At 42.6% G+C, this 57,671-nt stretch carries 52 protein-coding genes and 3 pseudogenes (1 of these 55 running past the window's edge); 41 read left to right on the top strand and 14 right to left on the bottom strand.

Translation table 11 applies throughout. The features are described 5' to 3' along the window. From cdaA to OVA33_RS03325, 12 genes are all read left to right on the top strand, one after another. On the top strand, nt 1-60 hold the end of the coding sequence (gene cdaA, locus OVA33_RS03380) for a diadenylate cyclase CdaA (protein ID WP_017419295.1). The gene continues 762 nt to the left of window position 1, outside the view; the window shows 60 of its 822 coding nt (coding positions 763-822); its start codon lies beyond the left edge, outside the window; its stop codon occupies nt 58-60. Further along, a complete protein-coding gene (locus tag OVA33_RS03375) occupies nt 53-1,492 on the top strand; it encodes a CdaA regulatory protein CdaR (protein ID WP_017419296.1) in 1,440 nt (479 codons plus the stop codon). The genes cdaA and OVA33_RS03375 overlap by 8 nt, the downstream gene beginning before the upstream one ends. A gap of 17 nt (nt 1,493-1,509) precedes the next feature. After that, nucleotides 1,510-2,856, top strand: coding sequence for a phosphoglucosamine mutase (gene glmM / locus OVA33_RS03370; protein ID WP_007408011.1), 1,347 nt, complete (start codon nt 1,510-1,512; stop codon nt 2,854-2,856). A 431-nt stretch (nt 2,857-3,287) separates the two neighbouring features. Continuing rightward, nucleotides 3,288-5,090, top strand: a complete 1,803-nt coding sequence (gene glmS, locus OVA33_RS03365) for a glutamine--fructose-6-phosphate transaminase (isomerizing) (protein ID WP_128974171.1) — start codon at nt 3,288-3,290, stop codon at nt 5,088-5,090. 151 nt (nt 5,091-5,241) lie between these two features. Beyond that, the gene (locus tag OVA33_RS03360) at nt 5,242-6,081 is read left to right on the top strand and encodes a heteromeric transposase endonuclease subunit TnsA (RefSeq protein ID WP_048407014.1); all 840 of its coding nucleotides are present in this window, start codon (nt 5,242-5,244) and stop codon (nt 6,079-6,081) included. Continuing rightward, nucleotides 6,078-8,234 carry a Mu transposase C-terminal domain-containing protein gene (locus OVA33_RS03355; RefSeq protein WP_063636938.1) on the top strand — a complete coding sequence of 719 codons (2,157 nt, stop codon included), beginning with the start codon at nt 6,078-6,080 and terminating at the stop codon, nt 8,232-8,234. Before OVA33_RS03360 ends, OVA33_RS03355 begins: the two co-directional genes overlap by 4 nt. After that, entirely contained in the window at nt 8,209-9,903 is a 1,695-nt protein-coding gene (locus OVA33_RS03350) for an ATP-binding protein (RefSeq protein ID WP_063636937.1), read from the top strand. Before OVA33_RS03355 ends, OVA33_RS03350 begins: the two co-directional genes overlap by 26 nt. A gap of 10 nt (nt 9,904-9,913) precedes the next feature. Continuing rightward, a complete protein-coding gene (locus OVA33_RS03345; protein ID WP_063636935.1) occupies nt 9,914-11,782 on the top strand; it encodes a TnsD family Tn7-like transposition protein in 1,869 nt (622 codons plus the stop codon). Next, the gene (locus OVA33_RS03340; RefSeq protein WP_000043576.1) at nt 11,763-13,295 is read left to right on the top strand and encodes a Tn7-like element transposition protein TnsE; all 1,533 of its coding nucleotides are present in this window, start codon (nt 11,763-11,765) and stop codon (nt 13,293-13,295) included. The genes OVA33_RS03345 and OVA33_RS03340 overlap by 20 nt, the downstream gene beginning before the upstream one ends. Nucleotides 13,296-13,555: 260 nt before the next feature. Next, entirely contained in the window at nt 13,556-14,689 is a 1,134-nt protein-coding gene (locus tag OVA33_RS03335) for a zinc-dependent alcohol dehydrogenase (RefSeq protein ID WP_000649059.1), read from the top strand. Between the two features lie 83 nt (nt 14,690-14,772). After that, nucleotides 14,773-15,093: a DUF4158 domain-containing protein gene (locus OVA33_RS03330; protein ID WP_048407017.1), complete on the top strand. Its 321-nt coding sequence runs from the start codon at nt 14,773-14,775 to the stop codon at nt 15,091-15,093. Between the two features lie 390 nt (nt 15,094-15,483). Beyond that, complete coding sequence (locus OVA33_RS03325; protein ID WP_001993829.1) at nt 15,484-16,464, top strand: SDR family oxidoreductase; 981 nt, start codon at nt 15,484-15,486, stop codon at nt 16,462-16,464. 283 nt (nt 16,465-16,747) lie between these two features. On the opposite strand, the pseudogene OVA33_RS03320 reads toward OVA33_RS03325, so the two are convergent. Beyond that, nucleotides 16,748-17,119 (bottom strand): annotated as a pseudogene (locus tag OVA33_RS03320) (glutathione-dependent formaldehyde dehydrogenase); the annotation flags it as partial. Between the two features lie 672 nt (nt 17,120-17,791). Here OVA33_RS03320 and OVA33_RS03315 point away from each other — a divergent pair. Together OVA33_RS03315 and OVA33_RS03310 are read left to right on the top strand one after the other, a co-directional pair. Next, on the top strand, nt 17,792-18,664 hold the full coding sequence (locus OVA33_RS03315) for an ABC transporter ATP-binding protein (protein ID WP_017419297.1): 873 nt from the start codon (nt 17,792-17,794) through the stop codon (nt 18,662-18,664). Next, nucleotides 18,642-19,304 (top strand): ABC-2 transporter permease, encoded by a 663-nt coding sequence (locus OVA33_RS03310; protein ID WP_026092313.1) that lies wholly within the window; start codon nt 18,642-18,644, stop codon nt 19,302-19,304. Before OVA33_RS03315 ends, OVA33_RS03310 begins: the two co-directional genes overlap by 23 nt. 76 nt (nt 19,305-19,380) lie before the next feature. On the opposite strand, the gene OVA33_RS03305 is transcribed toward OVA33_RS03310, so the two are convergent. Next, nucleotides 19,381-20,262 carry a hypothetical protein gene (locus OVA33_RS03305; protein WP_063636941.1) on the bottom strand — a complete coding sequence of 294 codons (882 nt, stop codon included), beginning with the start codon at nt 20,260-20,262 and terminating at the stop codon, nt 19,381-19,383. Between the two features lie 135 nt (nt 20,263-20,397). Between OVA33_RS03305 and OVA33_RS03300 the strand changes: the two genes are divergently transcribed. Further along, nucleotides 20,398-21,564 (top strand): DUF4885 family protein, encoded by a 1,167-nt coding sequence (locus OVA33_RS03300; RefSeq protein WP_017419300.1) that lies wholly within the window; start codon nt 20,398-20,400, stop codon nt 21,562-21,564. 52 nt (nt 21,565-21,616) lie between these two features. Here the strand turns inward: OVA33_RS03300 and OVA33_RS03295 are convergent, their stop codons facing one another. The 3 genes from OVA33_RS03295 to OVA33_RS03285 all read right to left on the bottom strand — a co-directional run bounded on the left by OVA33_RS03295 (nt 21,617) and on the right by OVA33_RS03285 (nt 23,639). Beyond that, on the bottom strand, nt 21,617-22,462 hold the full coding sequence (locus OVA33_RS03295; RefSeq protein WP_079891451.1) for an aldo/keto reductase: 846 nt from the start codon (nt 22,460-22,462) through the stop codon (nt 21,617-21,619). 110 nt (nt 22,463-22,572) lie between these two features. Then, nucleotides 22,573-23,265: an LrgB family protein gene (locus OVA33_RS03290; protein ID WP_063636933.1), complete on the bottom strand. Its 693-nt coding sequence runs from the start codon at nt 23,263-23,265 to the stop codon at nt 22,573-22,575. Next, complete coding sequence (locus OVA33_RS03285) at nt 23,235-23,639, bottom strand: CidA/LrgA family holin-like protein (RefSeq protein WP_063636932.1); 405 nt, start codon at nt 23,637-23,639, stop codon at nt 23,235-23,237. Before OVA33_RS03285 ends, OVA33_RS03290 begins: the two co-directional genes overlap by 31 nt. Before the next feature lie 194 nt (nt 23,640-23,833). Between OVA33_RS03285 and OVA33_RS03280 the strand changes: the two genes are divergently transcribed. The 12 genes from OVA33_RS03280 to OVA33_RS03225 all read left to right on the top strand — a co-directional run bounded on the left by OVA33_RS03280 (nt 23,834) and on the right by OVA33_RS03225 (nt 33,994). Then, complete coding sequence (locus OVA33_RS03280) at nt 23,834-24,265, top strand: MarR family winged helix-turn-helix transcriptional regulator (protein ID WP_003156749.1); 432 nt, start codon at nt 23,834-23,836, stop codon at nt 24,263-24,265. 425 nt (nt 24,266-24,690) lie between these two features. Beyond that, nucleotides 24,691-26,076: an amino acid permease gene (locus OVA33_RS03275; RefSeq protein ID WP_003156747.1), complete on the top strand. Its 1,386-nt coding sequence runs from the start codon at nt 24,691-24,693 to the stop codon at nt 26,074-26,076. A 92-nt stretch (nt 26,077-26,168) separates the two neighbouring features. Continuing rightward, a complete protein-coding gene (locus OVA33_RS03270; protein WP_065180907.1) occupies nt 26,169-26,882 on the top strand; it encodes a YjjG family noncanonical pyrimidine nucleotidase in 714 nt (237 codons plus the stop codon). A gap of 10 nt (nt 26,883-26,892) precedes the next feature. Next, on the top strand, nt 26,893-28,023 hold the full coding sequence (locus OVA33_RS03265) for a sensor histidine kinase (protein ID WP_065180908.1): 1,131 nt from the start codon (nt 26,893-26,895) through the stop codon (nt 28,021-28,023). A gap of 4 nt (nt 28,024-28,027) precedes the next feature. Continuing rightward, a complete protein-coding gene (locus OVA33_RS03260) occupies nt 28,028-28,672 on the top strand; it encodes a response regulator (protein WP_053285458.1) in 645 nt (214 codons plus the stop codon). 141 nt (nt 28,673-28,813) lie between these two features. Further along, nucleotides 28,814-29,749 carry an ABC transporter ATP-binding protein gene (locus OVA33_RS03255; RefSeq protein WP_025650160.1) on the top strand — a complete coding sequence of 312 codons (936 nt, stop codon included), beginning with the start codon at nt 28,814-28,816 and terminating at the stop codon, nt 29,747-29,749. 8 nt (nt 29,750-29,757) lie between these two features. Beyond that, nucleotides 29,758-30,945, top strand: coding sequence for an ABC transporter permease (locus OVA33_RS03250; RefSeq protein WP_063636928.1), 1,188 nt, complete (start codon nt 29,758-29,760; stop codon nt 30,943-30,945). Next, nucleotides 30,942-32,084, top strand: coding sequence for an ABC transporter permease (locus tag OVA33_RS03245; RefSeq protein ID WP_025650162.1), 1,143 nt, complete (start codon nt 30,942-30,944; stop codon nt 32,082-32,084). Before OVA33_RS03250 ends, OVA33_RS03245 begins: the two co-directional genes overlap by 4 nt. 13 nt (nt 32,085-32,097) lie before the next feature. Next, nucleotides 32,098-32,277 (top strand): hypothetical protein, encoded by a 180-nt coding sequence (locus OVA33_RS03240; RefSeq protein WP_017419310.1) that lies wholly within the window; start codon nt 32,098-32,100, stop codon nt 32,275-32,277. Nucleotides 32,278-32,380: 103 nt separating this feature from the next. Continuing rightward, nucleotides 32,381-32,857 carry a DUF4879 domain-containing protein gene (locus OVA33_RS03235; protein WP_017419311.1) on the top strand — a complete coding sequence of 159 codons (477 nt, stop codon included), beginning with the start codon at nt 32,381-32,383 and terminating at the stop codon, nt 32,855-32,857. 80 nt (nt 32,858-32,937) lie between these two features. Then, a complete protein-coding gene (locus OVA33_RS03230) occupies nt 32,938-33,186 on the top strand; it encodes a sigma-G-dependent sporulation-specific acid-soluble spore protein CsgA (protein WP_025650163.1) in 249 nt (82 codons plus the stop codon). A 109-nt stretch (nt 33,187-33,295) separates the two neighbouring features. After that, nucleotides 33,296-33,994 carry a YqeB family protein gene (locus tag OVA33_RS03225; protein ID WP_063174898.1) on the top strand — a complete coding sequence of 233 codons (699 nt, stop codon included), beginning with the start codon at nt 33,296-33,298 and terminating at the stop codon, nt 33,992-33,994. Between the two features lie 44 nt (nt 33,995-34,038). Here the strand turns inward: OVA33_RS03225 and OVA33_RS03220 are convergent, their stop codons facing one another. Further along, the gene (locus OVA33_RS03220; RefSeq protein WP_003156732.1) at nt 34,039-34,299 is read right to left on the bottom strand and encodes a hypothetical protein; all 261 of its coding nucleotides are present in this window, start codon (nt 34,297-34,299) and stop codon (nt 34,039-34,041) included. A gap of 185 nt (nt 34,300-34,484) precedes the next feature. Here OVA33_RS03220 and OVA33_RS03215 point away from each other — a divergent pair, with 185 nt between their 5' ends. Beyond that, complete coding sequence (locus tag OVA33_RS03215; RefSeq protein WP_014416799.1) at nt 34,485-36,104, top strand: glutamate/serine transporter AimA; 1,620 nt, start codon at nt 34,485-34,487, stop codon at nt 36,102-36,104. A 403-nt stretch (nt 36,105-36,507) separates the two neighbouring features. Beyond that, on the top strand, nt 36,508-38,397 hold the full coding sequence (locus OVA33_RS03210; RefSeq protein WP_025650165.1) for a glycosyltransferase family 2 protein: 1,890 nt from the start codon (nt 36,508-36,510) through the stop codon (nt 38,395-38,397). A 68-nt stretch (nt 38,398-38,465) separates the two neighbouring features. Here OVA33_RS03210 and OVA33_RS03205 read toward each other — a convergent pair. After that, nucleotides 38,466-38,606, bottom strand: a pseudogene (locus OVA33_RS03205) (glycerophosphodiester phosphodiesterase family protein); the annotation flags it as partial. Next, nucleotides 38,604-38,711 (bottom strand): annotated as a pseudogene (locus OVA33_RS20655) (glycerophosphodiester phosphodiesterase); the annotation flags it as partial. The pseudogenes OVA33_RS20655 and OVA33_RS03205, both read right to left, overlap by 3 nt. Nucleotides 38,712-39,058: 347 nt before the next feature. On the opposite strand from OVA33_RS20655, the gene OVA33_RS03200 reads away from it, so the two are divergent. Together OVA33_RS03200 and OVA33_RS03195 are read left to right on the top strand one after the other, a co-directional pair. Then, nucleotides 39,059-40,261 carry a hypothetical protein gene (locus tag OVA33_RS03200; protein WP_025650166.1) on the top strand — a complete coding sequence of 401 codons (1,203 nt, stop codon included), beginning with the start codon at nt 39,059-39,061 and terminating at the stop codon, nt 40,259-40,261. Nucleotides 40,262-40,328: 67 nt separating this feature from the next. Then, nucleotides 40,329-40,577 (top strand): DUF2651 family protein, encoded by a 249-nt coding sequence (locus tag OVA33_RS03195; RefSeq protein ID WP_014720665.1) that lies wholly within the window; start codon nt 40,329-40,331, stop codon nt 40,575-40,577. A gap of 181 nt (nt 40,578-40,758) precedes the next feature. On the opposite strand, the gene OVA33_RS03190 is transcribed toward OVA33_RS03195, so the two are convergent. Beyond that, nucleotides 40,759-41,646, bottom strand: a complete 888-nt coding sequence (locus OVA33_RS03190) for a glycerophosphodiester phosphodiesterase (RefSeq protein ID WP_017419318.1) — start codon at nt 41,644-41,646, stop codon at nt 40,759-40,761. A 97-nt stretch (nt 41,647-41,743) separates the two neighbouring features. Continuing rightward, entirely contained in the window at nt 41,744-43,078 is a 1,335-nt protein-coding gene (glpT, locus tag OVA33_RS03185) for a glycerol-3-phosphate transporter (RefSeq protein ID WP_063636927.1), read from the bottom strand. 334 nt (nt 43,079-43,412) lie between these two features. Between glpT and OVA33_RS03180 the strand changes: the two genes are divergently transcribed. Then, a complete protein-coding gene (locus tag OVA33_RS03180) occupies nt 43,413-43,655 on the top strand; it encodes a DUF2651 family protein (RefSeq protein WP_128974172.1) in 243 nt (80 codons plus the stop codon). A 55-nt stretch (nt 43,656-43,710) separates the two neighbouring features. Here the strand turns inward: OVA33_RS03180 and hpaB are convergent, their stop codons facing one another. From hpaB to OVA33_RS03165, 3 genes are all read right to left on the bottom strand, one after another. Next, nucleotides 43,711-45,156, bottom strand: coding sequence for a 4-hydroxyphenylacetate 3-monooxygenase, oxygenase component (gene hpaB, locus OVA33_RS03175; protein ID WP_025650168.1), 1,446 nt, complete (start codon nt 45,154-45,156; stop codon nt 43,711-43,713). A gap of 149 nt (nt 45,157-45,305) precedes the next feature. Further along, nucleotides 45,306-45,791, bottom strand: a complete 486-nt coding sequence (locus OVA33_RS03170; protein WP_236830003.1) for a hypothetical protein — start codon at nt 45,789-45,791, stop codon at nt 45,306-45,308. Nucleotides 45,792-46,264: 473 nt separating this feature from the next. Then, entirely contained in the window at nt 46,265-48,472 is a 2,208-nt protein-coding gene (locus tag OVA33_RS03165) for a glycoside hydrolase domain-containing protein (RefSeq protein ID WP_017419321.1), read from the bottom strand. Between the two features lie 364 nt (nt 48,473-48,836). Here OVA33_RS03165 and OVA33_RS03160 point away from each other — a divergent pair, with 364 nt between their 5' ends. From OVA33_RS03160 to trhO, 9 genes are all read left to right on the top strand, one after another. Further along, nucleotides 48,837-49,280 carry a hypothetical protein gene (locus OVA33_RS03160; RefSeq protein ID WP_017419322.1) on the top strand — a complete coding sequence of 148 codons (444 nt, stop codon included), beginning with the start codon at nt 48,837-48,839 and terminating at the stop codon, nt 49,278-49,280. Nucleotides 49,281-49,542: 262 nt separating this feature from the next. Beyond that, the gene (locus OVA33_RS03155) at nt 49,543-50,013 is read left to right on the top strand and encodes a helix-turn-helix transcriptional regulator (protein ID WP_003156718.1); all 471 of its coding nucleotides are present in this window, start codon (nt 49,543-49,545) and stop codon (nt 50,011-50,013) included. Nucleotides 50,014-50,085: 72 nt separating this feature from the next. Then, nucleotides 50,086-51,156 carry an iron-containing alcohol dehydrogenase family protein gene (locus OVA33_RS03150; RefSeq protein WP_063636923.1) on the top strand — a complete coding sequence of 357 codons (1,071 nt, stop codon included), beginning with the start codon at nt 50,086-50,088 and terminating at the stop codon, nt 51,154-51,156. 81 nt (nt 51,157-51,237) lie between these two features. Continuing rightward, nucleotides 51,238-52,392, top strand: coding sequence for a phosphoribosylglycinamide formyltransferase 2 (gene purT, locus OVA33_RS03145; RefSeq protein WP_017419324.1), 1,155 nt, complete (start codon nt 51,238-51,240; stop codon nt 52,390-52,392). A gap of 477 nt (nt 52,393-52,869) precedes the next feature. Beyond that, nucleotides 52,870-53,403, top strand: coding sequence for a CDP-diacylglycerol--serine O-phosphatidyltransferase (pssA, locus tag OVA33_RS03140; RefSeq protein WP_003156712.1), 534 nt, complete (start codon nt 52,870-52,872; stop codon nt 53,401-53,403). After that, nucleotides 53,394-53,882, top strand: a complete 489-nt coding sequence (locus OVA33_RS03135) for a DedA family protein (RefSeq protein WP_025650172.1) — start codon at nt 53,394-53,396, stop codon at nt 53,880-53,882. Before pssA ends, OVA33_RS03135 begins: the two co-directional genes overlap by 10 nt. Then, the gene (locus OVA33_RS03130) at nt 53,875-54,690 is read left to right on the top strand and encodes a phosphatidylserine decarboxylase (RefSeq protein WP_015239079.1); all 816 of its coding nucleotides are present in this window, start codon (nt 53,875-53,877) and stop codon (nt 54,688-54,690) included. The genes OVA33_RS03135 and OVA33_RS03130 overlap by 8 nt, the downstream gene beginning before the upstream one ends. 42 nt (nt 54,691-54,732) lie before the next feature. After that, entirely contained in the window at nt 54,733-55,008 is a 276-nt protein-coding gene (locus tag OVA33_RS03125; RefSeq protein WP_025650173.1) for a hypothetical protein, read from the top strand. A gap of 104 nt (nt 55,009-55,112) precedes the next feature. Then, the gene (trhO, locus tag OVA33_RS03120) at nt 55,113-56,081 is read left to right on the top strand and encodes an oxygen-dependent tRNA uridine(34) hydroxylase TrhO (RefSeq protein ID WP_025853808.1); all 969 of its coding nucleotides are present in this window, start codon (nt 55,113-55,115) and stop codon (nt 56,079-56,081) included. 36 nt (nt 56,082-56,117) lie between these two features. Here trhO and gltP read toward each other — a convergent pair whose 3' ends face one another. Then, nucleotides 56,118-57,368 carry a glutamate-aspartate/proton symporter GltP gene (gene gltP, locus OVA33_RS03115; RefSeq protein ID WP_007409006.1) on the bottom strand — a complete coding sequence of 417 codons (1,251 nt, stop codon included), beginning with the start codon at nt 57,366-57,368 and terminating at the stop codon, nt 56,118-56,120. Nucleotides 57,369-57,671 lie beyond the last annotated feature (303 nt).

Here is a 57,671-nt window from a genome sequence, read left to right as displayed (position 1 = left end):
AAGAACGCCAGAGACACTTCTTCTAACCGCTGGTACTGGAGGGGCAAGAAAAATGGATAAATTCTTAAACAACCGCTGGGCTGTAAAGATCATTGCATTGCTCTTGGCGCTGCTGCTTTACGTTGCGGTTAACAACAACCAGGCGCCGACTCCGAAAAAGCCGGGGGAATCCTTTTTTCCGACATCAACGACTGACGAGGCTACGCTTACTGATATTCCTGTAAAAGCATACTATGATGAAGCGAACTATGTCGTCACCGGTGTGCCCCAGACCGTAAATGTCACGATTAAAGGCTCGACAAGCGCGGTGAAAAAGGCGAGACAGACGAAGAATTTTGAGATATACGCCGATATGAATAAGCTGAAGACCGGGACTCATAAGGTCGAATTGAAAGCGAAAAACGTATCGGACGGACTGACGATCTCCATTAACCCGTCAGTCACGACGGTTACGATTCAGGAAAAAACGGCTGAGAGTTTTCCCGTGGAAGTTGAATACTACAATAAAAGCAAAATGAAAAAGGGATACACCCCTCAGCAGCCGATTATCAGCCCGAAAAACGTGCAGATTACAGGTTCGAAAAATGTGATTGATAACATTTCACTTGTAAAAGCATCCGTGAACCTTGAAAATGCAAATGAGACCATTGAAAAGGAAGTGAAGGTGACCGTCTATGACAAAGACGGCAACGCACTTCCTGTTGATGTTGAACCGTCAGTCATTAAAGTGACGGTTCCCGTAGCCAGTCCGAGCAAAAAGCTTCCTTTCAAAATCGAAAGGAAGGGAAGTCTTCCGGACGGGGTGAGCGTTGCGAGCATTGACTCGAATCCGAGTGAGGTGACGGTTTACGGCCCGCAGGATGTGCTGGATTCACTGGAATTTATTGACGGCGTATCTCTTGATTTAGGCAAAATTGATAAAGATACCGATATCAATGCCGATATCCCGCTTCCTAAGGGTGTCACTAAGGTATCACCGGAAAAAATCACGCTTCATGTTAAAGTGGACAGTGAAGACAAAAAGGATTTTGACAATGTCGGAATCAAGACGGTCGGACTGGGAGGCTCACAGCAGATTGAGTTTCTCGATCCTGAATCGCAGGCGATAAATATTACGGCCAAAGGCTCTCCCGCCAACATTAAGGCGTTGAAAAAGTCAGACATTGAACTGTATGCCAATGTCTCGGACTTGGATGACGGAGAGCACTCTGTAAAGCTTGAAGTAAACGGCCCGCAAAACGTCACATGGTCCCTGTCAAAAGACACGGTTAAGATCAAGCTGACTTCTAAGAAAAACACACGTTCAAATAAAAATAACGGCGGTTCCGCTGATTCCGGCAATAAGAACGGCACAAGCGGAGACGCAGACAAAGACAAGAACAAGAACCGGGAAGACGACACTGACAGCGATCAGAATAAAAGTCAAAACCAGGATCAAAATCAAGACCAGGATGAAGACGGATCAAGCGCTGATTCTTCTTCAACAGAATGAAAAAGGAGCGATACAAAATGGGCAAGTATTTTGGAACAGATGGTGTAAGAGGTGTTGCCAACAGCGAGCTTACGCCAGAGCTGGCCTTTAAAGTTGGGCGTTTTGGCGGTTATGTCCTGACCAAAGATAAGCAGCGCCCGAAAGTGCTGATCGGCCGTGATACACGTATCTCCGGACATATGCTGGAGGGAGCCCTTGTCGCCGGACTTTTATCGATCGGAGCTGAAGTGATGCGCCTCGGCGTTATTTCTACGCCGGGGGTATCCTATTTAACGAAAGCCATGGATGCTGAGGCGGGCGTCATGATCTCCGCTTCTCACAACCCCGTACAGGATAACGGGATTAAATTTTTCGGAGGGGACGGCTTTAAGCTTTCTGATGAGCAGGAGGCCGAGATTGAACGTCTTATGGATGAACCGGAAGATAAGCTGCCGAGACCGACAGGCGCGGACCTCGGGCTTGTGAACGATTATTTTGAAGGCGTTCAAAAGTATCTGCAATTTTTAAAGCAGACGGCGGACGAAGATTTCACAGGCATTCATGTAGCGCTTGACTGCGCCCATGGTGCGACATCTTCCATTGCGACGCACCTTTTTGCCGATCTCGATGCTGACGTATCTACAATGGGGACGTCTCCGAACGGATTAAACATTAATGATGGCGTCGGTTCTACACACCCGGAAGCGCTGAGTGCTTTCGTCAAAGAAAAAAACGCCGATATAGGCCTTGCGTTTGACGGAGACGGCGACCGCCTCATTGCCGTCGATGAAAAAGGAAACATCGTCGACGGTGATCAGATTATGTACATATGCGCGAAGTATTTGAAATCAGAAGGCCGTCTGAAGGATGATACCGTCGTATCAACCGTGATGAGCAACCTCGGTTTCTACAAAGCGCTTGAAAAAGAAGAAATCAAAAGCGTTCAAACGGCAGTCGGCGACCGCTATGTCGTAGAAGCGATGAAAAAAGACGGCTATAATGTCGGCGGCGAGCAGTCGGGGCACCTTATTTTCCTTGATTACAACACTACCGGCGACGGTCTCTTGTCCGCGATCATGCTTGTAAATACGCTGAAGGCGTCCGGCAAAACCCTTTCAGAACTTGCGGATGAAATGAAAAAATTCCCGCAGCTCTTAGTGAATGTGAAAGTGACGGATAAATATAAGGTAGAAGAAAACGCTAAGGTGAAGGCCGTTATTTCTGAAGTGGAAAAAGAAATGAACGGAGACGGCCGGATTTTAGTGCGCCCGTCAGGCACCGAACCGCTCGTCCGCGTGATGGCCGAAGCGAGAACAAAAGAGCTTTGTGACGAATATGTCACAAAAATCGTGGATGTCGTGCGGACAGAAATGGGAGCGGAGTAGCGAAGTTTATAAGCAGAGAGCGAACAAGACAAGTGCGATCAGCATAATATGATAGTAAACATGATGCCGGGGCGGCAAAAAATAATTGACCGTCCTTGGCACATGCTGTAAAATCAAGCTTGTTCAGCCTTTGTTTTTCACTTGCAGGAAAGGCGGGATTGTTTGCATCTTTTATAATTACAGCGCCCGAACTAAGCGCCCGAAAAACGGCTTAGTTGACGAGGATGGAGGTTATCGAATTTTCGGCGGATGCCTCCCGGCTGATTCATTTAGATCACAGCCGTAAGGATTTCTTCAAACCGGAGGGGCGACTCTCCGAACAAAGAGAAATCACATGATCTTCCAAAAAAACATGTGGGAGGGGACGATTGAAAGTCCCCTTGTAATTTGACTTTCTTCGTCTCCTTTTACACCTTTAGGAGGAAGAAAATATGTGTGGAATTGTAGGTTACATCGGTCAGCTTGATGCGAAAGAGATTTTGTTAAAAGGATTAGAGAAGCTGGAGTACCGCGGCTATGACTCTGCCGGTATCGCTGTGGCGAATGAGCAGGGCGTGCATGTGTACAAAGAAAAAGGCCGCATCGCCGACCTTCGTGAAGTGGTGGATCACACGGTTGAATCTCAAGCGGGAATCGGCCATACACGCTGGGCGACTCACGGCGAACCAAGCTTCCTGAACGCTCACCCGCATCAAAGCGCACTCGGCCGCTTTACACTTGTTCATAACGGTGTGATCGAGAACTATGTTCAGCTGAAGCGCGAGTATCTTGAAAACGTTGAACTGAAAAGCGACACGGACACTGAAGTAGTCGTTCAAATGATTGAGCAATTTGTGGCGGGAGGACTCAGCACAGAAGAAGCGTTCCGTAAAACACTGACTCTGTTAAAAGGCTCTTACGCAATTGCATTATTTGACGGTGAAAACACAGACACCATTTACGTTGCAAAAAACAAAAGCCCTCTGTTAATCGGCCTTGGAGATACGTTTAACGTCGTGGCATCTGACGCGATGGCTATGCTTCAAGTAACGAATGAATACGTTGAGCTTTTGGACAAAGAAATGGTGATCGTGACAAAAGACGAAGCCGTGATTAAAAACCTTGACGGTGAAGTCATGACACGTGCGTCTTATATCGCTGAGCTTGACGCCAGTGATATCGAAAAAGGCACATACCCTCACTACATGTTAAAAGAAACGGATGAGCAGCCGCTTGTTATGCGCAAAATCATCCAAACGTATCAGGACGAAAACGGCAGACTGGCCGTGGCGGGCGATGTCGCTGACGCCGTGGCGGAAGCGGACCGCATTTATATCGTGGCTTGCGGAACGAGCTACCACGCCGGTCTTGTCGGGAAACAATATATTGAAATGTGGGCAAACGTACCGGTTGAAGTGCATGTAGCGAGTGAATTCTCTTACAACATGCCGCTTCTGTCTAAGAAGCCGCTCTTTATCTTCCTTTCTCAAAGCGGAGAAACAGCGGACAGCCGCGCCGTGCTTGTTCAAGTCAAAGCGCTGGGTCACAAAGCGCTGACGATTACAAACGTTCCGGGATCAACGCTTTCCCGTGAAGCGGATCACACATTGCTTCTGCACGCAGGTCCTGAGATCGCCGTGGCATCAACAAAAGCGTATACGGCTCAGATTGCCGTCCTCGCGATCCTTGCGTCCGTTGCAGCAGAACGCAACGGCGTTGATATCGGTTTTGATTTAGTCAAAGAATTAGGTATCGCGGCAAATGCCATGGAAGCTCTCTGCGACCAGAAGGACGAAATGGAAATGATCGCGCGTGAGTACCTGACTGTTTCAAGAAACGCTTTCTTCATCGGCCGCGGCCTTGACTACTTCGTATGTGTCGAAGGCGCCCTGAAGCTGAAAGAGATTTCTTACATCCAGGCGGAAGGCTTCGCCGGCGGCGAGCTGAAGCATGGAACAATCGCTCTGATTGAAGAAGGAACACCGGTCTTTGCCCTTGCGACACAAGAACACGTCAACCTGAGCATCCGCGGAAACGTGAAGGAAGTCGCAGCCCGCGGCGCCAACACTTGCATCATCTCGCTGAAAGGCTTAGAAGACGCAGACGACAGATACATCCTGCCGGAAGTCAACCCTGCGCTTGCTCCGCTGGTTTCTGTTGTGCCATTGCAGCTGATCGCTTACTACGCTGCACTGCACCGCGGCTGTGACGTTGATAAACCGCGCAACCTTGCGAAGAGTGTTACGGTGGAATAATATATTTAACCCCTTTGGTTATTAGTGTGAATTTAAAATAAAGTCGCGATGTTTATAAAAAAGATGCGATGTTTAAAATAAAGTCGCGACGTTTATAAAAAAGTTGCGAAGCTTTGCCCCTTTGGATATGATTATCTAAAGGGGTGTTTTTGTGTCGAAAAGAAAAAGAACATCTAAAATTGATAAGTGGATTAAAGAGGGTCGAGGAACTGGCAGTGGGGCAGATTATCAGCCTTGGCTTAAAATTCAAGATGTTTCCTCATTAGGTCGGTCAACAAGATTAAAAGGTATAAAAACCGGCAGACAACATGAGTTTTTATCGGATTTGGAACGAAACTACTTTTATTTAACTGAATTTTCTGATGTTATTTTAGATATTCGTGAACAATTTCCTTTATTACCACAAGAAGAGACGTTTGCCATTGCTGAAGAGCTTGGGATTAAACACCCAGCTGATCCAAAAACAGGTGATCCAATTGTTATGACAACGGACTTTTTATTAACAGTTGATAAAGGACAAGGTGTATTTGAAGTCGCTCATACTATCAAAATGAAAGATAAGCTGTTAGAAGAACGTGTGTTAGAGAAGTTTGAAATTGAAAGGGAATATTGGAAGCGTAGAAGCATTAATTGGGCAACTGTAACAGAGGAAGAAATTCATAAGACAATGGCTAGAAATATTAGTTATATCCATGATTATTTTGATATTCGTAGCTATGATGTTTATCAAGAAATGGATGACCAACATATTGAGGATTTATCCATGTCTCTTATGAATCGCCTATTGAATAATTCACGAAGTATCCGTGAAATTACTAATGGGTTTGATGCAGATACACACTTGCCTTTTGGAAGTGGTGTTACACTATTTTATCACTTGCTTGCTAGAAAAATTGTAGTCATTGATATGCAAAAGCCGATTGATTTAGAGCAAACAATTGATATTAAGTGTATTGATGAAGGTAATTTAGAGAAGGTGAAATACGGATGATTTATATTAATCAAGTATTTCAATATGTAATCGATTCGAAAAGGATTCGGGTAATTTATATTAAAGAACCACATGTCTATATTGTTAATATTGACACGAGTAGTGCTATGCCGCAGAGGGAGCTATATTCCAACCTAATTACAGATATGAATCAAGGAGAGCTACTTGCGATTAGTGATCCTTATGCAAAAGTGATTTATGAAAATGATTTAACAGAAGTGCAAATTCGTAAGCGTGAAGAAGATTGGGAAACTATACAAAAATACTGTGTTCCGAATATGCAAGATTTGCTCTACAAAAGAGGAAGAGAAAATAAAATTCGCGAAATCGTTCGGGACAGCAACTTAGGCAAGACAAAGGTTAAAAAGTTACTAACTCGCTATTGGCAACGAGGTATGACCAAAAATGCCATGTTACCTGACTACTCTAATTCGGGTGGTAAAGGAAGAGCGAAGGCTCTAACAAATGCGAAAGTGGGTCGTCCTAGAAAGATAAACATAAATAATGAATATCAAACCGGTATTAACATTACTGACGAGGTAAAGGTCCAAATTGAGCACGTTATCAACAAGTACTACAGGAAAAAGAATAATTACTCTTTAAGAGATGTTTATAATTTCATGCTGCGTGACTTTTACTCTGATCGCTATAAGGAAAATGGTGAGCTAAAGTACCGTATTTGGGAGGCCACTCGAATTCCCTCGTACCATCAGTTTTACTACTGGTTTAAAAAGCTTGAAGACCCGAAAAAGGATATTCAGTTCCGTAAAAGTACAAAGGAATATGAATTGAAACATCGTCCGATTTTAAGTGATTCCAAATCAGAAACAAATGGTCCGGGTACAAGATTTCAATTTGACGCAACCATTGCAGATATTTATTTAGTTAGTTCACTTGACGTAAATAAAGTAATTGGGCGACCAGTTATTTATGCAGTACTTGATGTGTATTCACGTATTATTACAGGTCTTTATGTTGGACTAGAAGGTCCATCATGGATCGGTGCAATGATGGCTTTAGATAATATGGTTGCTGACAAAGTAGGGTTCTGTAAGCAATATGGAATTAATATTACACCTGAGCAATGGCCAACACATCATTTGCCTGAAATTATTATCGCCGACCGGGGTGAGTTTGAAGGCTATTCTGTAGAGAATTTAATTAACAATCTTAATATTAAAATTGAGAATACTACAGCTTATCGTGGAGATTTGAAAGGGATTGTTGAAAGGAAATTCCGTACGTTTAATGGGAAGGTAAAGCAAAAAGCTCCCGGAGCAATTCAAAAGGAATATAGAGAACGTGGAGATCAGGATTATCGCTTAAATGCTACGCTGAATTTAAGGGAATTTACATCTCTAATTATTACAATGGCGCTTCATCATAACCAAAAGGTCATTGATAAATATCCTGTTGAAAAAGAAATGGTGGCTGATGGACTAGTGCCAACTCCGATTAACTTATGGAATTGGGGTATTCAAAATCGTAAAGGAAGGTTAAGAACAGTTGATCGAAATATTCTTCGTCTGAACGTGCTTCCACGTGGGAAAGCGACAATTTCAAGAGCTGGAATTAAGTTTAAAAATCTTCTTTATGGTTCTCGTCAAGCTATTGAAGAGCAATGGTATTTAAAGTTGAAAAATAGAAGTCTAGAAATCGTTTATGATCCACGACATATTGAAAAAATCTATATTCCCCACGATAACGGAATAGATTTTGAGACGTGTATTTTATTAGAGCCTAGTCAGCAATATAAAGGTGACTTCTTGGAGGAAATTGTCTTTCAGCAACATCTTCGGAATGAACTAGAAGAAATGGAACGAACAAATCAAATTCAGCTTACGGTAAATACTGATGCAGCATTGGAAGAGATTATAAAAAAAGCCGTGAAGAACAAAAAAGAATCTTTCAATCAGCCAACTAGTAAGAAAGCTAAAATAGCAGCTATTCGTGAAAATAAGGATGTTGAAAAACAGTTAAATCGTGAAGCTGAAAAGTTTGATTTATTACCTAATAAGGCTAGTGAATCAGCTGACGTAATCGACTTTGTTACAAAAGAGAAGATTGATGAAACACCACCTAAGAAACCAGGCTCACGTCTTATGGAAAAACTAAAGAAGAAGCGAGATGAGGAATTTGGGAAAGACAAATGACATGGTTGTCTTAAAAGGGGATTTTGAGAAAGCTGTCTATAAGGAGCAACTTTTAAATGAATATACCAATAATCCTTTCATCGAAGCTCTTCCACCTATATTTAATGAGGATGATGTGCTAGAGCGATTTATGGTGACTCCACGAATTAGTGAGCAAGATAAGTTAAGTGAAACGAATATTCGTTATCACGTCTTAAAACGTGTAAGGAATTTTATCCAGCCGTTACCGATTCATTTCGAGGTAGAACGTCGATTGTCTACATTGATTCGAAGAGGTTACTTGGCGCGAAATCCATTAGATAGAACATTTCTAGAGCGTGTTCGGGTGTTGCATGAATTGCGTGAAGAAGAGGAAACAGCTCACAAATATATAGATGAACGACTAAATTATATTCGTTCAACTGCCGATAGCTTATCCATTATCGGTATTTCAGGAATTGGTAAAACAACAGCAATTGAACGTCTTTTGCTTATGTATCCACAAGTGATCAAGCATGAAGAATACAAAGGACAACCGTTTAATCGAACTCAAATTGTTTGGCTTAAAATTGACTGCCCGTATGATGGAAGTTTATCTACACTTTGCAAAAGCTTTTTCAAAGCAATTGATGATTTACTAGGCACTCGATATTTAGAAAAGTACGGTTATTTGAACCGTGTGACATCGACAATGTTATTGCACATGACATCGTTAGCAAGTATGTACGGCATCGGTGTTCTAGTAATTGATGAAATCCAGCACTTACTACATTCCAAAAATGAACAGGAAGAAATGTTGAATTTTTTTGTAACACTGTCTAATACAGTTGGTATTCCTACGGTTTTAATCGGAACTTCTAAAGCACAAAAACTATTCAAAGGAAACTTCAGACAAGCAAGACGGGCAGCGAGTGATGGAGCTATTATTTGGGATCGTATGGACGAAAATAGTGAAGAGTGGGAGTTTTTCCTAGAGACACTTTGGGAATTACAGTGTTTAAAAACCCATTCTGAGCTTACAGAGGAGACAAAGAAGGCATTTTATTATGAATGCCAAGGGATTACTGCTGTTGCCGTGAACCTATTTATTCTAGCGCAAGAACGAGTATTATTTGATGAGGACAACCCGGCTGAAATCATTACACCACAAGTATTAAAAAAGACTGCTAGGGAAGATATGCAAACGATTCAACCAATGATGACAGCTATTCGGACGAACAATTTTGCCGATATGATGAAATATGAAGATATTATGATTAACTTGGATGAAGTCATGCTGAATCACAAGCGAAATACTGAAATGACAGGACGTATTCAAGAAGCATTTAAAGAGCGCCAAAATACAATCGAGTATAAACGTCAAGACATGATTGGGAACTTAAGTGTTGAAGTGGCAGCCCTTGGTATTTTTGATAGTTTGAAAGAAAACGATATTAAAAAGCTCGCACAAAAAATAGTTGAGGAAAATCCACTTGATACTGAATTTCATCAACTTAAATCAGATGTGATTCAGCAGGCGATTGCATTAAATCAACAAAAGAAAGATCAAAAAGCAAAGGCAAAAGCAAAAAATGCAGAGATTCTACCATTGCTAAAGCTAAGAAAGCAAGCGTTAGACAAAAAGCAACACCCCTATGAATTATTAAAAGCAAATGGATACATTAAAAATCCTTTGGAGGAATTCTACTAGGAGGGAACGCATGCTGCCATTCTTTACGGATCCATATCCAGATGAATTGATATATTCGGCGATTGCGCGATATCACTTTTACAGTGGAAATATTGATTACAAAGATACATTGGAAGAAGTGTTTCAAAGTCGTTCTGTAATACCGAGTGTAGAGATTGGTAGTCATTTTTCTATATTAGCTGAGCAATTAGGCTCCAACTATTCTGTTGAAAGCTTATTAGCTAAGCATACGATCTACCCTTACTATGCTTCGTTTCTTTCCAAGCAACGCCAGAAAGAACTTCTACAAGATGTTCAAGTAGATGGAAAAGGACTTTATACAAGACTTGGCATAGTTGCAGGAAGCATTTGCAGAAAGAATGGACTCTTTTATTGCCCAGAGTGTGCAACTAATGATATTGAGCAACATGGAGAACCCTATTTTCATCGTGAGCACCAGCTACAAGGGATTGATTTCTGTGCACATCATGAACTGAAATTAATGAAGTATCCTATCGATTTTTCAAAGCAAAGTCGAATTGAGTTTATTCGATTTGATAAAAAGCTATTGAACTTATCAATGATTCAAGAAGTTGAACTAAAAGAGTTTATAGCCATTCAAATTGCTTTAGCAAAGATGGCTTATCAACTGCTGCAAGTTCCAATACATCAATTTTCAAGAGAATCTATTAATCTTAAATATCGTGTTCTTTTACGGGAGCGTAATTTAATAACAACGTCTAATCGAATTCGGCAAAAGGAGCTATACAAAGCATTTCAATCAAAGTTCCCAAAAGGCTTTTTAGATGAGTACGAATCAGCAATCAATGTAAATGATGAATACAATTGGCTGAAGGTCATTATACGCAATCTAAAACGTCATGTACATCCTTTCCGTCATTTGCTTATTCTTTATTTCTTAGAACAAGATTTGGAGTCCTTTTTACAAATTGAAGCTGATACAGGTCCTTTCGGTAGTGGCCCATGGCCCTGTTTAAATAAAGCAGCTAATCATTATAAGGAATTTGTGATTCATGAAGTAAATGTTACAAGGGATTTTAAATCAAATGCACCCATTGGCACGTTTGAATGCTCTTGTGGCTTTATTTACGCTAGAAAGGGTCCTGATAGATTATCTGAAGATAAATATCGTATTGGACGTACAAAAGCGTATGGAGATGTCTGGAAGGCTAAATTACATGAATTAGCAGTTGATGGAACCTACAGTATAAGAGCATTAGCTAGAATGCTTGGCGTGGATTCGAAAACAGTTAAAGGACATCTTGCCTCAGTTGAGAAAATAGAGAAATTACCTGATAAAGTTTTTCCACCAATGTTACATATGTATCGAAAGCAATTATTAAAAGGAATGCAGCAATATCCAAGTTACTCGAGAACACAAATTCGTCAATGTTTACCGAAAGAATATATTTACTTATATCGAAATGATAAAGAATGGCTGTTTGAACAGTTACCTATAATTCAGGCGAAGGAAAAGCCAAAATCAATTGTCAATTGGGACGTACGTGATCGAGAATATCTTTCTAAAATTAAACAGCTTTACAAAGAATTAATTGAACTGGAAAAGCCCGTACGTATCACGATTTCGATAATTGGGAAACGTCTAGGAATCTTATCAAATTTGGAGAAACATCTTGATAAGCTGCCACAAACTGAAAAATATCTAAATAAAATTACGGAATCTATACAACAGTTTCAGATTCGACGATGCTGTAAAATTATTGATCGTATGTTGCTGGAGCAAGAACCAGTTTTATTATGGAAAGTACAGCGTATTGGCGCTGTTAAGTCACATCATTTTCACGAAATAAAACCGTATTTGGAAGAGTATTTACGAACAAAACAGGAAGTGAAAAGTTATGAGCAAACAACAGGTTAAGCTAGCTTGGCCTTTTGCTAAAGGTGAAAAAGCACAACTAATATGGATTGGTGAGCCATTTCGATATGATCATAAAATGATAATCAAAGCTTATTTTCGCTCACAAGGTCGTACAGAAGGTATATTAATGGATTGGGGTACATTACCATGCTTAGCAATCCAACATTATTATACTGATGGCATCATAACGGCTAGTCAAGTTTCTGAAAGTGTACAAGAAATCGATATGACTATTTATCCTAATAAAGTTAAATTTCACGAACGCCCTTGGTCTATTCAAGGAAGCAGTGATCCTGCAACTTCCCGTAGTTTCGTGTTCTCTTTTGATGGAAAGAATGTGATTTTACCAGTCATTGAAGTATTGCGTAGCATTTTAGCTCCGAACGGCTTCCTTTTATATCGCTTGTTTGAATCGAATTCATTTCCTCAGTTCTTCACAGAAACATATGAACCTAATAAAATCCATCTTAGCTTTTCATCACAATATGAATTGAAATACACAAAGACAACGTTCATTTATCAATTGGTGTGGTTGCTAACGAATCGAGACCTACGACAAGCCTATGAAAATATAGCATTTACTTGGTTGCAGGAAAAGACTTTGAAGTTCGAATGGAACTTTACACAACCGATTACAATAACAGCTCGTGTAAAGGAGAAGAATAACACGTGTACAGTATTACAAATTGTTAATGTGAAAAATAAAGATATTCCGTACCAACATATTTCGATTTCGCATCCAGAAATACAAAATCAAGAGAAATCCAATGAGGCAAAGAAATACACTTATCGTTTTCTAAATAGACAGGGTGATGAAGAGGGCTTTACATTAGATGAACAAGTAGATGGTTCTACAGAAGACTTTGATCTTGTACAAATGAATCAGTTGAAACATGAATATACATCGGTACCCAAAATCAAACGAATTAAAAGTAGTTCCTCAAAGCAGCGAACGAAAGAAGATGAAAATACTAAGAAATACTATGGCAGCAATGATTCAATTCGATCTACAGCAGACACTGGAGGTCAAAAACTAGCAAGAGGAATAGAACATCAAATGTTATCTGAAATTCAAGTACAAGGTGAATTGCAAGATTTCATTAATGTCCTTAGAATAATGGAGCAATATCCAGAAGTAAGTGCGATACGAGCATTTATAGATGTGTTACCAGAGGGAATTGGAGACCGCAGATTTACGAAATTGAGTGATAATATCACGAAACGACGTTATGTGATTGCAGAAGTATATATGATAAGTGGGAAGAAATTCAATATTATTGAAGTTGAGCGAGAAGATCGCTCTTTATCAATGCTAATTTTATCATCACTTGCAATAAATGATTGGAAATCGATTTATGATAGATTGTTAGTAAACCTTGTGAATGATAGTGGTACGTGGACAAGTAAGTCGCTGAAAAGTATTGAGGAGAGTAGGGTTACAGTGATGAAAGCTAAACACAGTTCTAAAGGGGTTAAGCATAAGGCTGAAATTCTATTAAATAAGTTAGAATAGCAGTGAAGATTTGAGTAAAGGAATAAATGAAATACCTCTTCCCTCAAAGAATAATCCAAATATTTCCCCGAATTAATTCACGCTATATACACTTACAATAACTAATTCGAGAGCTATCACCAATACTTCGTAATCAAAACGGTGCGACTTCTTTAACTTACATAAAACAATTACGCTAAGAGTGACTAAGTATATTATTTACTTTCTTTGTTAACAATAGTTAAGAGTGTTAACAGTATTAGAAATAGGAGGGTGCATTTATGAAGGCTGTAACTTATCAAGGACCAAATCATGTACAGGTTAATCAAGTAGAGGATGCAAAATTAGAAAAAAAAGACGATATTATAGTTAAGATTACTTCTACTGCTATTTGCGGATCTGATTTGCATTTATATCAAGGTAACATGCCATTACCCCCAGGATATATTATTGGCCACGAACCAATGGGTATTGTGGAAGAAGTTGGACCTGAAGTCACAAAAGTAAAAAAGGGAGACCGTGTTGTCGTTCCCTTTAATGTTTCATGTGGACATTGCTTTTATTGCCAACATGAAATGGAAAGCCAATGTGATAACTCAAACCCTCATTATGATTCTGGCGGATACTTTGGTTATACTGAGAAGTTCGGTAACCATCCGGGTGGTCAGGCTGAATATTTAAAAGTCCCTTTTGGAAACTTCACTCCCTTTGTTATCCCGGAGTCATGCGAATTGGAGGATGAGTCACTGCTCTTTTTATCGGATGTTCTGCCAACAGCTTATTGGAGTGTAAAAAATGCAGGTGTAAAATCAGGCGATACAGTTATTGTTCTTGGATGCGGACCTGTTGGGTTGATGGTACAAAAATTTGCCTGGATGGAAGGTGCAAAGCGTGTAATAGCAGTTGATTACTTGGATTACCGGATCAATCATGCGAAAAAGATGAACAATGTTGAGGTATTTGAGTTCACAAAATACCCTGATATGGGCGAACATTTAAAAGAGATCACACATGGTGGGGCAGATGTCGTCATCGATTGTGTAGGTATGGACGGAAAGAAATCACCCCTAGAGTTTCTGGAACAAAAATTCAAACTGCAGGGCGGAACCCTTGGACCTATTCAAATTTCTACTAAAGCTGTCCGAAAGTATGGGACAGTGCAAATGACTGGTGTTTACGGGGGTAACTATAATCTATTTCCATTAGGTGCATTTTGGATTAGAAATATTAATCTTAAAATGGGACAGGCTCCAGTCATTCATTTTATGCCAGAATTGTTTAAAAAAATAACAAATAACGAATTTGACCCAAGAGATATTATCACACACAAGATGTCCCTTGAAGAAGCAAGTCATGGTTATCGAATTTTTAATAATCGTGAGGATGAATGTATAAAAGTCGTTTTAAAACCGTAATCCTCTTCTCTTTCCAAAAAGACTTCATACTTTGTATAGAAGTCTTTTTATTCGACCATTTAGCCAAGAAGGTCAAAAAGTAATTGATAGATACAATGAATAAACTCGCATACAGTAAAGACGAACCTGCTGACCTAGTCAATGTAGCAATTGAAGAGCTAATACATCAAAAATATGAACTTCCCATCTACAATACTTTAAAAGATGCAGCCAATGATGTTCGAAAAAGGTCTTATCGTATGATTTATCATAACTTACTTAATGAAAATCAAAAAGAGAGCGTGAATCAACTTTTCGAGGTATCAGAAGGTTCTACAAACAGTCCATGGAATCAATTGAAAGAGGATGCAAAAAGAGTGACTTTATCACATTTAGAACTCTCGTTGCTCGCCGAGATTGGTTAATGGAAACTGAACATCTCTACAGAATTACTTCATGATATTAAGAATTTGTGGAACAACAAAACGTATTTTTTGTTATTCAGCAATAGGGTCAAATCGTATTATGTGGTTAGCCGGTTTTTTCTGGTTGACCTATTTTTTTAGGTGCTATTCTTGAGGTAGCCGGGATTAAAGAACTGTTAAGTAAAAATAAGTTGATCCGTTAAAGGGGTAGAATATTGAGTAAAGCTCCTTGTCCTAAAGGTCAGTTCAATAAAGAAAAAAGGTGTCTCTTTTGAGGAAGAATAAGCTTCTGTGTTGAAAGTAAACCACTTTTTTCAAACTTTTTTAATTTATTTGTAGTGAACAACATAAACATTCTATAGAAGAAAATTATTTCTATAGGAGGTTTCCATGGATCAAAAGGATCAAAGTCGTCAATTAGACCAAATAAAGCAAATGCAACAAATGTTTAAAGCGAACATGAAAACTCAACCTTATCCCATGTACCCTAACTATGGGAAAATCACACGTTACGAAGAAATTCCGATAAGTTTACCTGAACAGCGCCAGCTGCGCCATCCCGGAGTGGAAAAATTTATGGTACCCCTTCCAATTATCGAAAACCCGAACTATAAAGGGAGTGAAAAGTTAACAGGAAAAGTAGCACTTATTACAGGGGGGGACAGTGGTATTGGTGCAGCAGTAGCAATTGCGTTTGCTAAAGAAGGCGCAGATGTTGCTATTTCATACTTAGATGAACATGAGGATGCAAATAGAACAAAAACGAGGATTGAACAACTCGGACAACGTTGTTTTCTAATGCCTGGGGACTTGCGAGACAAACAACAGTGTATCTCCATTGTAGAACAAACAGTAAATACGTTTGGACGTCTCGATATTCTTTGTAACCACGTTGGTATCCAATTCCAACAACTAAGTCTGCTTGACATTACAGATGAGCAATTCGATGACACCTTCAAAGTTAATATATACTCTCATTTTTACACAACAAGGGCAGCGCTTCCTCATTTAAAACCAGGCAGCTCAATCATTGGCACTTCTTCAGTGGTGACGTATGTAGGTGAGCAGCAAATGATTGATTATACGGCCACAAAAGGCGCAATAGTTGGTTGGACACGTGCCTTGGCTAAAAATGTCGTGAAACAAGGGATCCGAGTCAATGCCGTCGCCCCCGGCCGAATTTGGACCCCACTTATTTCAGCAAGTTTCTCGTCAGACCAAGTCGCTGTATATGGAGCATTTAATCCAATGGAACGAGTTGCCCATCCATTTGAACTCGCACCAACCTTTGTCTATCTTGCTTCTGATGATTCTCGTTTTGTTACTGGTCAAGTTCTTCATGTTGATGGGGGAGAATCCACACATTCCTAATGGAAGGGGGTTACCATTTTGAGATATGAATTTAATCCAGAAGTAAAGCTATTGCTAGTAAACCATTCAAATGAAAAAGTAAGGATGGTCTATATGGAGGATTCCTGGCCCATGCCAAAAATAGGACTGAGACCACCATATTATTGCTACCCAAGTTACGAGCTGAATTATCCAATAATCTAAATAATAACAGACAAAAAGACTTCTATACACAGTGTGGAAGTCCATTCAACATTTCGCTTAGGGTTCGCAATTATGCTAACTTTCAAATCATCCATTTAAACTAATAGGATAACGGTTTTAAAACGACTTTTATACAGTCGTCCTCACGATTATTAAACATTTGATAACCATGACTTGCTTATCCAAGGGCCACTTTGTATGTGGGTCAAACTCGTTATTCGTTATTTTTTCAAAAAATTCAGGCATAAAATGTATGACTGATGCCAGTCCCATTCTCAGATTGATATTCCTAACTCAACCCAATGGAAACACATTATAGTTGCCCCCATAAACATCTATTAATTGGACCGTTCCATATTTTTGCACAGCTTTTGTAGAAATTTGAATAGGTCCAAGGGTTCCACCTTGGCAACTTTAATTTTTGTTCAAGAATCTCCAAAGATGATTTATTCCCGTCAATACCTACACAATTGTGGATTTGAAATAAAGTCGTACCGTTTATAAAAAAGATGTACCGTTTTAAAGAAAGTTATACCGTTTACAAAAAAGTTGCACCGTTTTATTCCTTTTCGATTAAAGGATTCTATGTGAGTTTTAATTAAACTTTTTTATAAAAAGGAATGTTCATTCAAAAAGAAAAGAACCCATTTTGATCAATCTTTTTTCAAAATGGATTCTTTTCTTTTACCGTAAAATATGGATTTGTCGAACGTTTTTGATCAAACTTTATTTTAAAGTTACAATTAGCCAGAGGGGTTTTTTAATGCGGAAATGAGAAATACATACTCTTTGCGATTGTAAAGAAATCCCCTTTTATATATTGAAAAGGAATAACACCTGCTTTATAATACGAGATGCATTCCGGTTAACATCCATAAATGTAATCATTAGTAAATCATTTTTGTGTATGTCTCATCGAAAAGTAATCACCTCCAGTAATTTTCATCATGAATATCCATTATATAAATGTAATCAATCGATTACACTTCCAAATTATGATTAAAAAAGACTTTAAAATCCCTTTTGTATTTGTCGGCTCCTGATCCATTATGAATACCTAGACTAGATATGAAAATAACAACATTTTGCAATACTCCGGTTCAATTCTTAAAAAAGTCCTGACAACAATGATAGGAGTGGAATGATGTCAAATCTTTTAGAAATCAGAAACATCAGCAAATCTTTTGGTCATAAAGCTGTTTTAAAGGATGTTACATTCAATGTGCCTGCCGGATCAATTGTCGGTTTTATCGGTGATAACGGCGCAGGCAAATCAACAACATTTAAAACGATATTAGGGTTAATCTCTCAAGATAGAGGAAAAGTGAAAATCTTTGGTGAGGAGAATCTGGATAAACATATAAAGTTTAAAGAAGATATTGGGGTCGTATTTGATGCGATGAATCTGCCCGCGCACCTTACGATAAAGCAGCTGAACCATGTATTTAAGAAACTATTCGACGCTTGGGACCAAGACCATTTTTACCGGTTGGTTCATTCTTTCTCTTTACCTATGGACAAAAAAGTGAATACATTCTCGCGCGGCATGTCAATGAAGTTATCTGTAGCTGTTGCTTTGTCGCATAATGCAAAATTATTACTCCTGGATGAAGCAACGGGAGGGCTTGATCCTTCTTCAAGAGATGATCTGTTAAATGAATTAAAAAGCTTTGTGAGTAAAAGCAACGGCGGTATTTTACTTTCATCGCACATTATGACTGATGTCGAGAAGATAGCCAGCCATATCATTATGATGAAAGATGGCGAAATTTTATTAAATGAAGAGAAAGATAAGGTTCTTGAAAGCTATACCGTTATAGATGTTGATGAAGGCCAATTGGCTGAGCTTGACGAAGATATCGTTCTAGCAAAAAGGAATCATGGATCTTATTGGAGTGTGCTTGTATCGGATCAACAGAAGTTGCCGAATGGCGTAACGGCCAACACCATTTCCATAGAAGAAATCAGCGTCTTTTTAACGAGGAGTGAAAACATTGAGAGGTCTGTTACTGACTAACTATTACTTGGTTTATCGGAGTTTCTTTGCATACACAGGGTTGGCCATATTGGTATCAGCAGTCATTTTTTATTTTGGGGATGCTTCAATGCATCGTTTTGTTGCTATGCTGATTATATTGTTTGTCGTTATGCCCGCACTTGAGGTTATAAAGTATGAGAGCAAGTCTGGCTATGACAGGTATGTCCTGACTTTACCGGTCAGCAGAACAAATATTGTTCAAAGTCACTATTTCTTTTATCTTTTGATTGTTGTGATCGGAGCTGTAATATCTTATGGTATTTTCGTTGTATACAGCCTGGGTTCTGATGAACCAATTGACGGCATATTTAATATTGTCTCTTTTGGAACGTTCATCGTTCTCTTTGCCGGTGCAATCGTTTATCCTCTTCTCTACATGATAGGCCCGGAAAAATCCGATGCTATCGTGATTGGAGGGGCAATGGGGGGACTTTTTGCTACCTTTGGATTGCAAAGTGTCGTTGGGTATGTAGCAGAACAAGTACCGCTGTCATTTTTGCACATAAATCCTTCTTTATATGTTCCGATTATATATCTCATGATCGGCGTTATCTTATATATCATTTCATTTTTCATTGCCGCAGCTATCTATCATAAAAAAGAATTTACAACAGGATAAGGCAAGGAACGGGCTCATAAATTCACTTAAACTTTAAGCAGACAGCCGCCCGCACAATGGGCGGCAGTTCTTCTCATTAATACTGTGATGTCACATCATACTCATAATCAATCTTCAATTTTACATTTTTCATAGTCGATCTAGCTGTTGCGAGTGTGTTGTATTTAAAATTCCAGATGCTTGAGACTGAGAGGTTATCTTCCAGTGTGATATCGTAATTTCCTTGAGTGGAGCTGTTTGCGAGTGCGCGGTGCCACACTTTATTTTCTTCTGACATTATGCAGTGTCTTGTGTTTCCTTGACTTGGTATTTGAGTCGCGGCGGTGCCGATTCTTTTCACTATGGCGTCTTTTGGAATGCTTGTCTGTTTGGTTAAGTCGAGCCTGAGAACGGTTGAATCTGATCCGTTCGGACTGAGGCTTGTATTTCCTTTATTTTCAGCTGCGCCGCTGAATGCGAAGGTCTCGCTTCCAGCTTTGATTCGATCGTAAATGGAGAGTGTAAAGTATATATCATCAGTGTATGAGCCGCGGGACACTTTCACGTAGAACATCTCGTTATTCTCTTTCGCATCTGTAATGGCATAGATAAAAGGAAGCGGCGTATCAGGGTTTATCACTTCTGTGCCTTTACTGACCAGCACTTTATTTTTATTATAAATTTCAATGCTCATTCCCTTGTATTCACTTCTTGTTGAGCTCCTGACATAGAGTCTTTCTCCCTTATTTGCCGTGAAAGTGAAGTACGATTCTTTTTCCCCTTCCGGCAATATGGCTGTATCAATATTTTTATATTTCCAGTAGCCTACCGGATTGGCAGTTTCAAATGAGTGATTTCCTGTAATAGCGCTTATTTGTGATGAGTTCTTTTGAGACGCAGAGGCAGAGGCTGAAGGTGCAAACAATACGCCTGATAATACGATTGCACTGACAAATAGTATAGATATATACTTTTTCATGGAAAAATCCCCCTTTTTGACTACATCATACATAAAAAACCCCCATAATGTAAACATTTGTTATTTTAGGTTAAAATCAACTGGAAAACAGCCGATACAAACACTAGAACATTATCTCAAGCGGAGGTTAAAAACATGCGCCTAAACGCTCGTTATATAAAAAATCAAATAATGGCTCAGCAAGCGCTTCAGCGGTATTCTTCCAAAACAAATGTGAAAGATGCGGCAAAAGGGCCGGACAGCTTATTGATTCAGGCAAGCGGCACCCGCGATCTCAGCCAGGTGAATTATTCAAGGAGCGGTGTCACTGAGAAAGGGAGCAGTCTGTCCCGTTTATATCAATCCGCAAATCAGAAAACGATTACGGATAATGGGAATGAGACGGTAATAGACGCTAATAATCGGTATGAGTCTGAGAGTGATATTGCGAGCAAGATTCTTGATGAGAAATACAGCCGTATCAATGAAATCAATAAACGAAAACCAGATCCTTTGCATTATATTAAGGACAAATACCAGCGTGCCGATTCACCTTATTTCAGAAGTGATTTATCAGAATCGGAGCGTCAGGCTGCTTATCATAATGAAACGGAATGGCTGTTTAAGGGGAGAGCCCAGAGCTATGATTTCCGTGATGCGGCGTTTCGGGGTGAAACGCTCAACGGAGAGATTCAAGGAGAAAATGAAAAGGTGTTTCAGAGAGGGCAGGTCAATCAGCAAATCGGTGTGCTTTTTCATCGGAATCATATTCAGATTCCGGAGGGTGCGAATCTTACATTTACGATATCACCGATTGATTATCTGTTAAAAGTGAGCGGGATTGACGATAAAGAGCTCACTCAGCAGATTGAAGCCGTCTTAAACTCCGGGGAAAACAGCAAAGAGCTGTTTGCGCACATCATTCGCAGCCGGAGTGATGACTCCTCGCAGTTTACGCCGGAAACATATGAGAAATATCAAGTCGTTCGGGAAATGTATGAGGTGACCGGCTATCATCTGAAAGACTTGCAGATCGTGGACGGAAAGTACGTCACAGAAGACGGCCGTGACCTTTTAGACGTCTATAAGGAAGCGCTGCAGCACGATCCTTTGCTGAAACATACGGCGGCAGAAGCGGCCGCCCATTACGGACAGGCGCTCACGAAGCTTGCGAGAACGGGTTATGACGCCATTCCTGATTTGGTGCTGTCCATTGAGTATAAAAACGGATCTCTGCGTGATGCCGGTCAAAGCAGGCAATACGGATCTGGGGATACAGATTGGCTTTCTGAATGGAAACGGGAGCTGGGTGTGCGTATATAAAATGAGAAAAAAGCTGACGAATGATGCCGTCAGCTTTTCTTTATGTGTTTTCTTAAAACTCCTCATACTCCGCCGGGTCTTGGCCGTTTATGCGTCCGTCGGGGCGGGTAAGCGAGTCGATGATGTTCATGTCGTTTTCATCAAGGGAGAAATCAAAAACGGAGATGTTTTCAAGCTGGCGCTCGGGCGATGCTGATTTTGGAATCGGGATGGCGCCCAGCTGGATATGCCAGCGCAAAATGACTTGAGAAATGGTTTTGCCGTATTTGTCCGCAATCTGTCCGAGTTTTTGATCGTTTAATACTTCGCCGGCGCGGGATAACGGGCTCCATGATTCTGTCACGATGCCCTGTTCTTCGTGCCATTGGCGCTGCTGCTGCTGATTAAAAGCGGGATGCAGTTCAATTTGGTTGATGCCTGGCTTTACGCCGGTTTCACGTTCGAGCCGTTCGATATGCTCAGGCAGGAAATTACAGACGCCGATGGAGCGGATCAGGCCCCATTTTTTCGCATCAATCAGTGCCTGCCATGCTTCCAGATAGCGGTCTTGTTTCGGATTCGGCCAATGGACGAGATACAGGTCATAGTAGTCCAGACCGGCGCGGTATAAAGATTCTTGGATGGTTTGTACAGCTTTGTCATAGTCATGGTAGCGCCCGGGCAGCTTGGACGTCACGTATAGCTGTTCTCTCGGAACAGAGCTTCTGCGGATGGCTTCTCCGACCGTCCCTTCATTTTCATAGTTATAAGCGGTATCAATCAGACGGTAGCCGATATCAATGGCGCTGGTAATGGCATGAACGCCATTGTTTCCATTAAGAGCGTATGTACCGAAGCCGATCGCGGGAATGCTTGTCCCATCCAGCAGTTTCTTTTGCGGAATTGTCCCAGTCATCATTAAATCCCTCCTTGTTTTCTACTTTACCATTATTCTTACAAATGAAACATAATAATGGAAGGAAATGAGATGATCCGCACATGAAAAAAGCTGACGGAGAACCGCCGGCTTTAAATTTGAAACATCCATGCTACGACAGGGCCGAAGACCGACCCTAACACGGCGCAGAGCGTCATGGAAACAGAACTCATGGAGACCGTTAATTCTCCGTACTCCATTGCTTTTGAGGTGCCGAGCGCATGGGAGGCGCTCCCGAATGCAATTCCCTTCCCGAGTGAGCTGCGGATGCGGATCCACTTGAGAAGCAGCGGTCCTAAGATAACGCCGGAAAACCCTGCGATCATGACGAACACGACTGTCATGGAAGGGACACCGCCGATACCGGACGCAATCTGTATGGCGACAGGCGTCGTAATTGATTTTGGGATAATTGACAAAATCAAACTCCGGCTGATGCCGAACAGCTCTGCAAATAGCAGGCCGCTGACCATTCCGGAGAATAAACCGGCCAACACGCCGCCGATGATCGGAAACATATACTTGATTAACACCCGGCGCTGCTTATAAAGCGGGTATGCCAAAGCCACCACGGCGGGGCCGAGCAGTGAATTGATCCATTGTCCGCCGATCATATAGTCTTTATACGGAATATGAAAAACAAGCAGCACGGCGATAATGAAAATCGTAGTCGTCAAAACCGGTATGAGAAAGGGATATGGAAAGCGCACATATAATCTCACCATAGCCAGATAGGCGGCGGCCGTGAACAAAATTATAACGATTGCGATACATGCTTGCTGCACTTCTTTTTCTCCTTTCTCTGATTGGCTTTGTGCTCTAACAGCTGGCTGGCGTACCCTGCGGCGATCATTGTGACGATGGTGCTCAGCACGATGATCAGAAACAGAGCAGCCCCGCTGGCGGAAAACAGTGACGGGTAATTGATGACGCCCGTCATGGCCGGAATGAATAACAGCGGAAGAAAAGACAGCAAAAATCCGGCTCCGTCTTCAATCATTTTGACGGGAATGACCTTAACCGATAAACATATGATCAGCAGGATCAAACCGATGATGCTGCCGGGAATGGGCAGGTGAAAGAACTGCTGAACGGCTCCCCCGATAAAGGAAAATGCGAATAAAATAATGATTTGCAAGATGATGCGTATGACTTTCACAACGATGCTGTTCTTTGGAGAAGAGCAGCTTCCCCCTTTCTTGATGTTTCTATAAGTTTCTTTACTTTTGGCACATATATTTGTACTATACAAATATATGTATGCAAAATATTTCTATATGTTTTCTGAGTAAATGTGCATATGTTTGTATTATACAACTAATGTTGCTGTTGTCAATGTAAGGAGTGAGGCGTTTGTCAAAACAAGATCCGATTGAATTAATTGAATATGAGCTCACCACTTTTATCAGGAGAGCTGTTTATCTTGATAACTCCGACCGTAAAATCGGACATCTGGAAAGGGCTGCGTATTTGTTACTACGGCAGCTGGATGAATTCGGGCCTGCGCGTGTGAAGGAATTGGCCGAATCATTTAAGCTGGATATTTCTACATTGTCACGCCAGGCAGCGGCCTTGGAGTCGAAAGAGCTGATCCAGCGTTTTTCTGATCCTTCTGACGGGCGGGTCAGTCTGTTTGCGATTACGAAGCTTGGCAAACAGAGGTTAAAAGCTGATAAAAAGATGCGCCTTGAGCGGTATCATCGTATGCTTGACGATTGGTCCGGCGATGAAAAAGAAATGTTCGGCCGGCTTTTGCTGCGGCTGAATGAGGCATTTATCGATTAATGCATGATTTTTGCCGGGTTAAGCAGGATTATGGCGTATACAAGGGAGAATGGAACAGAGTAAGGTTTTACGCCATTCTGCTTAGCAAAAATAATATTGAATAGGGGGCGGAAAACGTTTCTCCTGGGAAATAATGTTTCTCGGAGGCTGCGGCATTTATTATCTCAATATTCATAATTCAATGAAAATGAAAGCGCTTTATTTTTACTCCGGTGGTCCAGAGTGTAAGGTGTTTGCCTGAAAAAAACAATTGTATTTTCCACGAAAATTTATTATGATGGAATAAGGAAATTGGAGATTATATAACGATAGGAAGATAGAATATTTCTAATATTGCGGGAAATGAAGATTGAGTTAGGTTCAACAGGTGCACCTTCTGCTTCATTATTTCACATATATCAGAGCTGTTAAGAGGAGGAAGCGAAGTGGCAAACAAAGAATTAAAGAGAGGCTTAGGCGCGCGTCATATACAGATGATTGCGCTGGGCGGCACGATCGGTGTCGGTTTATTCATGGGGTCATCCAGCACGATCGGATGGACCGGGCCGTCTGTCCTGCTGGCTTATGCGATCTCGGGTATCTTTATCTTTTTTATCATGCGTGCGATGGGCGAAATGCTCTATGTAGAGCCGAGTACAGGGTCGTTTGCGACATTCGGCCATAAGTATATACATCCGTTAGCCGGCTATATGACGGCGTGGAGCAACTGGTTTCAATGGGTGATCGTCGGGATGTCTGAAATTATCGCCGTCGGTTCGTATATGAAATATTGGTTTCCTGATCTGCCGGCATGGATTCCCGGCATTATCGCCATGGCCATTCTCGGTGCGGCGAATTTAATTTCGGTAAAATCTTTCGGTGAGTTTGAATTTTGGTTTGCCATGATCAAAATCGTCACCATTATTCTGATGATTGTGGCCGGAATCGGGATTATTTTCTTCGGTTTCGGTAACGGAGGGCATGCGATCGGATTATCTAATTTATGGTCGCACGGCGGTTTCTTTACAAATGGTTTTTCAGGATTTTTCTTTGCTTTGTCTTTGGTTGTTGCGGCCTATCAAGGGGTCGAGCTGATCGGAATTACGGCAGGGGAAGCGAAGGACCCGCAAAAAACGCTGCGAAGCGCGATTCAGAGCATTATCTGGCGGATTTTGATTTTCTACATCGGTGCGATTTTCGTAATCGTTACCGTATATCCGTGGAATGAGCTTCACTCACTCGGCAGTCCGTTTGTTTCGACATTTGCGAAAGTCGGGATTACGGCGGCGGCCGGTTTGATTAACTTTGTTGTGATTACCGCTGCGATGTCCGGATGCAACAGCGGGATATTCAGTGCGGGACGTATGCTTTATACGTTAGGCGTGAACGGACAGGCGCCGAAATTCTTTAAGAAAGTTTCTTCGAGCGGTGTGCCGATATTCGGTACGCTTGCGGTATTAATCGGACTTGTGATCGGTGTCGTGCTGAACTACATCGCGCCTCCGAAAATTTTTGTTTATGTGTACAGCGCGAGTGTGCTGCCGGGAATGATTCCGTGGTTCGTCATTTTGATCAGCCATCTCGGTTTCAGAAGAGCGAAAGGCGCTGAGCTTGATAAGCATCCGTTTAAAATGCCTTTTGCGCCGTTTACAAACTATTTGACGATCGCTTTCTTACTCATGGTATTGATCGGCATGTGGTTTAACAAAGATACGCGGATTTCTTTGGTTGTCGGGGTGATTTTCCTGGCGATTGTGACGGTCAGCTATTATGCGTTCGGTATCGGCAAGCGCATGCCTGGTGAAAAATCGAAAATAGAAGACGCTGTATAATTCAAAAAGACACCTCTCTTACAGGGGTGTCTTTTTCGGCTTGTCCGCGAGTGGTATACTGGTTAAAAAAAGCAGAACCGGGGGAAACATCGATGAGTCATTACCGTACGTTATTATTTGATATAGACAATACGCTGCTGGATTTTACCGCTTCAGAAACCGATGCTCTTCAAAAATTGTTTCAAGGTTCAAAGCTGGAGCTGACGGCAGAGGTGGAAGCCCGTTATAAAGCGTTAAATCAAGGGCTGTGGAAGGCGTTTGAAGAGGGGGAAATGACCCGCGATGAAGTGGTGAATACACGGTTTGCCCTTTTGTTTAAAGAATACGGCCTCGAAGCCGACGGCGTGCTGATGAATCAGGCGTACCGCCAATACTTAGAAGAAGGGCACCAGATGATAGACGGAGCTTATGAGCTGATTGAACGGCTGAGTCCTTTATTTGATTTATACATCGTGACGAACGGCGTCTCAAGATCACAATATAAGCGGCTGGGCGACTCCGGTCTGTATCCGTTTTTTAAAGATGTGTTTGTATCTGAGGACACGGGTTTTCAAAAGCCGATGAAGGAATACTTTGATTATGTATTTGCGAGAATTCCCGGTTTTTCTGCCGGGCACGGTCTTATTATCGGCGATTCATTGAGCGCGGACATAAAAGGCGGTCAGATGGCGGGAATGGATACGTGCTGGTTTAATCCCGGAAAGAAAGCAAATGAGTCCGGGATCATCCCGACGCATGAAATTCATTCGCTTGATGAGCTGTATGATGTGCTGAACGTGGAGCGAAAAGCCGCCGCTCATCTGTAAGGAGAATACGATGAAGATTGCACATACGAAGTTACTGATCAGGGGTTGTGCATTACTATCAATCTTTCATGCGATTCTTCAGCTTCCTCCCGGCCGGGGGGAGCTGAAGGTTTTTTTGTCTGTGCTCGTGATGATGCTGACGGCTAATGACTGCCTGCGGCCGCTATATATGAAGAGAAGGCCGGCTGTATATCAAGGCTCTTTTCTCCTGAGCAACGTTATCGCGGGAGTTCTTTTGTACAATGTCTATAGTGTGGGGACACAGGCCGTAATGGTGCTTTTATTGGCGGAGGTGCTTATTACTGATCAGCAGATTCCGGCTGTTTTGTTAACGGTGAATGCCGCCGCATTTGCCGCAGCTTTATACGCCGGAGGAGCGGGTGTCAGTGATATCGTGCCGCCATACTTCATCATGTTTGCGGTGATTTATTTATATCGGAAAAACCTGCAGGAGAAGTCGAAGGTTGAATTGCTGAACCGAGAGCTGAAGATCGCTAATGATACACTGAAGGAATATTCAGACCGGATTGAGGAACTGGCCGTTACGAAAGAAAGAACAAGAATTGCGCAGGAGCTGCATGATTCTCTCGGTCATTATCTGGCTGCTCTGAAAATGAATTTGGAATTTGCCGGGAAGACAGCCGGGCATCAGCCGGACAAAGTGAAGCAGATCATTCATAAGGCGCATGATCTTACGAAAGAATCCATTTTAAAGCTTCGCCAGGCCGTTATGCTGCTGCAGGGCTCTTTGCCGGGGCGGGGATTTGAGCAAGAGCTTCGTGACATTTTCAGCCATTTTCAAGAGGCGGGAGGCATACGCTTCGAGCTGGAGATAGATGCGGCCATAGAAGCGGAACAGCCGGATGTGAAGCATTGTCTTTATCAATCCGTTCAGGAAACGATTACGAATGCGATAAAGCATGGACATGCTTCATATGTTTCTGTCCGGATTCAAAAAAACCGAAACATGATATTGGCGCATATTCATAATAACGGCTCAGCCTGCGGAACGATCATAAAATCAAATGGTCTGAAAGGAATTGAGAAAAGAGCCGCCGCACTTGGCGGAGAGGCTGTTTTCTCGTCTGGGAAGGAAACAGGTTTTGACGTGAAAATAAGGATTCCATGCAAGGAGGAATAATCAAGTGAATGTCATGATTGCAGACGACCAGTCCATTGTGAGAGAGGGGCTGAAAATGATTCTGAGTCTTCACGAAGGAATTCAAATATCGGGAGAGGCTTCTTGCGGCGAAGAGGTTCTCCGGCTGCTTTCTCAAACCGAAACTGATGTGATTTTGATGGATATCAGAATGCCCGGTATGGACGGAATCGAAACGACAAAAGCGGTAAAAGCGCGATATCCGTCCGTAAAAGTCATCATTCTGACAACGTTTGAAGATGATCACTATATTTTTGCCGGGCTGAAAAGCGGAGCCGACGGCTATCTCTTGAAGGATGCTGATTCAGATGAAATTATCGCCTCCCTTCAAGCCGTTTATGAAGGGAAGATGATGCTGAATCCCAAAATCACGGTTTCCGTCGTAAAAGCGCTGAACAATATGGAGATCCCTGCGGTGCAGGAAGAGCCGCAGTCAAAGCTGACGGAGATTCTCACGCCGAGAGAGCTTGATGTGGCGAAACACATTATGGAAGGCAAAAGCAATAAACGCATTGCCGCAGACTTATTTCTGACTGAAGGCACTGTGAAAAACTATGTATCCAGAATCCTCGATAAACTTGAAGTGTCAAACAGAACCGAGCTTACTTTATATTTGCAAAAATTGGTATAACCCCGCTTCACCCTCCTCTCTCCCTTTTTATCACTAAACATATGACGAAAGTAATATCCATATCGAGTACGAAAGTGAATAGAAAACAAGGATTGCCGAGAGTAGAATAAGTGCAGACATGACACAAGGAGTGCTGCACGAATGCTCGAATTAACGGATTTGACAAAGAAGTACGGCGATTTTACCGCTGTCAATCATATATCACTGCGCGTCGAAAAAGGAGAGATATTCGGTCTGCTGGGACCAAACGGCGCCGGTAAATCAACAACGGTGTCGATGATCAGCACCGTGCTCCCGCCGACGGGCGGAACAATCTGCATTGACGGAACCTCATTACAGGAGCAGCCTGCGGCCATAAAAAAAGTGATGGGAGTCGTCCCGCAGGAAATCGCTTTATATCAAGCGTTAAGCGCAAAGGATAATTTGGCTTTTTTCGGGAGTCTGTACGGACTGTCCGGTAGGGAACTTTGTAAACGGGTTGATGAAGTGCTGGACATCATCGAATTACAGGAACAGCGAAATCAAAGGATATCTGAGTTTTCAGGCGGCATGAAAAGACGGGTGAATATCGGAGCCGCGCTAATGAATGAACCGAAACTATTCATTTTAGATGAACCGACCGTCGGAATTGATCCGCAATCCAGACATCATATTCTTGAAACCGTGAAGACGTTAAATCAAGAAAAAGGGATGACCGTCATCTACACGAGTCATTACATGGAAGAGGTCGAATACCTCTGTGAAAGAGCGGCGATCATGGATCACGGCTCAATCATTGCCTGCGGGACGAAAGACGAATTGAAGCAGTCAGCCAAAGCCTCTGATACCCTGATCGTGAATGCAGAGGGGCTGAATGATGATGCCGTTAAAAAAATCCGCCGCATTCCCGGTGTTGCCGAGGCTGCTGTCAGCCAGCAGACCATTACGATGCTCGTCTCTGCGGCAGATCGCAATATCCTTGATATTGCGGATGATATCAGGAAGACCGGTATCACCATTAAGGGCATTCATTTCGAGGAAGCCAATCTGGAAAGTATTTTCCTCCGGCTCACCGGCAAAACGCTGCGGGATTCATAGGGGGCGTCATGAAAATATTATTCAGGCTGATCTTATTAGATTTTCGGTTATTGGCCGGAGCAAAGTCTTTCTATATAAAACTGATTCTGTTTCCGGCACTGATGATTTTTATTTTAGGAACGGTTTTTCACGGCGATTCGAAAGTGAAGCCATTTCAGACCGCGTTTTATAATGCGGATCACGCGGAGAGTTCTTTGGGCGACGTATTAAAGAATGACGTGCTGAAACAAACTGATCTCATCCGTGTAAAAGACATAGGCAGTTACCAAGAAGGGAAACAGCTTGTCGAAAGCGGCAAAGTCTCCGTTTTTGTATACGTGCCGAAAGGCTTTGCAAAAGCGGCAGAACATAATGAGAAAACAAGTATCAAAGTCATCTCGGACCAACAAGGCTCTGTAAACGGAGACATTGTGGAAATGATGGCTGATTCGTTTGTTACCAGAGTAAAAACGGAGATCAGTGAAGAAAAAGCGGTGCTGAAGAAGTCGGGACATCTGTCAAAGGGAGAAGTCAGCAAAATCATCAGCGGCCTTTCGGGTGAACGTGAACAGGCTGTCACCATTCCGAAACAGTCGGCCGGCAATCACGCGGCCCCGATTGATGCGATGCAGTATTATTCAATCGCAATGGTCGTCATGTTCTCCATTATGACCGCGTTTGCGCTCATTCACGGGATAGTGGAAGAGAGACAGCAGCACACGTTATTCAGAATCAAATCAATGCCTGTTTTACGTATCCAGTATGTGGCGGGTAAGCTTTGGGGAATCATGCTTGCCATCCTTATGCAAATGGCTGCCGTCATCATCGCAAGCAGTATCTTGTATCAGGTAAAATGGGGCAATTTGTTTGAAATATTGCTGGTTACGATTGTTTATTCATTTGCGATCGGCAGTATCGTGCTTCTTTGGGGGGTTGCTGCAAAAAACCACGAGACCGTCTCAAGCATGGCGGCTCCCATTTTATACGGATTCAGTTTTTTAGGCGGAAGCTTTATCGCAAAAGACGGCTTGCCTGACAGTTTGAAAATCGTGCAGGAGCTGATACCGAACGGCAAAGCGATCAACAGCTATGTCAGTGTCACGCAGCATGCCGGTCTGAGCGGTATTCTGGCGGATTTGGCAGAGCTTGCCGCCACCGGCGCCGTGTTTTTATGTTTGACCATCTGGGTGTTTAAACGGAAGGAGGCTGTTTCATGACGCAGCTGTTATTCATGATCAGACATCAGCTGAAACTGATGCTGCAAAATCGCGCTGCCATCTTTGCGACGATTTCCGCCCCGCTCCTTCTCACATATTTCTTTTCCTTTTCTGCGGATGGCAGTCAGCAGAAGGAAGTATATGTAGCTGATGAGGATCAGAGCGCCTATTCAGCGCAATTTATGAAAATGATTCAGACAGCCGGCCATATAAAAGTCACGAAGGTCACGGAGGACGTATTAAAAACAAAGGTTAATCATCAGGATATTTCCTTCGGATTGCTGATCGGCTCTCATTTTGAAGAAAAATTATTTTCCGGAGATGAATTGAACGTTTCATTTATTCAGAATGAAGAAAAGGGTGATGCTGTTTTGACAGAGCAGCTGATTGCGCAGCAGGCGGGCGCGCTGAAAAAAATAGTCCGCGATGCAAAAGTGATATCCCGCACGCTGCACACCGACGGGAAGCAGGCGGCAGCTGATCTCTTGAAGGATATTCAGGGTCATTCCGCCGTCAATGTTGACCGCCATCACGTTTATGAAGGCGGACAGGCAGCCGACAGACTTATCGGATTTTTAGTGATGTTTATCTGGTTCGTTGCAGTCCAAAGCCTGCGATCATTTATAGATGAACAAGAAAATCATACATATGACAGATTGCTGAGCACGCCCGTTTCCTATACGGCATATGCAATCTCTAAGTTTGCGGCGGCGTATCTTTTCGGACTTCTCCATATTATCGTGATCCTCGCTGCCGGAACATTCATGCTGCATATCCGTTTTGCTGATCATGTTTTTGCTGCGGGAGCGGTGCTTGCGGCCTGCTCGTTTGCGCTGACTGCTGTAACGATGGCCGTGATACCGTTCATGAAGAGCCAAAAGCAATTCACGTCGCTTGCTTCCGTTTTTATAGCTGTCACGGGTTTATTGGGAGGGGCTTTCTTCACTTTAGACGCGGCTCCGGAGTACATGCGGATGCTGTCGTTGTTTACTCCTGAAAAATGGGCGATCGGCTCATTTCAAAACAATGGCGGAGGCAGCATGCAGATCGTGCCGCTGAGCCTGTTTCTTGCTGCCGGTGCAGCGTCATTAGTCTTATCACTTTATATGATAAACCGTCATATGAAAAAAAACGGTTAGAAGGGTGGCTGCTTTGTATATGGCAGAAATAATCGGAATCATAGAATTGCTCGCGGGAGCCGCAATGAACGTATGGATCGGGAGGCTCGGAAAAACCTTTTTCGGTAAAGATGACAGAAGTTCGAGAGTCGTGTTAAGAATCTGCGGCATCTTTCTCATGATCAACGGCGTTTCAAGAGCGTTTCATATCTAGTTCACAAAGTGTTCCGGACTCTTTTATAAAATGTAATCTTTTTCCTTGTAAATCGTGTAAAATAGTATAGGATTCTACGAAAAGAATTAGAGGGGGAAAAAACATGAAAAAGAGACTCGTTACGCTATTCGCGGCGGCCGCCGCTGTTTTGTTGCTTGTGAGCGGGTTGTGGGCTCCATCAGCGTCTGCGGCGCCGGCTCCTGCTTTAACACAAATCCGTATTATCGGTGTGACGTCTGACGGTCAGAGTTACCAATGGGAAAATATCGGGCCGAACCAAATCAGCGCATCAAAACCGATGAAGGGTACAACGGGTTATTTAGCCGTATATTTCCAAGGGTATCCGAACAATAACACGATCCAGGCGTTTAACAACGGAACGAATATTACAAATCTTACGTCAAAAGCGCTGGAAGATGAATATACGAAAAACGGCAATATCGTTACAGGCTATATTAAATATTACAGTGTTCCTCTTTCTTATGTCAGTTCAGGAACGTTCTCTTTCTCCGCAACGGGGCTGAACGGGCCGTACACACCGTTAAGCAGCGGATTTTTCTCCATTCAGGTACAGAGTTAAAACAGCCGCCCGGTGCTTTCATGTATAGTTTTTCTCTCTTTCCGGGAAGCTATTCCTAAAGAAAAGGGAGGGCTTACATGATGGACAGGACACTCGGATATTTGCGCGAGTCGCTTTCGAACCACTTGGAGCATGATGTGTGCCGAAGGATTTATAAAAAGCTTCAGGTGAAGCATTATGAAAATGAGGGCGAGTTTGTGAAAGATCTAAATGATTTGGAAATGGATGCGCTGAATCAGGTGCTTGAAAAGGAAATCAAATATGCTGAGAACGAGCAGGATGAGAAGCGCACGATGGAATTGAATGAAGTATATGAGCTCCTGTTTTAAAAAGCCTCCCGGCGGTCGGGAGGCTTTTTATTGTTTCGGAAACAGTTTACAGAATCATCCAACCCTTTGTATATTGGATAGTTGTGAAAAAAACAGACGGAGGAGAAACATGAACGAAATAAAAAAACAGACGGTTCTTGAGTTGTCATCGGTTGAAAAAGCTTTGGTTTTTCTGGTGCCGCCATTATTAGGGCTGGTCATCGGATGGTTTCTGCCGGTCATTGCGAAGTGGGCCGTAACATTGGATTGGCTGCCTTTTCACGGGCCGCTGGAAATAATCGCTTCCTTTCACGGATGGAAGGCTGCGGCTGCAACTGCCGTTATCGGCTTAATTGGGGGAGTGTGGCTGACGCAGGCAGCTTTTAAAGAAAGTCTTGTGGCAGTCGTGACGGACAGCGAGGTGTCCTTAACCATATATAATGAAGAAAGCGTGTTTTCGAAAGACAGCATTTCCGGTGTGTTTACGGATGGGAAGTATCTTGTCTTATTAGGCACTGAAGGACAGGAGCTTTTTCGGGAGAAGCTTGAGCCGGCGGTTGAAAAAGCGGCTGATGCGTTTCGCGCGCATGGGTATGTCTGGCTGGGGACGGAAGATCCTTTTAAAGAAGAATACAAACGGTGGGTGCCGGACACGCCGGATTTGGAGCCTGGGGCAAATGCTCTTTTAAAAGCGAGAGAAAAGGCGCTGAAAGAGGAGGAAAAGGCAGATGCGAAAGAGCTGAAAGCGGAAATATCCAAACTGGGCATTACTGTGCGGGAGAAAGGATCGCGCCAATATTGGCGGATCTATAAAACGCCGTCTGCATAAAAAAGCTGCCGCCGTTTGATACGGCCGGGCAGCCCGGGAACAGATTATTTCTTCTTGTCATCATAATATTGAACCGGGTACATGGAGCCTTCCGATACCATTTTGTTGTCTTCAATATCTTCGGGATGCGGGTTGCCTGCTTTGTTGACGGGGAATGATTCAATATCCTGCTTCCCGGAGAGCGATGTTTTCATATTGCGGATAAAGTTCATCACCTTTTGGCGGTTTGATTTATCTTTGAGCAGGTAGGAAGTCACTCCGACAGTCGACACGGCAAGTCCTGAAATGAGCAGTTTTTGTTTCACGATAAAAACTCCTTTCTATTTCTGGCTTGCAGTAGTTATTCCCGCTTAACGGCTGTTTAAACATCGGAAGGTTAATTTTGGCTTGCCGCTTTAATGCGATAAAGATTGACAAAACTATTTTCAGAATAATATTATAAATATATGATAGCGTTGGAGTCATATTTTAATTGAAAGGTGTTAACTTTATGAATCAATTACATCGCAGAATGGGAACGTTTGCACTCATGATGGTCGGACTTGGGTCGATGATTGGCTCCGGTTGGTTATTCGGGGCGTGGCGGGCGGCTCAGATTGCGGGACCTGCCGCAATTATTTCCTGGATTATCGGTATGATCGTTATTTTGTTTATCGCACTTTCTTACAGTGAATTGGGTTCAATGTTCCCGGAAGCCGGGGGAATGGTAAAATATACTCAATATTCTCACGGATCATTTATTGGATTTATCGCAGGATGGGCAAACTGGATTGCGATTGTTTCCGTTATTCCGGTGGAGGCGGTTGCGTCTGTTCAATATATGAGCTCATGGCCGTGGGAATGGGCAAAATGGACAAGCAATCTCGTTCACAACGGCACTCTTACGGGAGAGGGGCTCGGCTTCGCATCCGTATTACTGATTATTTACTTTTTACTGAATTTTTGGACAGTTAACTTATTTTCAAAAGCGAATTCATTGATTACCATATTTAAAATCATTATTCCGGGGCTGACAATCGGAGCGCTGCTGTTTACCGGTTTTCACGGCGGAAACTTCACATCCGGTTCAAGCATTGCGCCGAACGGCTGGGCAAGCGTGCTGACGGCGGTGGCCACATCAGGTATCGTATTTGCGTTTAACGGGTTTCAAAGCCCGATTAACATGGCCGGCGAAGCAAAAAATCCCGGCAAATCGATTCCGATTGCGGTTGTCGGTTCGCTGCTGGTCGCAACCGTCATTTACGTCCTATTGCAAATCGCATTTATCGGGGCGGTTGAACCTTCCATGATCGTTCACGGCTGGAGTCACCTGAACTTCAACTCTCCATTTGCCGATTTGGCGATCGCATTGAATATCAACTGGCTTGTCATTATTCTTTATGCGGACGCGTTCGTATCTCCGTCAGGAACGGGTATCACTTATACCGCTACGACGTCCCGCATGATTTACGGCATGGAAAAAAATAAATATATGCCGAGCATTTTCGGAAAGCTTCATCCGCTGTACGGCGTGCCGCGCCAAGCGATGATTTTCAACCTGATCGTATCGTTTATCTTTTTGTTTTTATTCAGAGGATGGGGCGTGCTTGCTGAAATCATTTCCGTTGCGACGCTGATTTCCTATATCACGGGTCCCGTGACGGTGATGACGCTGCGGCGGACGGCGGCGGATTTGTACAGGCCTCTCCGTCTGAAAGGCCTGAGCGTGGTTGCACCGCTCGGCTTCGTGTTCGCGTCTCTCGTGCTGTATTGGGCGCGCTGGCCGTTAACAGGGCAGGTGCTGTTTATCATTTTGATCGGCCTTCCGATTTATTTCTACTACCAAGCGAAAGCGAAGTGGAAAGGATTCCGCAGAAACTTTAAAGGCGGCGTCTGGATGGTTGTCTATCTGCTCAGCATGATGGTCATTTCATGGCTCGGAAGTGAAAAATTCGGCGGTCTGAACATCATTCCGTACGGCTGGGATATGGGGCTGATCGCAATCGTTGCCCTTGCCTTCTATGCGTGGGCGCTGAAGAGCGGATTCAAGACTGAGTATTTGAAAGACGCCAAAGCAATCAATGATCAATTAAAAGGCGGACAGGCGGAAGCCGCTGCCGGAAAAGAGTAAGTTATAAAAAGTTGAAGTTTTTGAGAGTCTGGGCCTGTAAGCGCAGGACAAAGGCACCTTTAAGTTGAAAAGCAGGTATCATACCTGAAAACGACTTAGAGGTGTTTTTTTATGGGTAAATTAAAAATCCGCAAAGTATCGTAATTAGGATTAAATGAAGTGAGCTTTCCAAATTCAAAGAGAAATGAATCAAAGCATTTGTTAGGGATCTTATGGAAAATCCGATTTAATTACTGGAAATATTCCATCTTATTATCTAGATTACGGTGGCTAGGTTTAAAAACACATTAAAATTTTTAACCCATATTTATAAAAGAAAGAAATTATGGTAAACTTTTAAAATTGGATTCGAATAATTCTGGACTTGTTTTTATATAGGAAACAATAATTAAGGAGAAAAAAGATGATATTTACTGTAGCTATTCCGGTTTATAATGATCAAAACACAATTAGAGATTGTCTCGATAGCGTAGTGAACCAAACAGTTGGAGAGGACAAACTTGAAATTATCTGTGTAAATGATGGTTCAACTGATAAAAGCGGTAATATTTTAGATGAATACATGAGCAAGTACAAGTTTATTAAAGTAATTCATCAGCAGAATAGCGGCGCACCTGGCAGACCGAGGAACAAAGCTATAGAAGCAGCAACAGGTGATTATATTTATTTTCTAGACGGAGATGATTATTTAGGACCTGAAGCTTTAGAAAAGATGGAAGAAAAAATAGTTCAGTATCAAAGTGATATAATTATCGGCCGTTATGAAGGAATTAATAGAGGTGTTCCTGTGGCTGTATTTAAAAAGAATCCAGATTGTTTTTCCTTCCCTGGTTCCAATGCTCTTTTTACGATGAGTGCTCAAAAGCTATTTAAACGGGAGTTATTAATTAAACATAATATTCGTTTTCCGGAACACTTCTCTCTAGGAGAAGATCAACCGTTTATGATTCAAGCGTATGCATATTCAAATTCCATAGCCCTTGTTAAAGATTACCCATGTTATTATTTGACCAATCATCAAACAATAGGAAGGGTTCAACTTACTAAGAAACCATTATCAGGTAAAAGTTTTATGTTCAGAATCGAAGAAACATTGGCATCTATTGAATTACTGAACCTTGAAACAGATAAAAAACGGCTGATTTTCTTTCATTACTGGGAAAGGATTATGGAAGTGGAGTTAAGCGCTCTGATTTCAAAGTCTTTTCTAATTGAAGATAAAATCTATATTTTTAATACATTAAAGAAAATGCTTGACAAGTACCAATACTTAGATTACTACCAGCAGTTTTCTTCCCGCCATAAAATCTTATTACGTTTAATTGAGAAAGGACAATTGGAGGATTTAATTGCTTTCTGGTACGCTGAAAAACAACCTGGTAACATGGTAGTACAACATGGGAAGGTCTATCCAAAACCAGAATTAGCATACAATTTGGCCTTGCATGAGTCCATTTCCTTTCATCGTAATAATAAATTTGAAGGAGAAATAACAAAAATAGAGAAATTAGAGAATGCCGTTTTGTTAGAGGGTTTTTGTTATCATTCACATGTTGACTCCTCAAATGAGCGTTTATTTATCGAAGTCTCTTTGAGAGAACAAAAAGATAAAACAATTTCATTTCCAGCTTATAGAAGCCTTTTTGAAAAAAAATATCCTTTTGAAATAGATACGCAAATTATAAAAAAAGAAAAAGTTACTTATTTTTATGCATATATTTCTATAGAATCTTTACTCCATTTAAATAGCGAAGATGGTATATTAGATTTAAGATTAATTAGTAAGATAGAAGATTATACGAAATCATTGAGATTAAAATCGAAAGAAAGCGTTTATTTAAAAAATGCTTCTTATATTGCAAAAGGATGTAAAGAACCTATCGTTATAAACTCGTATCTAACTAAATGGGGTAATCTTTCTCTTGTTGTTAAACATCAAATGTTACATTTTAAAAACTTTGTGTTAACCTGCAGCGGTTCTAGGATTAAAGGACATTTTGATTGTGAAACAGATTTAAGTTTTGGAGAACAAAATTCTTTCCAGGTGAATTTTGGAAGGTTTCTTGTGTTTAAACCTGATGTGGTACTTAAAGATTCTACCCGAAAAAAAATGTCATATGATTTTAGTTTTGAAGTAACTAAGCAGGAGTTAAAACAAATTAAGCTAAAAAAGAATGCAGAAGTGATTATTGGTCATTTGCAACAAAGTGTTCCTGTTATTTATAAGGGCAAATCTATTAAAGCAAAAGTTAAGAATATACTAAGACCGTTATTTAAAGGGAGAAATATTTAAAATTAATATTATAAAACTGCACGCGATATACGTGCAGTTTTTGTTTTGAAATCTTTAGATTCGTAAACCTATTGATCCCTATTAGATTTAACAAAATTAAATATATCCGAATAGTTGGTAAACACACCGGTTACGCCCCAATTCAGCAGACGGCGCATGTCCGCTTCGCTGTTTACGGTGTAAGAATGAAGCAGAAGGCCGTGGCTGTCAGGAGACAAAAGGTTTCCTTTTCCCACCGCCGATACAGGCGTGACGATGAGTGACAATAAACCGAATGAAAGCAATACTAAAGCAAACAACTTATGTTTCCGCATGTTTTCTTCCGCCTTATCAATAACTGTCTTCCGTATTAAACAATGAATGTAAAAGATATGTTGGGCAACTATTAATCTTTTATGTGTTTCTTTCTTCTCCGTAACTTCATCCGTTTTCCTGTACTCCAAGTCAAAGTTTTAGAGACAAAACAAATAATTAACCACAGAGAAAATATAGTACGCAAGTCGTGTTTGAAATAATTGTATAATAAATTAAAATATGGAAAAATGAACAAATAGTTGATGGTAATAAGTATGAAAAAGCGAAAATTTTTTGTAACATTCTGCATCGTCACTCCCTAAGTTTATTTAGGGAGTCATTATTATTTTAAGGAGTGAGATTATATTTGAACAAAATTAAGTGGTTAATTATAATTGCGGTCATAGTATTAATAGGTATATTTATATGTATCGGAACTTTTAAATATACTAATACAGTTTCTGATGTTAAACAAACTGAAACAGAAAAAGAAAAGAATTTCTTGAATGATAAAATTGCAGCTATATATTATTCAGCTACAATAGATTACCCTAAAGATGGGAGTTATACTGTATATATTGATGAAAAAGGAAAAGCAACAGCTGTAAAAGGAGATGCTATTGAAGTTGGAACCATTGCACAAGATGAAAAAAACATAGTTAGACAGGACAAAAAAGAAGTTTATATGATAGGCGGTAACTTTAAAAAATTCCCGATGCAACATCAAGTACATACAAGTTATGGGCAATCATCAGGCCATTTAATAAAAGAAAATATCTTTTATTTTTTGAATAATCAAGGAGTCGGTGAAAACCATTATAATAGTTTAATCAGATGGGGTAACGGCAGTGGATTTCATGAAAAGATTATTCCGGGTTTCTACACAAGTACCGGTAATGACGGTGAATATATTTACGTGATAAATGAAGATTCTTCAACCAAAACACCGACTTTTCAGGGTATTAAAATAGATAAAGATAAAGTTACAGTAGGGAAAGGAACAACAATTCCTATATTAAATGAAGAAAATTGGAGTGTTTATTCACAGATAATAGTTAAAAAAAGCTCAGCCTTTTTTATACTATATAACCAAACGGATAAATCAAACAAAGTACAATTCAAAGTAGCAGAAATTGATTTAAAGCATAATAAGTACAAAGGGGCTTTTCCTTTAGGCAGCTATAATATCCCTGAGGAAATTTCTCAACTGGCAATTCCTCTTTCCACTAATAACTTTTTTGTGAAAAATGACACTTTATATCATTTGGCAGCTAATTCAATACTTTATACTTTCGATCTGAAAAGTATGAAGCCGGGAAAAAAAATCCCGTTAAATAGGTCGACAAAATTTGAAAACCAAGCAAAATTCACTTATTTTGACGAGTCTAAAATTTTCTTGTTAGAAATAAGCAAGGGCGGGAAATATGTGATTAATTCTTATTCTTATAAAAACGGAAAAAAATTAAAATCTACTCCTATCAGAGGACTTGAAAAAATTATTAACAATGCCCATGTTTCTGAATATGACTTTTTTATGATTAAGAAAAACAAAGAAATATGGAGTGATTAGATATAAATGGCTAGACAGCTGAGTGAGTATACTTAAGGGGAAATTAAATTCACAAAGGAGAATAATAATGGATGAGCTAGATCTTGCTTTTGGTATTTTACCACTTTCTATTATCGTCTTATCGATTATATTCACTTATATTTTCAAAAAAGTGTATATAATGCCGCTTGTCAGTATAGTTGTTTCAGTCATATTAATGTTCACTGTTTTTAATCTATCCTTCTGGGGATGGGTGGTTGTCTATGGTTTAGTATCACTTGTATTATCGTCTATTACAAATAGTATAAGAAAGAAAATAGATAATAGAAATAAATAATTATATCCTTTTGTTTAAAAAGGTATCACAAGTAATTCATCATTACAGTGATACCTTTTTACAATTAAGGTGAGTCTCAGCCTTTTAATAATATGCTCCGCCCGCTACATAACCCATGATGCGTTTGCATTATCGGGCAAAAAAACACGGGTTCGGCATCATCTCCGAACCCATGCTGGCTTTATGATTTGTATTCTTTTTTAACCTTTTGAAATATATCCGCATAGTTGGTAAACACACCGGTTACGCCCCAATTCAGCAGACGGCGCATGTCCGCCTCGCTGTTTACGGTGTAAGGATGAAGCAGAAGGCCGTGGCTGCGAATGTTTCGGACACTTTGAGCGTTCAGCGCTTTGTAATCCGGTCCGATTCCGACGGCATATGTTTTAATGTCCGTTAAATCTGCGTCAGTCATTGACGTCATCTGTTCCGCTTCAAGCAATTGGACGGCGGGAAGTTTCGGATCGAGCTGTTTGATTTTCAGAAGGCTGTCCCTGCTGAAAGACTGAATGATAACTTGTCCAAGTTTCGCATGCTTACCTGCCAATTTGTATTTTTTCAGTGAAGCGATCAGTTTTTCTTCCATACCCGGATATGTTTCGGGCGCCTTTGTTTCAATATAATAGTTTGCATGTCTGCCGAACCGTTTTAACACATCATCAAGTGTGGGAACGCGAAGTCCGGCGTATTGCGGTTTTGCTTTTTCCGGATAGGCCTTATTGAACCAAGAGCCGGCGTCGAGCTTTTGAATCTCGGCTAATGTATGATCCTTCACCCAGCCTTGTCCGTTTGTGGTGCGGTCCAATTTTTCATCATGCATGACGATCAGCTTGCCGTCTTTTGTCATTTGTAAATCCAACTCAATATAGTCAGCCTTCATTTTTTGCGCAGTTTCATAAGAAAGGATCGTGTGCTCCGGGACATACCCCGAAGCACCGCGATGGGCAATGGTCAAAATTCTGTCAGGAGACAAGAGGTTTCCTTTTCCCGCTGCTGATACAGGCGTGACGATGAATGACAATAAACCGAATGAAAGCAATACCAAAGCAAACAACTTATGTTTCCGCATGTTTTCTTCCCCCTTAAAAAAATCAATATCTGTCTCTAGCGTAGAAGATAGTTGTAAATCCTGTACTGCAAAAATATTAATCTTTTATGTTGTTTTCTTACGCATGCTCCGCCCGCTTGCCCGTATTCCACGTCATAGCCAAGAAGACGATGGACAGCACGCATGAGGAGATAAGCATGATAAATCCGCCGTTCCAGTCAAAGCGGTCTACGACATAACCCATGATGGCGTTGGCGAAAGCAGAGCCTCCGATGTAGCCGAAAAACCCGGTTAAGCCGGCTGCCGTTCCCGCCGCTTTTTTAGGCGCAAGGTCAATGGCCTGAAGCCCGATCAGCATGACAGGTCCATAGATTAAGAAGCCGATGCTGATCAGCGCGATATTATCGATGAGCGGATGACCGGCAGGGTTAAGCCAGTAGACCAATACAGCGATAAATACGCCGGCCATGAACAGTACGCCTGCCGGCGCGCGGCGGCTTTTGAAAAACCGGTCGCTGATCCAGCCGCACAAAATCGTTCCCGGGATTCCCGCATATTCATAAAGGAAATAAGACCATCTGGAATCTTCAGGAGAGAATCCTTTCGCTTCCGTCAAATAAGTCGGCGCCCAGTCAACGACACCGTACCGTACGAAGTAAACAAAGACATTGGCAAATGCGATATACCACAGAAATTTATTATTCAGCACGTATTTGAAAAGAATTTCTTTGGTCGTCATCTCTTTTTCCTGGTCTTTGAACGCATGTTTCGGATAGTCATTCCGGTATTCTTCAATCGGCGGAAGCCCGCAGGATTGCGGCGTGTCCCGAACGAGAAGAACAATCACAAATGAAATGACGATGGCGATAATCGCCGGAAAGAAAAACACGCTTTTCCAAGTAACAAACATGGCGATGCCGAGAGTCACGAGCGGGGCGAGAATACCTCCGCCTATGTTATGGGCGACATTCCATATCGACATTTTCGTGCCGCGTTCACTGATGGAAAACCAATGAGCCATCGTTCGTCCGCAAGGCGGCCAGCCCATTCCTTGAAACCATCCGTTAATAAACATAAAAATGAACATAATCGTCACGCTTGACGTGACCCATGGCATGGAAACAAATAAAATGTTTACGACACCTGACAAAAACAGACCTGTCGCAAGGAAATACCTCGGGTTGCAGCGGTCAGACACCATCCCCATAATAAATTTACTGAAGCCGTAAGCGATTGATACGGCCGCAAGCACCAAGCCGAGTTCCCCTTTTGAAAACCCTTGTTCCTGAAAATAAGGAATAGCGAAGGCAAAGTTTTTGCGAAGCAAATAATACCCGGCATACCCGATGAAAATCCCCAAAAATACTTGCAGCCTGAGCCGTTTATAGGCCGCATCCGTCTTTGAATCATCCAATCTCTCAATATGCGGAGCCGGCTTGAACAATTGAAACATCATATCCTCCCCTTTGCTGAACGTCTATCATGATGTATGTATGACTCCTTTCCTTGAAAATGACAAAAAGAACCAGAAATCACCCTTGTGAAAGGGCGGGGTTTCCTGGTTCTCCTCATCTCCATCCAAAAATCATTAACTTGTGTATGATAGCGCTTTCTTAAATTATCACAGTCTGACGTGAATGTAAACGCTTTAAGGAAAGTTTTCATTTTTTTGAATAAATAACCGGAGGGAATATCAGCCGGAGCGCGAAAGATTTGAAGTACTCGATTTTGTACTCAGGCATAAGATGTGTTAGGCCGAACTAAGAAAAGCGAAGGGAGTGCATCTGTTGATTGATGAATTGGATTTTGCGTTCGGTGTTCTGCCGCTTTGTATCATCATCTTGTCAGTCGCCGGAACGTATTTGTTTAAAAACGCGTTCATTATGCCGGCTGCCGCTTTAGCCGTTTGCCTTATATGCACATTTGCCGTATTGAATTTCTCGTTTATCGGGTGGGCCGTTGTGTATACGCTTGTCTCTTTCGCGTTATCGCATATTACGATGGTGGTGATCAGCCAAAATAAAAAATAGGATCGGCGCCAGCCGATCCAGCTATCATAAGCAGAGATGCGCTCTCTGCTTTGTTTTATTTATGAATGTGCAGGAATTCCTTGATGACCGCGGTCTGTTCTTCTTTCGGATAGCTTCTGTACAGATGGCTGGTTAAGCGGACGGGGTCACCGAAGAAGTACCGCTCATATTGTGTCTGTCTTGTTCCGAAGGGGCTCATGGTCAAATCCCATGCGAGGCGGAACACTTTTACCCGGTCCTCAGCGTTCAATTCGGCCGCCTGCAAATATTGGTCAAGGTCTCCTCTGATGTCCGATTTGAACGATTTTTCAGTCGGCAAAGTTACCATTCCGCTTGCTCCGATCAGCTGAATGATTTCCGTGAAGCGCGGGTAAATGTCGGGAAAAATCGCGCTGACCACACGAAGCGGAGTGACACTCGGACGCATATAACCCCATTCATCTGTTTCCGCATCATTCTCCGATTTTTCCAAAAGGGCTTTCATCGTTTCCAGACCGGTGATGATTTCAGCCATCTTAGCCTGAATATGCTGATATTCGCCCACATCTATCGCTTCGACAAGCGTTTGGGCGAGACCCAGGAGAAACTCCGTCTTTACAATTTGTCTCGTGATAACTTGATGAAATGCGAAGGCGTTAAAAGAACTTTTCATATTAAAATCAAAAGCCGCCTCGTAATTATTATAAAAAAATACGCGTTCCCAAGGGACCAAAACGTGATCAAATACAACGATAGAATCCATTTCTTCATATCTTGAGCTGAGCGGATAATCAAACGCTGATTTTCCGAGTACGAAAGATTCCCTGCAGATGAATTTTACTCCCTTTGTATTGGAAGGGATTGAAAAAGCGAACGCTTCATCCGATTCAAAATACATTTTAGGCAGAGAAACCACGAGCACTTCATCCGTCAGGCCGCCTTGTGTGGCTAAAATCCGGGCGCCGTGTATGATGAGGCCTTTTTCATTTTTATCGACGACTTTTGCCGAGATAGGTGTCGGCGATACGTTTACACCCATTTGTGAACGATTCACCTGAGGGGTGATAAACGTGTGCGTAAAAGAAAGATCCTGAGCAGCAGCGCGTTCGTACAGCGCTTGAACATGTTCCGGAAAACAATGCTCGCGGTCTTTCAAAAGCGCGGCGGAGGAGGCGAAGCTCATCAGCACGGTATTCATATAATCCGGGCTTCGTCCCATCATTCCGTGCGTGTGTCTGGCCCAATGTTCGAACATGTTTCTTCTTCTTTTTACGTCTTCTTTCGTTTTCGGCTGCAGGTATGAAAGCCCGGCCCGTTCTTTTTTACCGGGAAGACTGTAAGTCATTTGATCTTTCATGTCCGGTTTCGTTTGCAAATCATAAAGAGAGCGCTTCGTTTCCAGAAGGCCCTTAAATGCGGGATGTTCAGAAATCTGTCCCTCGATCTTTTCACCATCGAGCCAAATCTCATTTCCAAGCTGATTTAATCGGTCAATGAACATTTTGCCATTAATGATACCCATCATGTCGCCCTTCTTTCTTTGCAGATCCACTACCTCATTATATTGAAAACGAAATTGGGTGTTCCGGTTATTTCCAAAGAGGAAGAGCCTTTTTTGATAAGGGGGGTGAAAGGATTGCATAATAAAAAACCCCTTAAGCAGAGGGGTTTTTAACTGATCATGTCTTTGTATCGTTGTTCGAGGACAAAGTCTATCATTCCGGTGATACGGGTGTTTTCAGCGTTCTTTGTAAAGTGAGGAATGGAGTGCAAAGGCCCTTTTTGGTACAGTTTCAGCAGTTTTATTAGATATATTAAGCCCCTGGCGAATAAAAAAAGCAGGAGATACGGAAGCAGGCGGGGAACATGAACATAGCTGACTTGACCTGAGAAAAGTGCAGTCAGAAACATAGCAATAACGCTTCCGATAAAAATCCATTTCATAAAATCAAATAATGAGGAGTCAGGTTTGGAAAACTGATTTTTCAGCTTGAATAACTTCTCAGTATCTTGTTCTTCAAGACATTTCATCAGTTCTTCATCATTTTTACAAGAGCTAATCTGCTTCATGCTTTCGTCGAGTGTATCATCACTTTGTTTACCGCCCGCTAAAGAAGCCAGTGTACGATATTTCTTTTCCAGATTTGTATTTATCATATTTATAACCCGGAAGGAGTAAGTGTTTCTTCTTAAGCGGCTGTCAGGTAACCGGTCTTTCTTTTCGCGCGAAAAAAACATATAAAACGCGACAATACATCCGATTGTAAACAGTGAAAACACTGCCGGCAACAGATCAGATAAAATGGGAACAGGTATGAGTGTTTTGACTTGAATAAACAAGAATGAAGTGAAGATCAACGCTATCACTATACAGCAAAAAGCAATCTTCATGAGCATTTGAAAAGGAAGAGCCGGAGCAGAGTAATAGTACTTTAAAAGACTGAGCGTATGTACATCCTGTTCAGCTAAAAAGTCCATCATTTCTTGTTCATTCTTACATTTTAACAATCTTTGTGCAGTTTGCTTTGCTGTGTTAAATGCGGATTGATTTTCATTCAATGAGTGAAACCTCCAAAAAAATAATAGGAATAAAACTGCATGAATAAGATATTCATGCAGTTTTTCTTTGATTAGTAGAGATCAGTCATATAAGCGTAAAGGGCTAGTAAAACTGCGGCGAATTCAGTTACCGCTTCTACTGTTTTATTCTCGGTCGGTTTTTCAACAGTAAGGATCTTAGAGGAGAAATAGAAAGCAGACACCCCTGCAACAATAACGAGGCCTGAAGGGAGAAGATCCCAGTCCTTCGCTAATTCACTTTCTGCAGCTGAAACCGGTACACCTTTATACGTTTTAATTCTAAACGTAAACATGGTCGTAAGTCCAGTTGTGGACCCATCGGCAACTGGAATGTCAGGTGTATAGATTTTAATTGAAACATCTAATGATTGAGCAGATGGGGTCACTGCCATTTCCAGATAACCGTTTCTTACAGATAGGCTCAGATTGTCTAATAAATTTTGATAAGAACGGATGTCTGAAGCCGTAAGTATTGTTTGTGTATCTCCCAGTAAACCAGTAACATAAGCCCCGGGCTTTCCATTCGTTATTGTCATTGTATTAGCAGACCCCTCACTTGGGATCGTATACAGAATTGAAGTAGACAATAAGATATCTAAAGTTGGAGAGGCTAAAATGGTTTCGGTTGTACCGAATTCGAACATCATATTGGCCAGACCAGATGAATTTTCCAATGCTGGAATTGTTGACAGAATATTGGTTAATGTGTTTAGTCTTGCATCATACACAGGATCAGAAGGCGGATGGACGCTGCTTGCACCCGAGTCTTTTCCGGAGTATCCGTCTTTGTCAATGGCGACTTTTCCCGCTCCGCTTCCGATCGTTCCTTCATAAAATTGATCAAAAGCCCAGTTTTTCGGCATCGGGTATCCGAGGTTGCCGCTGAATCCGGTCGACATGTTAGCCGTAAAGCTATATTTGGTCAGACCTGCTTCTGACGTCCGGATACAAATGTTTCTCGGTCCGTATACCCCGATTTCATATTTCGGCGCAGTTGAGAACGCCTGCATTTTCATAAAAGCTGACTTGATTTCTTGAAAGTAAGGGATGATTTTATCTGTGACTTCATAATCATACGCATCGAAATCGACGGCAAAGTAAATGGTCGTTCCTGATGGAAAACCTAATCTTCGGGCGGCTGATGCAGCGCTGTACGCATCTCTCGTTCCTTGGTCTTTTACAAAATAAGAAGATTCATAGCCGCCGTCCTGATAAATCGGAAATACGCTTAAGCCGGCATTGAAAATCGTGGAAAGTTCTTTTGACGTTAACGCTTTCGATGTCAGTCCGCTGCTTGTCCGCACATTCCCGGTCAGATATCTTCCCACGATCTTATAGCCATTCTCACGCAAAGTTTTAGCCGTATCTGCCGTCAAAATGGCAGCGGTGTCACAAGCTGAAGCAGCACGGGTTGTGTCGCCTGAGCTTGATAATAAAGCTTTAATCGTCGGCATGTCCGCATAACCAGTCTGCGGCAGGCACATAAACTTTTGGAAAGCTTTCACTGCCGAGACAACTCCGACGCCGTATTTTCCGTCGAATTCACCGGGATCAAACGCTTCCCCATTACAGTAAAGCGCGTATTGAACAATCAAAACAAAGCCTGTCCGTGAATCGCCGGGAGTCAAGGTAGGACATAAGCTGGTCGTTCCGTTTCCGAAAAATCCATTGGCGACGCTTGTGCTCATGCCTTCTTCTTTTTGCAGAGCATAAATGAGAGCCTTGTTTGTACCGCGGGCATATAAGCCGTCACAAGGCATCAAGCCGATGTAGTCATTGTAATCCCGGTTCAGGTTCTGCTGGATTTGGCGGATTCTTTTGTCGCCTCCCTCTACTAACCGAAAAGCGCTCATATCCAGCAAGGCTTTCATAATGAGTGCCGTGACGATGCCGTCTTGCTTAGTGAGCCCGGCCGCTTTTTGAAACTCTTTTACAGCGCTTTCGGTATTTTCATAGAAAACGCCTGAAAATCCGCCGGGGTTAAAACCTTTACACCACAGCGCCCCTTGCAGAATGTAATTCATGTTTGTCGGCTTAGAATCGGGAGCCTGCTTTTTCAACGGCTTAAACAATCTTTGTGTCGTCGGTCCGAAGTTATCGGCAGGTTCTGAAATACCAAGCTCAATTTGAAGCGCCCGTGTCAGACCGTAAATGGTATCCCAGCCCGTTTTTCCGTTTTCCGGCACTTTGTTGTATCCGTGTCTGTCTTTGTACGTCTCATTCAGCCATTGTTGTGTTTCCAGGACCATTTCGTCCATTGCAATCCCTCCATTACGTGTAGTGTGCGTTCATTCATAGGTGGCAAACGTATGACAGTTTGTCATGGGCGCAGGAGTTTGTCCGAGGACAGCCCCATCATACAAACGCCGATAGAGAGGCATTGATAGGTAAAGATCTCTCTATGACAATTGATACAAAAACAGCAAAATGGATAGCGCTTTAAAGTAACTTTATCACTTAATCAAAAATAACAAGAATCATAAGTATTAGTCATATAGTCATTTTCAGGGCTGTTCTCATCTCTTCCTGCAATCAAAATGGTTAGTTGGACGGATTTATGGTTAGCTATATTGTCATTAACATAAATAGGGTAAATAGTTACAGGAAGGAAGGATTTTCTCGATGAAAAGCAAAAAGATTTTTAAGTCGCTCATCATTATTTTTACTCTTTTAATCAGCGGAATTGGTTTTATGGGTTTTTCTTCTCCGCAAAAAGCAGAGGCTAAAGACTGGCTTCATACTTATAAAAGCGGGTATTTCACTAACTATGTGATCAATACGTATCACCCTAAATTCACTAAGACGACAAAAAAGTACAGCTTGAGAGCCGTGACTTTTAAATCCAACAGTAAAGGGAAGGGCACGTATAAAATATACGTCCAAAAGCAAGTCAACGGCAAAGGTGCCTGGAAAACAATCAAAACCGCCAATGCAAAGAAAAATGGAACGACTTATTTTGAAACACCTTCGTTAAAAAAAGGAGATTCATACAGATTTAAAATGGTCAATCAAGGTTCGAAAAAACGTGTCAATTATAGTGCGAGTTGGATTGTATTCGCTTCATAATTTTGATTTTCAGCTTATAATGTTTTAGCTGCCGCAGCTGCGGCAGCTTTTTATTTTTTCCGGAGCTCAACCGCCAGGGAGCCCGCACCTGTCTCTTCGGGCGTACGTTTGTATTCACCGCATCATTCTGGATTATGCGGAAAGGTACATCGCTTCAATGATAAGCCAATCCCGGGTCCTTTTGATTTGTTTGAAAATGTTCTGATATAAAAAAGGCGTGCCGCGGTGTAAAATGGCTATATTGATAAATATGGAGGTTGAGATGGATCAAGATTATATGACTGAGCTTGTCTCAGTCCAGCTGAAGAAAATCCGGTCGGAGAGAGGCTACACACAGGAGAAAATGGCGGATGTGATCGGCCTTTCTAAAAAGTCGCTGGTGCAGATTGAGAAAGGGCGGGCGCTTGCGGAATGGCCGCACGTTGTGGCGGTTTGCGCGCTTTTCAGATCAAGTGAAACACTGCAATCCGTATTAGGAGATGATCCGCTGGAGGTCATTGAAACGGTTGCTCACCGCACAATTGACAGGCCGAAGGGGAAGACGATGGGCGGCAAGGTGTGGTGGAAAGCCATCGAGAAAAAAGGCGAGTTCCGCTTGCAGCAGCATTTGATTTCCCACCATTACCGCATCCTTGATTCCTATGATGATCTGTGGTTCAGCAGTTTTGAAAAGGCAGAGGCTTTGGAGCGGCTTGATGAGCTGTTCTTGGAGGCGGAAGAAGCGAAGCGCTGACGCACCTCCGGTTGATGTATTTTCTGACAAGTGGGAAAATATATATAAATTCCAGCCAAAGGAGAGATTCGAATGAAGCCTGAAGATATCGTCCGAAGCGGCCCGAATCAGTACATATGCAAGGAAGGAATCGCAAAAGAGCTTCCGGGGCTGCTGGAGACATTCAGAAAACCCGTTATTGTGACCGGAATCAAATCCTATCAGGCGTTCTCCGATTACGGCGGCGGTTCTTCCTGGGATGTGATTCAGCATAAAGGATACTGTTCACCTGAGGCGGTGCATAAGGTCTGTGAGCAGGCGGAAGATGCGGATGTGATCATCGGTATCGGAGGCGGCACGATTTTGGATTTGGCAAAAGCGGCGGCAGACCGGCTTGATATAGAGGCTGTGATGGTTCCTTCCATTGCGGGGACGTGTGCGGCAAGTACGCCGTTAAGTGTCATGTATGATGAGAGCGGCAATTTTATCAGAGTGGATTATCATAAGCGTTCAAGCTATTTGACGCTTGTTGATCCGCTGTTTTTGCTTTCCTCTCCCATTGAATATATGAAAAGCGGGATCGGTGATACGCTGGCGAAATGGTATGAGGCCGAGGCGGTCATCAGAAATACGGAGGAGGCGCCGCCGCTGATGGCGCAGGCGGGGCTGAGACAGGCGGAATATATCCGTCATCTGTTATTGCGTTACAGTGAAGCCGCCGTCGTAAGCATGGAGAAAGGCGAGCTGTCCGTGCCGTTCATCCATACGGCGGAAACGATCATTATGCTTGCGGGAACGGTCGGCGGGTATGGCGGCCGTTTGTGCAGGATGGCAGGGGCGCATGCGGTCCACAACGGCCTCAGTTTTCTTCAGGAGACACATCAGGTGCTGCACGGCCAGAAGGTTGCTTACGGCATATTGGTGCAGCTCGCGCTTGAGAATCGGAGACATGAGATTGAAGAGCTGCTTCCGTTTTACCGCCGGCTCGGTTTCCCCGTCAGCCTCTGTGATCTCGGCATTCTTGACAACCATGAGGAAGCAAAGCGCCGCATCGCTTCTCACGCCTGCCGGGCGGAAGAATCGCTATGCTTAATGGGGCAATATTGCGAGAAGGACGTGTCAGCGGCGATTGAATCGCTCGAATCAGCACAAAAGACAGGATAGAGCTTGTAATCTGTCTTGTCTTTATTTTTTGAATATTTCCGTTATAATGAGTGGGGTATAGAAAGGGAGGGGCCAAAGGACATGTATCAGGCGAAGAAGATGTTGTTATTAGGATCAGGCGAGCTGGGGAAAGAAGTCGTCATTGAAGCGCAGCGGCTCGGGGTTGTCACTATAGCCGTTGACAGCTATGAGCATGCTCCCGCCATGCAGGCCGCGCACAAAAGCTATGTGATTGATATGCTTGATAAAGCGCAGGTCAGAGAAGTCATTGAGAAAGAAAAACCGGACTTGATCGTGCCGGAAGTGGAAGCCATTGCGACGGATGAGCTGCTGAAGCTTGAGGAAGAAGGGTTTCACGTCATTCCGAATGCGCGTGCGGCAAAGCTGACGATGGACCGTGAAGGCATCAGACGGCTTGCGGCAGAGACGCTTCATCTTCCGACTGCCGGCTATGAATTCGCGAATACATATGAAGAATTTAAAGAAGCGGCAGAAACAATCGGCTTTCCGTGCGTGGTAAAGCCGCTGATGAGCTCTTCCGGAAAAGGGCAAAGCGTGTGCCGCTCGGCTTCCGGGCTGAAAAGCTGCTGGGACATGGCAATGGAAGGCGGCCGGGTGAAAAACGGCCGGGTCATCGTTGAGGAATTCATTCCATTTGAGTCAGAAATCACTCTTTTGACAGTGCGCGCGGCGAACGGTACGTCCTTTTGCGCGCCGATCGGACATGAACAAAAAGACGGTGACTATATTGAATCATGGCAGCCTCATCATATGACGGAACAGCAGATTGAAGAGGCGAAACACATTGCGAAAAGCATAACGGATGAGCTCGGCGGATACGGTTTGTTCGGGGTGGAGCTTTTCCTTACTGAAGATAAAGTATATTTCAGCGAGGTGTCTCCCCGTCCGCATGATACGGGGCTCGTTACGCTTGTGACGCAAAATTTGTCAGAGTTTGCGCTGCATGTCCGCGCGATATTGGGATTCCCGATTCCGGAAATCACTCAGCTGTCGCCGGGGGCAAGCCGTCCGCTGAAGGCGCCAAAAGAGCTTGCTGATTATGCGGTTGAAGGTTTGGAGAAAGCTTTGGCGGTAAAAAGCACTCAGGTCCGCGTATTCGGTAAACCCGTCACGAAAGTCGGACGCCGTATGGCGGTTGCGCTTTCTGCAGCCGAGACCGTTGAAGAGGCCAGAGAAAGAGCGGCCGAAGCACTCAGTCATTTATCAATTACATAAAATGATCTTAAAAGGCGTTTTTACCGTAATGGTAAGGCGCCTTTTTTGTTTGGACAGACTATATACTGGAAAACGGGGTTGTGAGATAATGTATGAGGCCGTTTTGTGCCGGTTTTTTAATTCTTGAAACTTTTTATGTCCGCAATCGTTATATGTAATGTTCTCATTTAACAGATAAGAAAATAACAATACATCATACGGCTTTTCATTCATCATAAACGGACAATCCGGATCGCGGCATGGAATATTTAAGCAGGGTAATCCGGAATAGAGGAAACCATGATTGCTTACCTTAATATGAACGGCGAAAAAACAAAAATCACCAGATTAGATTGTTCAAATAACACCAAATGCTGTATAATAAAAGAATTTGAATGATAGCATTGAAAGAATTTCATTTTATGTTTCCTTAAAATGTATTCTTTATGCATACGCAGTCCGATTTGATATGGTTTTAATTGGAGGTTTGTGTAAACTGTGAATTATATACCTAGTATGATTACAATTGGAAATTTCATTTGCGGGCTCTTATCGATTCATTCCCTTTTGTATCATAATATACACTCTGCGGTGATCTTTATTTTCACCGGGATGTTCCTTGATTTTTTTGACGGTTTGGCCGCCCGTAAGCTGAACGCGGTATCGGAGATGGGAAGAGAGCTTGACTCTTTTGCTGATCTCGTGACGTTCGGCGTAGCGCCGTCCATGCTCGCTTACAGTGTTTCACTATATACGCTTCCGTTCATCGGAATTTTAATCGCGCTTTCCTACAGCATCTGCGGGATGATCCGTCTTTCCAGATTTAATATTGAACAAAGCAAGCTGCCGACGTTTATCGGGATGCCGATTCCGTTTGCGGGTATGTGTCTTGTCATTTTGAGCTTTATCAATAACGCTTTTCTTCTGGGGGCGGGAACGATCGCGCTCGGTTATTTAATGGTCAGCAACATTAAATTTCCGCACTTTAAAAAACAGGCGCCTGAAAACCTGGAGAGCAGAAGATGGAATTAGTTCAGCAATTAATATCCGATTACGGATATATCGCGATTTTTCTCATGCTGACACTCGGTATTATCGGATTGCCTATTCCGGATGAAGTCATGATGACGCTTGTGGGCTACTTCGCTCATATAAACGTGCTGAATTACGGGCTCTCCATTCTGATCAGCTTTATCGGAGCGCTCCTTGGGATGATTATCAGCTACTTCATCGGCAGAAAAGCCGGCCGCCCGTTTATTAATAAGTTCGGGAAATGGGTCGGCCTGAAGGAAAAGAGGATGGCGAAAGTAGACAGGTGGATGAAGAAGTACGGGCCGTACACCATTATTTTAGGTTATTTTATCCCCGGCATCAGACACGTGACCTGCTACTTTTCCGGAATCGGCAGAATGGAATTCAAAACCTACTTATGCTTCGCCGCTATCGGAGCGTTTTTATGGTGTTTTATTTTTATTACTATAGGAAAATTCATAGGAGTAATCAATGTTTAATACTGCCGCTAAAGTTCTTTACCGTTCATTGATTGAACTGACTAATAATCGATTGACGTCTTATCTCATTAAAAACTTCTGTGAATCGAAACTGAGCAAGCCGATGATTCCGCTGTTTTCCAAACACTATCGCATTAACTGGAATGAAACGGAACGCACGGCTTCTGACTTTGATTCACTGGCGTCATTTTTCATTCGTGATATTAATTTGAATCTCCGCCCCGTGGCAAAAGAGAAGAACGCCATCGTCAGCCCGGTGGACGGCGTCGTTCAGACGGTGGGCATGATTAATCCTAATCAAACTTTCATGGTAAAAGGGAAGGATTATTCGTTCGCCGAACTGACGGGGTTTAAAAGCGCCGATCACAAGTATAACGGCGGGTGTTTTGCCGTGCTTTACCTGAGCCCGAGACATTACCACCGCTTCCATTCTCCTGTCAGCTGCACGTATCAGAAGCTGGCCGAGCTGGGGAAACGCTCCTATCCCGTTAATACGATGGGGTTAAAGTACGGGAAAGACGTGCTCTCAAAAAATTACCGTTATGTGTACGAGCTGACCCGTGCTGACCAGCAGATGCTCATGATTCCGGTAGGTGCGATGAATATTAACTCGATCGTTCAGACAAACACCGGAAACAGGCTTGAGACGGGGGAAGAGCTGGGCTATTTTTCATTTGGATCGACCGTTATTTTAGTATTCGAGAAAGATATGTTTACCCCTTCGGATAACCTGACTGAAGGCCGTGAATTACAGGTCGGTCAGATCATCGGTTATGCGGAGTCACAGGAGGAGGCGTCCGCTTTATAAAAGCTGCTCCTCTTTTTTATATGGTGTAAGGAAGTGAACATTATGGAAGAAAAGGATTTGGCAAAGCTGATAGAACAGTACCAGCATACAGGGGATCAGCAAATTCTTGAAGCCGTGCGGGACGCATGCCAGCCTGTCATTGAGGCGCTCATCTCAGAACTGGCTGAAGACAGCGCGGATCTTCTGCGGACAAAAGGCCGTGACCGTTTTCCGTTTATTATCGTCAAGTATCAGACCGCGGCCGGCCTTTCGCTTGAGACCTTTTTGCGCAATACGTATCGGTTTTATTTTCAGCAGGTTTTAAAAGGCGAAGCGTGACTGGAAGAAAGAGTACGGACGGAAATGTTCATCTTTCGCCCGTTTTCCTGTATGATATAGTAGAGTGTGCGATCATTAATATAATTGAACAGGGTGTATAAATCATGGAAAAACAATATAGAGTTTTACTTTATTATAAATATGTAAAGATTGATGAGCCTGAGGAGTTCACGGCTCAGCATTTGAAGTTTTGTAAGGAGCTCGGTCTGTTAGGCCGTATTTTGATTTCTGAGGAAGGCATTAACGGCACGGTGTCCGGAACGGTTGAACAGACGGATCAATACATGAATGCGCTGAAAGCTGATCCGCGTTTTGCCGACATGCCGATTAAAATTGACGAGGCTGACGGCCATGCATTCCGCAAAATGTTTGTGCGCCATAAAAAAGAGCTGGTGACGCTTCGTCTCGAAGATGATGTTGATCCGAATGTCACGACGGGCAAGCATTTGAAACCGAAAGACTTTTATGAGCAAATGCAGGATCCTGACACGATCGTGATCGACGCCAGAAACGACTATGAGTATGACCTCGGTCATTTCCGCGGAGCGGTCAGACCTGATATTGAGGCGTTCCGTGAGCTGCCGGACTGGATTGAAGAACACAAAGACATGCTTGAAGGCAAAAAAATCCTCACGTACTGCACAGGCGGCGTACGCTGTGAGAAATTTTCCGGCTGGCTGCTGAAGCAGGGATTTGAAGACGTGTCCCAGCTTGACGGCGGTATCGTCACTTACGGTAAAGATCCTGAAGTGCAAGGGCAGCTGTGGGACGGACAGTGCTATGTGTTTGACGAAAGAATCAGCGTACCGGTCAACCGCGTAGAGCACGTTATCATCGGAAAAGATTATTTCACGGGCGAGCCGTGCGAGCGTTATGTGAACTGCGCAAATCCGGCATGTAATAAAAAAATGATCTGCACACCTGAGAATGAATACAAATACATGCGCAGCTGCAGTCACGAATGCCGTACGAACGAACGAAACATGTATGTGAAAGAGCACGAAATGACTCAGGAAGAAATCAATGAACGCCTTGCTTTGATTGAAAAAGAGGATCATGCGGCGATTGATTAATAGAAAAGACCACCAATGAGGTGGTCTTTTTTGTGTTTACATACTTTCTGTCCGTGCGGTCTGGTCTGCCGTGACGGGTCCTTTATATTTGAATGCTTTTTCCCACTTAGACACGACGATGCAGGCGACCGCATGGCCGGGCACGTTGACGCCGGTCCGCGCCATGTCCATGACGCGGTCGACACCGGCAATGATGGCGACGCCTTCCGCGGGGAGACCGACCGCATTCGCTGTCGCCAGAAGCACGACGAGTGAGCCTGACGGGACGGCGGCAATGCCTTTGCTTGTCATGACGAGCACAAGCATCATCAGAAGCTGCTGAGAAAGCGGCATCTCCACATGAAACGCCTGCGCCAGGAAAATACAGGACACCGATAAATAGAGGCTGGAGCCGTCACAGTTCAGCGATAAACCTGACGGAACCACAAAGGAGACGACCCGCTTCGGACAGCCATATTTCTCCATCCGATCCATCAGCTGAGGCAGAATGGTTTCTGTGCTTGTCGTGGAGAAAGCGATCAAAAACAGATCCCAAATCATTTTCAGCACTTCAAAGTACTTGATTTTAAAGATAAGCCCCACGATCGGAAACAGAACGAAGAGTATCAGGAACAGCCCGAGAAACACAGTGCCGATCAGCTTCAGCATCGGGAGCAAAAGCGCGATTCCGAATTGTCCGACTGAGGCGGCCATCAGGGCGAGAACGCCGATCGGAGCGGTGACCATCACCATCTGCGTCAGTTTGAACATAATATTTGCCGTGGATTCAAAGAAACTCATGACAGGTGCGGAGGCTTTGCCGATGCCGGCTGCGGCAACACCGAATAGGATTGCGAAAAAAATGACGGCGAGAAGATCATTTTTCGCCATAACGTCAATGATGTTAACGGGGATAATATCAAGAAGCATTTGTTTCAGATCGACTACTTTTTCCGTATAGCCGGAAAGCTCGTGAATGTCTTTTTTAGCAAGATGAGAGAGGTTAAGTCCGACTCCCGGCTTCAGCACGTTCGCCAATAACAGACCGAGCGCCAGAACGAGCGTCGTAATCACTTCAAACCAAATAATCGTTTTGATGCCGAGACTGCCCATTTTTTTCATACTGCCGCTGCCGGCGGCTCCGATAACAATGGTCGAAAACACGATCGGCACGACAATCATTTTAATCAGGCGGATAAATCCGTCTCCTACGGGCCGCAGCGCCATCCCGAAATCCGGGAAGAAATGGCCGATCAATGCTCCGATGGCTAAAGCGATCAAAATCTGGAATGCGATAAATTTTTTCAAGCGAATCCCCCTTTTACTTGCGCATTTCTTACGTAATTCGTGAAGCAGGCGGCAACCACCTTCCTGTCCGCCATAAATTTGTCACATGATTGACTGTGCGAAAGGAAGGATTGCTTTACATTATGTAAGCGCAATCATTGAATATGACAGAAAGTCCTCATTGAAAAAAATGAAGGAGCATAAGAATAAAGAAAGATTTCCGCTGAAAATATTAAAAATTTTGATAATTATCCTCTTATAAGTGGTATATTTGATATGATACGGTCAACTGCATTCTCATATATCTGTGCATACAAGATTCGG

The sequence above is a fragment of the Bacillus sp. KICET-1 genome, from assembly GCF_027721405.1.
Lineage (GTDB): Bacteria > Bacillota > Bacilli > Bacillales > Bacillaceae > Bacillus > Bacillus velezensis.
This window is presented reverse-complemented; position numbering and strand designations above follow the sequence as displayed.

Excerpts from the sequence above, each read along its gene's own strand:
- OVA33_RS03375 (WP_017419296.1), top strand. The coding sequence starts at position 53 with ATGGATAAATTCTTAAACAACCGCTGGGCTGTAAAGATCATTGCATTG.
- glmM (WP_007408011.1), top strand. The coding sequence starts at position 1,510 with ATGGGCAAGTATTTTGGAACAGATGGTGTAAGAGGTGTTGCCAACAGC.
- glmS (WP_128974171.1), top strand. The coding sequence starts at position 3,288 with ATGTGTGGAATTGTAGGTTACATCGGTCAGCTTGATGCGAAAGAGATT.
- OVA33_RS03355 (WP_063636938.1), top strand. The coding sequence starts at position 6,078 with ATGATTTATATTAATCAAGTATTTCAATATGTAATCGATTCGAAAAGG.
- OVA33_RS03350 (WP_063636937.1), top strand. The coding sequence starts at position 8,209 with ATGAGGAATTTGGGAAAGACAAATGACATGGTTGTCTTAAAAGGGGAT.
- OVA33_RS03345 (WP_063636935.1), top strand. The coding sequence starts at position 9,914 with ATGCTGCCATTCTTTACGGATCCATATCCAGATGAATTGATATATTCG.
- OVA33_RS03340 (WP_000043576.1), top strand. The coding sequence starts at position 11,763 with ATGAGCAAACAACAGGTTAAGCTAGCTTGGCCTTTTGCTAAAGGTGAA.
- OVA33_RS03335 (WP_000649059.1), top strand. The coding sequence starts at position 13,556 with ATGAAGGCTGTAACTTATCAAGGACCAAATCATGTACAGGTTAATCAA.
- OVA33_RS03325 (WP_001993829.1), top strand. The coding sequence starts at position 15,484 with ATGGATCAAAAGGATCAAAGTCGTCAATTAGACCAAATAAAGCAAATG.
- OVA33_RS03315 (WP_017419297.1), top strand. The coding sequence starts at position 17,792 with ATGTCAAATCTTTTAGAAATCAGAAACATCAGCAAATCTTTTGGTCAT.
- OVA33_RS03305 (WP_063636941.1), bottom strand. The coding sequence starts at position 20,262 with ATGAAAAAGTATATATCTATACTATTTGTCAGTGCAATCGTATTATCA.
- OVA33_RS03300 (WP_017419300.1), top strand. The coding sequence starts at position 20,398 with ATGCGCCTAAACGCTCGTTATATAAAAAATCAAATAATGGCTCAGCAA.
- OVA33_RS03295 (WP_079891451.1), bottom strand. The coding sequence starts at position 22,462 with ATGATGACTGGGACAATTCCGCAAAAGAAACTGCTGGATGGGACAAGC.
- OVA33_RS03270 (WP_065180907.1), top strand. The coding sequence starts at position 26,169 with ATGAGTCATTACCGTACGTTATTATTTGATATAGACAATACGCTGCTG.
- OVA33_RS03265 (WP_065180908.1), top strand. The coding sequence starts at position 26,893 with ATGAAGATTGCACATACGAAGTTACTGATCAGGGGTTGTGCATTACTA.
- OVA33_RS03255 (WP_025650160.1), top strand. The coding sequence starts at position 28,814 with ATGCTCGAATTAACGGATTTGACAAAGAAGTACGGCGATTTTACCGCT.
- OVA33_RS03250 (WP_063636928.1), top strand. The coding sequence starts at position 29,758 with ATGAAAATATTATTCAGGCTGATCTTATTAGATTTTCGGTTATTGGCC.
- OVA33_RS03245 (WP_025650162.1), top strand. The coding sequence starts at position 30,942 with ATGACGCAGCTGTTATTCATGATCAGACATCAGCTGAAACTGATGCTG.
- OVA33_RS03235 (WP_017419311.1), top strand. The coding sequence starts at position 32,381 with ATGAAAAAGAGACTCGTTACGCTATTCGCGGCGGCCGCCGCTGTTTTG.
- OVA33_RS03230 (WP_025650163.1), top strand. The coding sequence starts at position 32,938 with ATGGACAGGACACTCGGATATTTGCGCGAGTCGCTTTCGAACCACTTG.
- OVA33_RS03225 (WP_063174898.1), top strand. The coding sequence starts at position 33,296 with ATGAACGAAATAAAAAAACAGACGGTTCTTGAGTTGTCATCGGTTGAA.
- OVA33_RS03215 (WP_014416799.1), top strand. The coding sequence starts at position 34,485 with ATGAATCAATTACATCGCAGAATGGGAACGTTTGCACTCATGATGGTC.
- OVA33_RS03210 (WP_025650165.1), top strand. The coding sequence starts at position 36,508 with ATGATATTTACTGTAGCTATTCCGGTTTATAATGATCAAAACACAATT.
- OVA33_RS03195 (WP_014720665.1), top strand. The coding sequence starts at position 40,329 with ATGGATGAGCTAGATCTTGCTTTTGGTATTTTACCACTTTCTATTATC.
- OVA33_RS03190 (WP_017419318.1), bottom strand. The coding sequence starts at position 41,646 with ATGCGGAAACATAAGTTGTTTGCTTTGGTATTGCTTTCATTCGGTTTA.
- glpT (WP_063636927.1), bottom strand. The coding sequence starts at position 43,078 with ATGTTTCAATTGTTCAAGCCGGCTCCGCATATTGAGAGATTGGATGAT.
- hpaB (WP_025650168.1), bottom strand. The coding sequence starts at position 45,156 with ATGGGTATCATTAATGGCAAAATGTTCATTGACCGATTAAATCAGCTT.
- OVA33_RS03170 (WP_236830003.1), bottom strand. The coding sequence starts at position 45,791 with ATGATAAATACAAATCTGGAAAAGAAATATCGTACACTGGCTTCTTTA.
- OVA33_RS03165 (WP_017419321.1), bottom strand. The coding sequence starts at position 48,472 with ATGGACGAAATGGTCCTGGAAACACAACAATGGCTGAATGAGACGTAC.
- OVA33_RS03160 (WP_017419322.1), top strand. The coding sequence starts at position 48,837 with ATGAAAAGCAAAAAGATTTTTAAGTCGCTCATCATTATTTTTACTCTT.
- OVA33_RS03155 (WP_003156718.1), top strand. The coding sequence starts at position 49,543 with ATGGATCAAGATTATATGACTGAGCTTGTCTCAGTCCAGCTGAAGAAA.
- OVA33_RS03150 (WP_063636923.1), top strand. The coding sequence starts at position 50,086 with ATGAAGCCTGAAGATATCGTCCGAAGCGGCCCGAATCAGTACATATGC.
- purT (WP_017419324.1), top strand. The coding sequence starts at position 51,238 with ATGTATCAGGCGAAGAAGATGTTGTTATTAGGATCAGGCGAGCTGGGG.
- OVA33_RS03135 (WP_025650172.1), top strand. The coding sequence starts at position 53,394 with ATGGAATTAGTTCAGCAATTAATATCCGATTACGGATATATCGCGATT.
- OVA33_RS03130 (WP_015239079.1), top strand. The coding sequence starts at position 53,875 with ATGTTTAATACTGCCGCTAAAGTTCTTTACCGTTCATTGATTGAACTG.
- OVA33_RS03125 (WP_025650173.1), top strand. The coding sequence starts at position 54,733 with ATGGAAGAAAAGGATTTGGCAAAGCTGATAGAACAGTACCAGCATACA.
- trhO (WP_025853808.1), top strand. The coding sequence starts at position 55,113 with ATGGAAAAACAATATAGAGTTTTACTTTATTATAAATATGTAAAGATT.